Genomic DNA, 57671 nt, shown 5'->3' on the forward strand with positions numbered 1-57671 from the left:
TCCAGGCCATCTTATTCTCCTGTAGTCCTTAGTTGCGCGTGATCTTGCCGGAAAACCGGTCTCCACTTTTCCGGATCATGCGCTCAAGCTGCCGGGCGCGGGCGGGTGTTGCGGAATTCGATGCGCTTCTTGGCCGTGCCGACCTCGACGATGCGCTTCACGAAAAGACCAGGCGTATGGATGTGGTCGGGATTGAGTTCACCGGCCGGAACCAGATGCTCGACCTCGGCCACCGTGATCTTCGCGGCGGTCGCCATCATCGGGTTAAAGTTGCGCGCGGTCTTGCGGTAGATGAGGTTGCCGGCAGTGTCGCCCTTCCAGGCGTGGACGATGGCGAGGTCAGCGAACAGGCCGCGCTCCATCAGGTACTTCTGGCCGTCGAACTCCTTCACTTCCTTGCCCTCGGCGATCAGCGTGCCGACGCCGGTCTTGGTGTAGAAGGCCGGGATGCCCGCACCGCCGGCGCGGATGCGCTCGGCCAGCGTGCCTTGCGGGTTGAATTCGAGTTCCAGCTCGCCCGCGAGGTACTGCTGGGCGAACAGCTTGTTCTCGCCGACATAGGACGAGATCATCTTCTTGATCTGCCGGGTTTCCAGCAGGCGGCTGAGCCCGATGCCGTCGACGCCGGCATTGTTGGAGACCACCGTCAGGCCCTTGACGCCGGAGTCGCGGATCGCGTCCGAGAGCGCCTCGGCGATACCGCAGAGGCCGAAACCGCCCGACATGATCATCATGCCGTCCTTGAGAATGCCATCGAGAGCCGACTTGGCGTCGGGATAGACCTTGTTCATGCCGGGAAACCTTGGGTGTGAGGCGTTAAGCCCGTTGTTGGCCGGGATTATTAGGCGAAATGATCTTGAGCCGTCAATGATACGGGGTTTTACGCGCCCGGCTGCGGTGGTAGAGGCTGCCCACGCCGTGGGCATAACCGCCTCCGCGGCCTTGAAAGCGACAAGAAAACCCATCAAGTTACGGGACTTGACGTTAAGGACTTGCGCGCGGAGCGTGTTGGGCTCCCGACTCGGCCAGTTGAGCACCCGACAACACGACCCGATCAGGACATGCCATTGACGATGGCCCAAGGAATGAAGCGCCTGGGGACGCCGATTGCGGCGTTGCTCGGCATCGTGCTGATCGCCCTGGTCGCGACCTCCTGGCTTATCAACCGCGACGCGCTGCGCAAGGCGGTGGAGGGCCAGATCCGCGCCGTCACCGGGCTCGAGCTCAATGTCGCTGGCGCCATCGACATCTCAGTGCTGCCGGCGAGCTACGTCTCCTTCCATGACGTCAGCCTGAAGGGCCCCGGCGGGCACAGCGATCCGGCTCTGCATGTCGACGTGCTCACCGCGAATTTGCGCCTGCTGCCGCTCCTCCTCCAGCGCTTCGAGATCGCCGACCTGATGCTGCTGCGGCCGCAGATCCACGTCAGCCTCGAGGCCAATGGCGACAGCAACTGGACCCCCTTCATCCAGACCATCGCGCGCACCATGACGCCGGGCGCCGACAATCAGGTGTCGTTCTCCGAGATCCGGGTCCAGGACGGCGTGCTCGACTACGAGGACGTCGCCGGCCACAGCACCGAAAAGCTCGAGGACATCGACCTTTCGCTGGCCTGGCCCTCGATCTCGCGCTCCTTTGCCGCGACCGGGCAGTTCGACTGGCGCGGCGAGCGCGTCGACGGCTCGATCAGCTTCTCCGATTTCGTCGCAGCGCTCTCCGGCGATCGCTCGGGCCTGAAGGCGCGGATCACCAGCCCGCCGCTCAAGCTCGCCTTCGACGGCAGCGTCGCCAACCGCACCAGCGCGATGATGGAAGGCACGCTCACCATCGACAGTCCGTCCCTGCGCAACGCGCTGCGCTGGACCGGCCAGCCGCAGCCGGGCAGCGGCGGCTTCGGCCGCTTCGCGCTCAAGGCGCGCGCCAACGTGGTGGGCGCCTCGATCGCGCTCACCAACGTCAATGTCGAGCTCGACGGCAACGTCGCCGAGGGCGTCATGACCTACGCCAACAACGGCCGGCAGACGCTCCAGGCAACGCTCGCAGCCGACGCGCTCGACTTCACGCCCTACATCTCCACCTTCCGCCTGCTGGCAAGCGGCGCGCGCGACTGGAACAGGCAGCTGTTCGACCTCAACGGCCTGTCGACCACAGATCTCGACATGCGCCTGTCGGCGGCGCGGCTGACGGTCGGACCGTCGAAACTCGGCCGCACCGCGATCGGCGCGAATTTGCGCAACGGCACGCTGGCGCTCTCGGTTGGCGAGGCGCAGGTCTATGGCGGCATCGCCAGGGGCTCGTTCGGGATCGCGCGCTCCGACACGGTCGCCGACGTCAAGGCGCAATTCCAGTTCACCGACGTCGATCTGCAGGCCTGCACCTCCGAGCTGTTCGGCATCAACAAGCTGTCCGGCCGCGGCAACATCAACGTGTCCCTGGTCGCTTCCGGCTCGAGCCCGTTCGGCCTCGTGCAATCGCTCGACGGTACTGCCTCGGTGACCGGGCACGACGGCGCGATCTCCGGCTTCAATGCCGAGCAGCTGCTGAAGCGGCTGGAGCGGCGGCCGCTGTCGGGCGGCGGCAATTTCCGCAGCGGCTCGACGCCCTACAACAACATGACGTTGTCGGTGAAATTCGCCGACGGCATCGCCACCGCCGACGACATCCACATCGAGGGACCGACGGCGAAGATCACGCTGACCGGCACCGCCTCGGTGCCGACGCGCGAATACGACATGAAGGGCGTGGCGAGCCTGAACGGCGCGTCCGGCTTCGAGCTGCCCTTCGTCGTGCAGGGGCCCTGGGACGATCCGCTGATCTTCCCCGATCCGGAAAGCCTGATCCGCCGCTCGCCGGCGTCCGCGCCGTTGCTCGAATCCGTGCGCAATCCCAAGACGCGCGACGCCGTGCGCTCGGTGCTCGAGCGCTTCACCGGCGCCAAGCCCGCCGCCCCCGATGCCGCGGCGGCACCGACCGCGGAGAACGCGAAGGAAAGCGTCAAGGACGGCGCGAAATCCAACTAGCGCTACTACGTCACAAGCATTCCTTTCCTCATCCTGAGGAGCGCGCAACGCGCGTCTCGAAGGATGGCCGCGCGTGAGATCCGGGCCATCATGGTTCGCCCGGCGATGCGGAGCATCGTCCGGAGACGCGCTCCGGCTCCTCACCATCAGGGTCTTGTGACGCAGCAAGACTAGCGGCGCGCAACCAACGCAGCGCGAATTGATTGCCGTGAATTGATGCGTCGATTGGATCGATGGCGCGACGTTAAGACTGTTCGCGACCAAATCCCCCTCGACCTAGGTCTGACAAGATGCCGCTAGATCGGCTCCCGCCCATGCGCTAGTGTTTTTCCCGACCGGTTAAAACACCGGCGACTTGAGGGAGAAAAACGTGAAATCTAAGGTTATTGGCGCATTTTCACTCGCGGTAGCTGCGGTCGGGCTGTTCGCCGCCACTGCACCCGCGTTTGCCCAGCAGAAGACCATTACGGTTTGGTGGGCCAAGGGCTTCTACAGGGCCGAAGACGACGCGCTGATCGACGTTGCCAAGAAGTTCGAAGCCAAGACCGGAATCAAGGTCGAATTGTCGCAATACGCGATCCAGGACATGATTCCGAAGACGGTGGCCGCGCTCGATGCCGGCACCGTGCCCGACGTCGCCTTTGCCGAAACCTACAACGTGCAGGCACAGGGCAAATGGGCCTATGAGGGCAAGCTCGAGGACCTGTCCGACGTCATGGAGCCAATCCAGGACAGGTTCGTGCCGAACACGCTGGAGGCCTCGAAGCTCTACAACGACGTCGCTAAAAAGAGGTCTTATTACGGCTTCCCGCTGAAGCAGCAGAGCATGCACGTCCAGATCTGGGGCGACATGCTGGAGAAGGCCGGCTTCAAGCAGAGCGACATCCCGAACGACTGGGTAGGCTACTGGTCGTTCTGGTGCGACAAGGTGCAGCCGGCGATCCGCAAGGCGACCGGCCAGCGCATCTATGCCGTGGGCCAGCCGATGGGCGTGGAATCCACCGATAGCTTCCAGTCGTTCTACACCTTCATGGACGCCTACCACGTCAAGCTCGTCGACGACGACGGCAAGCTCCTGGTCGACGACCCCAAGGTCCGCGACGGTCTGATCAAGGCGATGAAGGACTACACCGACACCTACATCAAGGGCTGCACGCCGCCCTCCTCAACGACCTGGAAGGATCCAGACAACAACGTCGCCTTCCACAACAAGACCATCGTGATGACCCACAACTTCACGATCTCGATCGCGGCGAAGTGGTTCGAGGACTCCACCAACCAGAACCTGACGCCGGAGCAGCGCGAAGCCGGCAAGAAGGCCTATGAGCAGGATATCATCACCGCGTCCTTCCCGAAGGCGCCCGATGGTTCGACCATCCGCTACCGTTCCGACGTCAAGACCGGGCTGATCTTCACCGCGGCCAAGAACAAGGCCGAGGCCAAGCAGTTCATCAGCTTCCTGCTCCAGGAAGAGAACGTCCGTCCTTACATCGAGGGCGCGCTCGGCCGCTGGTTCCCGGTGACGAAGGAAAGCCAGGCGAGCCCGTTCTGGCAGGCTGACCGGCATCGCAAGGCGGTCTACAACCAGTTCACCGGCGGCACCGCGCCGTTCGACTTCACCAAGAACTGGAAGTTCACCATCCTGAACAACGAGAACGTCTGGGCCAAGGCGATGAACCGGGTGGTGAGCGAGAAGGTCCCGGTCGACAAGGCCGTCGACGAGCTCATCGCCCGCATCAAGCAGGTCGTGGGTTAAGTCATCCTGCCTCTCCCCGCTTTGCGGGGAGAGGTGTAAAACAACACCGGCCGCATTTTGCGGCCGGCAGCTCGTTTGAAGAGTTCGAAAAGAGAGTTCGAAAAGAATGGCGATCACGCTCTCTGGCGATCAAGCGATAGCCTCGCCGCCCCTGTCGGCGCGGCTGACCCCCGCGCAGGTCTGGGGCATCGTGCTGCTCGCACCCTATTTCCTGGTCTTCCTGGCCTTCGTCGTCTACCCCGTCTGTTACGGCTTGTGGCTGGCGCGCCATCCCGAGAGCTATGTCGCGCTCTACAACGACCCGATCTTCGCGCGCGCCGCGGTCAACACCCTGATCTTCCTGGTCATCGGCATTAACATCAAGATGCTGATCGCGCTGTTCCTGTCCGGCTTCTTCGCGCAGCAGCGCACCTGGATCAAATGGCTTTCGGTGATCTTCATCCTGCCCTGGGCGGTGCCGTCGATCCCGACCATCCTGTCGGTGCGCTTCATGCTCAATCCCGAATGGGGCATGGTCAACCACTTCATCTTCAGCCTCACCGGCGATGACGGCCCGAACTGGCTGAACGATCCGACTGTCGCGCTGACCATGGCGATCGGCGTGCACATCTGGAAATCGCTGCCGTTCTGGACGCTGATCCTGATCACCGGACGCCTTGCGATTTCGCACGATCTGTTCGAGGCCGCCGAGGTCGACGGCGCGAGCTGGTGGCAGAAATTCCGCTACATCACCTGGCCGTCGATGCAGACGCTCTACGTGACCTGCACGCTGCTCTCGATGATCTGGACGCTCGGCGACTTCAACAGCGTCTACCTCCTGACCGGCGGCGGCCCGGCCGACCTCACGCATGTGCTGTCGACGCTCGGCATCCGCTATCTCCGGCTCGACCAGCTCTCGCTCGCGATGGCCTCCATCGTCTGCGCGATGCCGTTCGTCCTGCCGCTCGTGTATTTCATGATGAAACGGTTGTCGCGATGAAGCTCCCCACCCTGCGCGAAGTCGCGACCGAAGCGAAGTTGCTGCTGATCGGAATCCCGGTATTCATCTGGACGATGGTGCCGATCTATCACATGTTCCTGTTCGCGATCTCCCCGAAGGAAGACGCGTTCTCCGGAAAACTGTGGCCGGACCATCCGACGCTGCACAACTTCTCGATCGTGTTCAATCAGCAGCACTATTTCCTGCGCGACTTCTACGTCCAGTTCTGGAATTCCGTGGTGATCGCGGCGTCCGTCGGTGCGCTGACGCTGTTCATCGCGACCGCGGCGGCGTTCTCGATCTCGCGGCTGCGCGTGCCCGGCGGGCGCGTGGTGATGAATCTCGCGCTCTTCACCTATTTCATCCCGGCGGCGTTCCTCGCCGTGCCGATGTACCGGACCATGGGCAATTACGGCCTCCTCAACAATCACTGGTCGCTGATCCTTGCGATGGTGACGATCGCCTCGCCATACGCGATCTGGGTGTTGAAGCAGGCCTCCGACAAGCTGCCGGTCGAGCTCGATGAAGCCGCGGTGATGGACGGCGCCACCACGCTGCAGATCTTCCGCCTGGTCTATCTGCCCCTGATGATGCCCTCGCTGGTCGCGATCGGCACCTATGCGGTGCTGCTGGCCTGGAACGAATATCTCTACGCGTTCCTGCTGCTGTCGAACGACCGCGAGATCACCCTCCCCGTCGCGCTCGGCAACTTCCTCGCCGCCGACGACTCGCCGTGGGAGCTGTTGATGACGACCGGCTTCATCTACGCGCTGCCGCCGGCCGCGATCTACTACGCCTTCCGCCGCTACATGGTGGGCGGCCTCACCGCGGGTGCGGTGAAGTCCTAACTATCAGCAGTGCGCTTCCTGCGATAGGCGACCAGCAGCGCGATGGTCGTGCCGATGAAATGACCCGCGGTCGCGCCCGAGATGGCGCGGCCAGCCAGGTCGCCACGATACGCCGAAGAAGGACGGCGCCGCGCAGATGCCCTCACCCCGCCTTGCGCACAGTCTGTAAGAATTCTGCGACGTCTTTCTTGAGCGCCCGTGCTTGATCTTGCAATGCCGAAGCCGCCGTGAGTGCAGCTTCGGCGCCGGCGTCGGTCTCTCCAGCCACGGTGCGGACTGCGCCGACCTGGTCGGTCACGGCCGCCGTGCCGTTTGCGGCCTGCTCGACATTGCGGGCGATCTCGCTGGTTGCCGCACCCTGCTCCTCGACGGCGGAGGCAATCGTAGTCGCGATCTCCGTCATCTCAGCGATGGTTTTGCCGATCTGGCCGATCGCGGCGACGGACTGTCCGGTCGAGCCCTGGATCTCCGCGACGAGCCCTGCGATCTCCCCGGTGGCGCGCGCGGTCTGAGTTGCAAGGCTCTTCACTTCGTTTGCGACCACGGCAAAGCCCTTGCCTGCATCACCGGCTCGCGCCGACTCAATCGTGGCATTGAGGGCCAGGAGATTGGTCTGGCTCGCGATCGCCTGGATGAGTTGGACCACCGTACCAATCCGCTCGGCGGAATCCGACAGCGCGCGCATCAGCGCCTCGGTACGGGACGCCTCAACCTTGGCCTGGTCCGACACCGATACGGAGCGTGCGACCTGGCTCGAGATCTCCTTGATCGAGGCGGCAAGTTGATGCGTTGCGGCCGCAACGGTCTGCACATTCGAGGAAGCTTGGGCCGACGTCGCGGCGACCTGCTCGGCGAGCGAGCGACCGCGCTCGGCGACGCGGGCGAGACTTTCGGCGCTCTGTCCCATCTCCTCGGCGCGGCTTGAGACGCCGCCAATGACGCCCTCCATGCCGCTATCGAAGCGATCGGCAAGCTGAGCCATCATCGACGCACGTTCTGTCTCGGCTGCGGCACGCTGCGCTGCGGCCTCCTGCTCCATGCGCCGGACGGTCTGCGCATTCTGGCGGAACACTTCGACCGCTCCAGCCATATGACCAATCTCGTCGCCGCGCCCGCCACCCGGGATCGCCTCATCGAGCTCGCCCGCTGCAAGGCTCTGCATGCGCAAGGTCATCTGGCCGATTGGACGCGACACGCTGCGTCCGATCAGCCAGGCCAGCAGTGCACCCAAGACGAGCGCGGACGCGGCGACCGTGAACACGAGATTGCGCGTATGATCGACCGACTCTGCCGTCAGCCGGCTCTGCTCGGTGCGCGTAGCGCCGAGGGCCCGGTTGATCTCGGCTGTCTTGGCGTCGATCGTGCTGCTGGATTTGACGAGATCGGCTTGCGCCTTGCGCAGCTCGCCTATCGCGGCAGAAAGCTCGGTCAGTGTCGCCGATTGATCGGCAAGAGCCTTCTTCAGAGCTGCGATCAGGCTCTTCAGTCGTGGCGCCTCGATATCGGCGATTTCTGCCTCGCTATCGGCAACCGCGGTCAGTGCATAGCCGATCGTCAGCGAAGCATCATCGGCGTCGACCTGAGCCTGGGTGATGGTGAAACGCAGCACTGCCACGCGCATCGCATCCACCGTGCCGGCCAGACGCAGCGGCTGGAGCAGACGGTCGGGCTGGTTGGCGAGCGTCACATTGATCGCGCTGACGTCGAGGCCTGCTGAGGCGCCGAGCGCCTCGCCCCTGGTGCTCGCGTTGCGCAGACGATCGACGGCGCCAGCTACCGCCGTGAAGGAATTTCGATAAGCGCCAAGCGCACCCACCAACGCGCTTCGGCCCGCGGCAATCGCCGGCAGGCGAGCGAATTGCTGGTCGACCTGATCAAACGTCTGGCCAAAGCCGTCGATCGCCTTCATGGCGCTATCGCGGTCGCCGATATTGCGCGTACGGATGAATTTCTCGACGGTGACGTTCGCCGAGAGCAGCGCGGCATGCACCCTCGCCATGCCGGCATCACCATCAGCGCTGGTGACGAGATCTCCGACAGTGCCGCCGATCTCGGACAGCCGCAAGACGGCGAGCAGCGCCAACACGCAGAGGAAACCCAGCACCAGTGCGAAGCCGCCGAAGATGCGTGGGCGGATGCCGATGCGCGACAGGAGCAATGAAAGTTTCATAACATTTCCCGGGGAATTACGGCGTAGCCCGGATCCGGGCGAGCAGATCCTTGCCGAAGCGCTTCTCGAATTCGGGCTCCAGGGGCTTCACGGCATCGATGAACGGCTGGCGATCGACCTTTTCGATGATCTCCATGCCAGCTTTGCGCAGCTCCTCGAGCTTCTTCGTCTCCTCCGCGACGCCGCTCTGCCAGGTCGCCTCCGCACCGGCCTTGGCAGCGGCAATGATCGCGGCCTGGTCGGCCGGCTTCAGGGCCTGGAACACATCGCGATTGGCGACGAAGGCGATGGGCGCGAAGAAATGCCCTGTCAGGCTGGCATATTTTTGCACTTCCTCGAGATGGCTGGTCGCAATCGTCATGACCGGGTTCTCCTGCCCATCGATGCGGCCGTCCTTCAATGCGGAGTACACCTGCGTGAACTCCATCGGCACGACCTCGGCGCCCAGCGCTTTGAAGGTCATCTGATAGACCTCGTTCGGCAGAACGCGAATCTTCAGCCCTTGGAGGTCTGCGGGAGAATGAATCGGCCGCTTCGAATTGGTGACGTTGCGAAAGCCCTGCTTGCCGATCGCGAGCAGCACCAATCCCTTGTCGGCGAAATGCTTGGCGAATAGAGCGCCGACCGGCCCCTCCGCGACCGCCTTGGCTTGCGCAGCATCGCGGAACAGGAACGGCACGTCGAATACGCCGAATTCAGGGACGGCGGAACTGACGACGGAGCCAGACAGGGTCGCCATATCGACCACACCACTGCGCATTGCGGCAAGGATCGCGGTCTCGCTGCCCAACGTGATGCCACCACGTTCGTCGAGGATGATACGGCCTTGCGCGATCTCGACGAGCTTGCGGCGAAATTCGTCCGAGCCAATCTGCTGCGGCGACTGCGGCGAGCCATTGTACAGTAGCGACACCATCTGCGTCGCGCCGGCCGACGGCCGAACAGCGAGACAGAATAAGGCCAGAGCTGCGCTGACCACGCCAATATGGAGCTGCTTCATCGCCCACCCTTCCCCAAGCGACGCGACGATAACCAGACAAGCTATACGAACGGTTAACCTAGATACCAAGCGGGCCCAAGGATCGGTCTCGGTCGAGATAGGTTCGCATCGACCTGCTGCCATCGACCGCGGCTTTTCGCGACTCGGTCGCATTCTACGGGCAGGGAAGCCTCAAACGGGCGCCGCGGTCGAGCCGATCACTCCACGACGCGCTTCCTGCGATAGGCGACCAGCAGCGCGATGGTCGAGCCGATGAAATAGCCGGCGGTCGCGCCCGAGACGGCGCGGCCGACGATGATCGCGAGCGCGCGGTCGCTCGCATCGATCGCCGAGATCACGCCCACGCTATATTGCAGGCCGAACACGATGAGGTTGCGGATCAGCGGAAACGCGCTGCCGGGACGGATGATCTCGCCGCTCTTGTGATCCATCTCGAACGGGCGCGGCGTCAGGATACCGAGCGGCAGCAGCGCCAGAGCCGCCGCGATCCAGGCAACGAACGGCCACGCGCTATCCTGATGGCCGAAGCCGATCCGCGAGACGCCCCAGACGATGAACACGACCGGCACGATCAGAGCGCGCCAGATCGGCGTCGTGCGCGGCTGCATGGCCTTGATGCCCTGCCACACCAGAAAGGCGAGCAGCGCGAACACCCAGACCGGGGTGTGGATCAGGATCTGATAGGCAAAGGTCATGATTGCTCCCTGCTCAAAGCGGCGCCGCGCTCTCGCCCTGCGAGCTCGACAGTTTCGAGGCGAGCGAGGCAATGACGATGACGATGGCAATCAGGCCGATCACCAGCGTGCAGATGGCGTTGATCTCGGGCTTCACCCCGAGCCGCACCTCGGAATAGATCCGGATCGGCAGCGTCGCCGAGCCGGGGCCGGTGGTGAAGCTCGCGATCACGAGATCGTCGAGCGACAGCGTGAAGGCCAGCATCCAGCCGGCCACGATCGCCGGCGCGATCAGCGGCAGCGTGACCAAAAGGAAGGCACGGACGGGGGCGCAGCCGAGATCCATGGCGGCCTCCTCGAGCGAGCGGTCGAGCGAGCCGAGGCGCGACTGCACCACGACGGCGACGAAGCACATCGTCAGCGTGGTGTGCGCGATCGTCACCGTCCAGAAGCCGCGCTCGGCGTTCAAGGCGACGAACAGCAGCAAGAGCGACAGGCCGGTGATCACCTCCGGCATCACCAGCGGCGCATAGAGCATCCCCGAGAACAGCGTGCGGCCGCGAAATCCCTCGCCGCGCGACAGCGCCACCGCGGCCAGCGTTCCGAGCACGGTCGCGATGCTGGCCGAAGCGACCGCGACGCGCAGGCTCATCCAGGCCGCCTCGATCATGGCGCGGTCGTTGAAGAACTCGCGATACCAGCGCAGCGACCAGCCGCCCCACACCGTCACCAGCCGCGAGGCATTGAAGGAATAGATGACGAGGATGAGGATCGGCAGATAAAGGAACGCCAGCCCCAGCGCGAGCGAGGCGACGTTGAAGCGGGAGAGGCGGGAGACCTTGCCCATCTCACCGCTCCTCCAATTGCCGCCGCTGGACCCGTTCGTAGAGCAGCAGCGGTGCGAGCAGCACGATCAGCAGAATGATGGCTGCTGCGGATGCGACTGGCCAGTCCTTGTTGGTGAAGAATTCCAGCCACAGCGTCTGGCCAATCATCAGCGAGTTGGAGCCAGCAAGCAGATCCGGGATCACGAACTCGCCGACGATCGGAATGAAGCAGAGCAACACGCCGGCGCCGACGCCGGGCAGCGACAGCGGAAAGGTGACCAGCCAGAACACCGCCCCCGGCGGCGCGCCGAGATCGGCGGCGGCCTCCTCCAGCGCCGGCTCCATCTTGGCGAGCGTCGCATAGAGCGGCAGGATCATGAACGGCAGGTAGGAATAGACGATGCCGAGATACATCGCGCTGTCGGTGGAGAGCCACACCACCGGCTGGCTGACGAGATGCAAGGCGAGCAGGATCTGGTTGAGCAGGCCGTCATGCTGCAGGATGTTGATCCAGGCGTAGATGCGGATCAGGAACGAGGTCCAGAACGGCACGATGACCAGCACCATCGCCACCGCCTGCCAGCGCGCCGGCAGCCGCGCCATGCCATAGGCGATGGGATAGCCGATCAGGAGCAAGATCGCGGTGGCCGTGATCGCGACGGTGAGGCTTCTGACATAGGCAAACACGTACAGGTCGTCGGAGACGAGCAGCTTGAAGTTCTCGATCGACAGCGCGCCGAACGCGGCCTTGATCGCCGCCCATCCCGCGGTGAAGTCGAACACCGGCTCGTAAGGCGGCTGCGCGATCGCCGTCTGCGACAGGCTGATCTTCAGCACGAAGCCGAACGGCACCAGGAAGAACAGCGCCATCCAGAGGTAAGGCGCGATCGCGGCAAAGCGCGCGGGCCTGGCAAAGATGCGGCGCGCGCTCATTGCTCCAGCACCACGCAATCATTTGACGTGAACCAAACCACCACGCGTTGGTTCACGCTGTACGCATCGCTGTCGCGGCGCGCGGTATTCGCGATCGCGGACCGCACCGTGCCACCTGCATCGAGCTTCACCTTGTAGGCGGTGCTGCCGCCAAGATAGCAGACGTCGCTGACGGTGCCTTCTAGCCGATTGATCGCAGGCCCCTGGTCCGCATCACCATCGAGCGCACGGCGCGAAAGCTTGACCTTCTCGGGGCGGATCGCCACCGACACTGTCGTCTTGCCGACCGGCGCGCGCGGCTCGGCCACGACGAGCGTTCCGGCATCGCGGGTGGCAATGGTCACGCGATGGGCTTCACGCGATTGCCGCTCGCCCTCGAACAGGTTGATGTCGCCAACGAACTGCGCGATCCATCGCGAGCGCGGCGCCTCATAGAGCTCGCGCGGCGATGCGACCTGCACGAGCTTGCCGGCGTCCATCACGCCGATTCTCGTCGCCATCGTCATCGCCTCCTCCTGATCGTGGGTGACGATGATGAAGGTCATGCCGAGCCGGCGCTGCAGCTCCATCAGCTCTCCTTGCGTACTTTCACGCAGTTTCTTGTCGAGCGCCGCCAGCGGCTCGTCGAGCAGCAGCAGTTGCGGGCGGCGCGCCAACGCACGCGCCAGCGCGACGCGCTGCCGCTGACCGCCGGAGAGCTGGTCCGGCTTGCGCTTCTCCATCCCGTCCAGCTTCACCAGCGCAACCATCTCGGCCACGCGCGTGGCGATATCGGCGCGCGCCATGCCGGCGCGCTTCAGGCCGAAAGCGATGTTGTCGCGCACCGAAAGATGCGGAAACAGCGCGTAGCTCTGGAACATCATGTTGACGGGCCGCTCGTGCGGCAGCGCCTGCGCGATGTCGCTGCCGCCAAGCAGGATGCGCCCCGCGTCCGGCGCCTCGAAACCGGCCAGCATGCGCAATAGCGTGGTCTTGCCGCAGCCGGAGGGACCGAGCAGCGCAAAGAACTCGCCCGCCCCGATGTCGAGCGACACGCCGTCGACCGCGCGGAACGCGCCGAAATTCTTCACCACGCCGTCAATGCGCAGCAGCGGCCGACCCGTCGCCGGATGCGCGCCCGGCCTGGCCGCGTCGGCCGCCTTGATCCCCTCGAGTTCGTCAGCCATGTTCCCTGCCGGCCCCAATGCAGCCGCACGCTAGCGGTGGAACGCCGTCGGCTCAACCGGTTCGATGCCGATCATTCACACCGCATTCGCCATGAACGCCACCAGCGCGTCGTGATCGGCGGGCGGCATGCTCAGTCCGAGCTTGGAGCGGCGCCACAGGACGTCGTCGGGGAAGCGGGCCCATTCGGTTTGCATGAGGTAGCGCACCTCGGCTCCCGTCAGTTCGGGACCGAAAGCCGGCCCCAGTTCGGCGCGACTCGTCGCCTCCCCCAGCACGGCCGACAGCCGCGAGCCATAGGCGCCCACCAGGCGTTGCGCCTGCGCCTCGGAGAGAAAGCGCCAGCGGTCGCGCGCGGCGTCGACTTCCGCCTCGAAGCTCTGCCAGGGAAAGTCCCCGCCCGGAAGCGCCACCGCCCCCGTCCAGGGCCGCGACATCGGATAGAACGGCGTCAGCCTGGTCACCGCCCGCTCGGCGCGCCACCGCGCCGTCGTGACATCGCCGCCGAACATAGTGATCAGCGGCGCCTTGCGCCGCCGCGCATCGAATGCGAGCGCACCATCGCGCCGGCGCCCGGGGGCAGGCGCCAGATTGACGCCCGACATCGTCCGCACCACATCGACCGGCACGACAGGCTCGCGAAAATAGCGACTGGCGGCCTCGCAGAGATAGCTCACATCAGCGGCCGGCATGGCGACGATCGCCGGATCGCCCCTGAAGTCATGCGTCACGGTGCCGATCAGGGTGAAATCACGCTCGAACGGGCTTGCGAAGATCAGGCGGCCATCGCTGTTCTGGAAGACGTAGACATTGTCGGGTTCGAACAGCCGCGGCACGACGATCTGGCTGATCTGCACGACAGCGCCCGCGCGCGGTGGCGGCTGTCGGAGCACGGTCTCGGCGACGCTCACGCTCCATCCGCCGCTGGTGTTCGCGAGCGCGCGGGTCGTGATGACCCTGCGGTGGCCGCGATCGACGACGGCGAGCCGCCAGATATCGGCGCGATCGGCCCGCACGCAGCGCGCGCCGGTGCGGATCACTGCGCCGCGCTCCGCCGCGTCCAGCGCGGTCAAGACAACGAGCCTGGAATCATCGACGACGCAATCCGAATATTCAAAGGCGGTGCCGAACGGCCGCCTCAACGCGTTGCCGACCGGATGATGCGTGATGTCGATGGTCGAGGACGGCGGCAAGCCGCCGCGCCCTGCAAGGCGGTCGTAGAGCAGGAGACCGGTGCGCAGCAACCAGGGTGGACGTTCCTCGGAATGCGCAGGGATGACGAAGCGCATCGGACGAACCAGATGCGGGGCGATCGCGAGCCACACCTTGCGCTCGGCCAGCGCCCGGCGCACGCGACGGAAGCCGCGACGCTCCAGCACCGAGAGATCGCCGTGGATCAAATGCGGCGTCGCCGACGAGGCCGCGCCACCGAGATCGCCCTGCTCCAACAGAATGACGCGAAGGCCGCGCCCGGCGGCGTCGCGCGCGATGCTGACGCCGTTCAGGCCACCGCCGATGATCGCGAGGTCGTAATCCGCCATGAAGCCGTCGTGAACGAACGAAGCGAGGACTTCGCCATCACTAGCGCATGATCCGGAAAAGTGTGTAGCAGTTTTTCCTCGCGACAAACGCGGAACGCGTTTGCGCGGAGATCATGCACAAACAGATGGCCAGAGCGCGACCCGCGCACTAGCCGGTCTTGAGCGCAAGCTCCATCGTCTCGGCGCGGCCGATGAGGCGGCCATATTGCCCGATCGGCAAGGGCTTGCCGAGCAGATAGCCCTGCACGCCGTCGCAGCCCTCCTTGGCGAGGAAGGCGAGTTGCTCGATCGTCTCGACGCCTTCGGCGATGATCGACATTTCGAGGCCATGACCGAGATCGATCACGGCACGCACGATCGCTGCCGATTGCGGATTACGGCCGAGATTGATCACGAAGGCGCGGTCGATCTTGATCTTGTCGAACGGGAACGCCTGGAGATAGCTCAGCGAGGAATAGCCGCTGCCGAAATCGTCCATCGAGATCCGCACGCCCAGCGCCTTCAGGCGGCGCAGCAGCGCGAGGCCGCGATCAAAATCCTCGATCAGCACGCCCTCGGTGATTTCGAGCTCGAGCCGGCCGGGTGAAAGCCCGGTCTCCAGCAGGATCGAGTGGACGAGGCCGACCACGTCGCCATGGGCAAACTGCGCCGGCGAGAGGTTGACCGCGACCTGGAGCGGCTTGGCCCAGGAGGCCGACTCGCGGCAGGCCTGGCGCAGGATCCACTCGCCCATCTCGACGATCAGACCGCTCTCCTCCGCGATCGGAATGAACTCGGCCGGCGAGACTTGGCCGCGGACCGGGTGCTGCCAGCGCGCCAGCGCCTCGAAGCCGATGATCTCGCTCTCGGCGACGGTGTGACCGGCGACGCCCTGCGGCTGGAACGCGAGCGAGAGCTCGCCGTTCTTGATCGCCTTCGACAGGTCCTGGTGCAGCACGCGCCGGTCGCGGATCTGCTGGTCCATCTCGGGCTGGTAGAGGCTGATCGTGCCGCGCGACTTCTGCTTGGCGCGGAACAGCGCTGCCCCGGCATTGGCGAGCAGCGAGGCGGCGTCCGCGCCGTTGTGCGGGAAGACCGATATGCCGGTGGTGACCCCGGCGCGCACCGCGCGGCCGTCGATCTGGAATTCCTGGGATAGGGCTTCACCAAGCTGGCGGGCCAGCGCCAGACCCGTGTCGGGCTGCTTGCCATCTATGATGAGGCCGAATTCGTCGCCGGACAGCCGCGCGACCACACCACCACGGGCGGCGTCCTGGAGCCGCTGGGCGACCTCGACGAGGAGCTTGTCGCCGAGCGCATGGCCGAAGACGTCGTTGACCTCCTTCAGCCCGTCGAGGTCGACGCAGAGCACGGCGAACTCCTCACTGGTGCCCTCGCAGGCCTCGATCATCTGCGTCAGCGCCTGGAGGAAGGCGGCGCGGTTGGGCAGGTCGGTCAGGCCGTCGTGATAGGCCATGTGCGCCATGCGCGACTCGGTCTGGCGGCGGTCGGTGACGTCCTCGTGGGTCTTGATCAGATATTCCGGCTCGCCAGCATCGTTGAGCACAGTGGCGCGGCGGGTGAGGAACAGCCGCAAGCCATCCTTGGTCGAGATAGGATGCTCTTCGGTGATCATTCCCCGCTTCTTGATCGCGGCCTCGTCGCGCGCGATGATCAGCTTGGCCTCTTTGGCGTTGAAGATGTCGGAAGCGGTGAGGCCCGTGGCATCCTCGCGCCTGCGGTTGAGGATCGCCTCCGCGCTGCGATTGGCGAGCAGGTAGCGGCCGTCCTTGACCTGCTCCACGATCAGCGCGACCGGAATGTTGTCGACCACGAGCTCGAGGAATTTCTTGGTGCTTTCCAATTCCTCCGAGAGCGATTGCCTGTCGGTGACGTCCTCGAACAGGGCGATGAGGAATTCGGGCTGGTTGTTCTGGTTGCGGGCGATCACGCGGACCGAGGACAGCACGCGGTTCTCCGCGCCCCGCTCGACCTTGATCTCGCTGCGGTACTGACCCTCGGCCGACGCCAGCGCCGCGCGATCCGCCGCATCGATGCTGGCTGCGGTGGCAGGGCGGAAGATCTCGTCGGCGCGCTTGCCGACGATGCGATCACGCGAATAGCGCGAAAAACGCTCGAAGGCGCGGTTGGCGAAGATGTAGCGGCCGTCCTCGATGTTCTTCGCGGCCACGCAGACCGGAACGTTGTCGAGCACCGATTCCAGGAATTGCTTGGTCGAGGCAAGCTGCCGCGACAGGTTGCGCTGCTCGCTGACGTCGAGATGCGTCGCCACCGAGCCGCCATTCGGCAGCACGAAATATTTCACCAGGATGGCCCGCCCCCCCGGCAGCTCGGTGATCAGGCCGTTCGAGCTTGCGGCCTCATCGTAGAACTCGTCGTCGCTCACGCCGAGCACGCCGCGATCGCGACGCAGCCTGAGCATGTCGGCCCCGGTCATGTCGTTCCAGAGATCCGAGCGCGTCAGCCCGTAGATTTCGAGATAGCGGTCGTTGCAGAAGATGATCCGTCGCTGGGCGTCGGTCATCACGATGCCCTGGTTCAGGTTGTTCATGGCGGACGAAACGAACGCATTGCGCCGCAACTGCATGCGCCTGGCTCGCCGCAACGCCGAGTGGATCCACAGCACGATGGCCGCCAGGAACGAGCACACCGCGATGCCGCCGAGCAGCGCCTCCCAGACCAGATTGGGATCGAGCCGGCCCAGGTAGCTCTGCGGGGCGAAATTGTCGGACAGCGCAAAGGCGCGCGCGGGCGCGACCGTGCAGGCCAGGCACGCCAGGGCCTGCACAGACGTCAGAATCGTGCCGCTCGCGTGCCAGTTCTTGTCAGCCATCAGCCACCCGCGATTTCAACTCCGGATTGTCTGGTCTCACGGGTTGGGATCGGGTAAACGCCTGTCAGCACGACAGAAAAATGTGGCGCCAGATACGGCAATTGCCCTGACATGATAAATTCTTCCTTAATGGAGAGCCGCCTTGGGTGCGGTTTCTTAAGCCTCTCGTTGAGCCCCTTGTTGAACTCCTTGGCCCCGCCACTCACGGACCTGCCGTTCCACCATGGATAGAGTTGACTGCGTCGTCATCGGAGCGGGCGTGGTTGGGCTCGCGGTCGCCCGAAAGCTCGCCCAGGCCGGGCGCGAGGTGATCGTGCTGGAAGCGGCGGAGGCCATCGGCACCGTCACCTCCTCGCGCAACAGCGAGGTGATCCATGCCGGGATCTACTACCGGGCCGGGAGCTGGATGGCGCGGCTGTGCGTCAGCGGCAAGCATGCGCTCTACCGCTACTGCGCCGAGCGCAACATTCCGCACAAAAATTGCGGCAAGCTGATCGTCGCGACCAATCCGAAAGAGACCGAGAAGCTGCAATCGATCAAGGCACATGCCGAGGCCAATGGCGTGCTCGATATGCAGATGCTCGCAGGCGACGCCGCGCGCGCGCTGGAGCCGGCGCTCGCCTGCGATGCCGCGTTACTCTCGCCCTCGACCGGCATCATCGACAGCCACGCCTACATGCTCTCGCTGCGCGGCGAGGCCGAAGCGGCGGGAGCCGCGTTCGCGTTTCACACGCCGCTGATCCGCGCCAAGGCGTCAGGCGGCGTCGTCGAAATCGATGCCGGCGGCGAGGCGCCGATGACGCTGCAATGCAGCCTGCTGGTCAACGCGGCAGGTCTTTCAGCGACGACGGTGGCGCGCAACATCGATGGCATGCCGCTCGACCGGATTCCGCCGATCTATCTCGCCAAGGGCAACTATTTCAGCTGCAGCACCAAGGCGCCGTTCTCACGGCTGATCTATCCCGTGCCCGAGCCCGGCGGACTCGGCGTGCACCTGACGCTGGACATGGCAGGCCAGGCGCGCTTCGGTCCCGACGTGGAGTGGATCGAAACGATCGACTATGCCGTCGACCCCGCACGCGCGGAGCGATTCTATCCGGCAATCCGCAAATACTGGCCGGACCTGCCTGATGGCGCGTTGATGCCGAGCTATTCGGGCATACGGCCGAAGATCGTCCCGCCGGCGGTGGCCACGCAGGATTTCCTGATGCAGGGCCCGCGCGATCACGGCGTGGATGGCGTGATCAATCTCTTCGGGATCGAGTCGCCCGGCCTGACGTCATCGCTCGCGATCGCCGACCACGTCGCCGAGCTCGCAAACATCTAGCGCATGATCCAGATCCGGAGGGCCGCGTTAGCGCAAAGTGCGAAGCGGTTTTCCCTCGCGACAAACGCGGAAGGCGTTTGCGCGGAGATCATGCTCAAACAACAACCTGAAGCGCGATGACGATTCATCTCATCGCGCTTTAAGCATCGCACGAAACTAATCGCACGAGGCTTCGCACCTCGACGCAGGGATGAGCGCAACAGCTCTCATCCCTGCGTGAAGGGGTGCGAGACCAGGCCTACTTGTGTACGGGGGTTGCTAGTGGAGCGTGTCGTCGGCGCCGTGCCTCAACCGCTCGATCTGGTCCTTGACCATCAACTTCCGGCGCTTCAACTCAACAATTTGCAGGTCGTCTGTTGAAAGGTGCACGAGAGCTTCGTGCAATTCGTTTTCGAGAAGTTTGTGCTTCCGCTCCAATTCAACAAGATGTGCCTGAATTGTCATTCGAAACCTCCTCGGTAGGGTTGAACCTCAGGATTCGATCCGGACGAAGAAGTGTACATCACCGATTCGTTCTGTCGATAAGTATCCGTAGTCCCACTGTCATTTTTGAAAATTCATATGTAATGAACAGTGAGTAAGGAACCGCCGCAGGAATCATCCATGATTTCAATGCGCCTGCGCGCTGGCGGCGCGATTCACTGAAATATCTTTGCGAGAGACCGTTGATAGGGGACCCAGATCGCTTGCGATCACGTCGCGCAAGGACGATACTTTCCACAGGCCTTCCACAGGCTTTCGCAACCTCATCGGGTTTTCCGGCTACCGCACATCATGACCAATGAACACGAGCGCGAACTCGAAGCCGAGCTCGCCCGGTTGCAGCAGGAACACCGAGATCTCGATGCGGCGATCGATGCATTGCATCAATCGCCCGCCCCCGACCTGTTGCGGTTACAGCGTCTGAAGAAACGCAAGCTGTTGTTGCGCGACCGTATCGCCTTCATCGAAGACCAGATCACGCCCGACATCATCGCCTGATCCCAGCCGGTGCGCCCGATGCGTTTTCCGCGCATCGGATTCCACTTGACTCAAAAAGAACAAAAGAAGAACATTCGAGCCTCAACCAGCTTCCGGGGAAATGCCATGTCCGCAGCCGCCTTCGACAACAGCCATTATGAACAAGCCTGCGATCAGGCGATCGCGATGTGTGACGGCAATCTGCGCAGCACCATCAAGGCGCTGATCATGGCCAACGAATATCTGGAAGCGGAGCTCGAGGAATTGCAGGCGGCAATTTCGGCCGGCTGCATTCCCGAGACGTCGCGCAACAAGATGCGGAGCACCTCCAGCGCCGCGTAGCCAACGAGCACTCGGAGCCGACCATGTCCGATGTCACCTACTATGTCGCACTGCCTTTCCTCACCGACGAAGATGGATCGCCGGTCGCGGGCGCCGCGGAGGAATGTCAGACCTCGGCCGCCGCGCTGCGGCGCGCCGAGATCCTGGCGCACGGCGCCGGCCATATCGGCGCGATCGCGTTCAGCCGCAGCGGCGATCCCATGACTGGCGAGTTCGGCGACGCCAAGCTGCTGCGCAAGTTCGGCAACGTGCCGGAAGACCTCAGCGCGCTTTGAAGCGCAATCGCTTTACGTTCGATCGCTGCCACACAAAAGGTGCGCTCCCTCTCCCGCTTGCGGGGGAGGGCTGGGGTGGGGGTGTCTCCGCAATCGATACTCCCAACGTAGAGAGAGCCCCCACCCGGCGCTTCGCTCGACCTCCCCCGCAAGCGGGAGAGTTGAGCGAGCCTGCGGCCCAATCGATTCAACCCCTAACTACTGATCAATCTGATCCGCGGCTCATGCCGCCGCTGGGCCTTGCGCACATACATGGCCGCATCGGCTTCCTCCAGGGCGCGGCCTGCCTCGGCGTGAGATCCTAGCAGCGCGACGCCGGCGGAGGCACCCGCATTCACGCGCTGGTCGCGAAAGACAAAGGACAAATCGTCGATCGCCTGCTCGAAAGCTGCGGCCTTGGCCCTGGCATCGGTCTCGCTGAGGTTCCACAACAGCAGCGCAAACTCGTCGCCGCCGAGGCGGCCGACCACGTCGGAGGCGCGGACCTGCCGCGTCAGCGTGCCGGCGATCGCCTTGAGCACCTCGTCGCCGGCAGCGTGACCGAAGGAGTCGTTGATGGGCTTCAGGCGGTCGACGTCGAGCACGATCAGCGCGCCACGGGCGGCGTAGCGCGTCATGTAGGCAATCGCACGGTGCAGCTCGCGCTCGAAGCCGCGCCGGTTCGGGATGCCGAGCAGGAAGTCCGTGTCGGCGGCAGCCTCCAGCTCGTCGATGCGCCGTTGAGCCTGGGCGAGCCTCGTGCGCAGGTTGCGGATGATCGCCTTGGCGTTCTTGGCCTCTCCGGTGGTCACAGCGGGCTGGCCCGCCGACCGGGCCGCGCGCCTGGCCGCGGGTTTGGCTCGGCTCCCGCTGCTTTTCCGGCCCTTTTTTGCCTTCGCAGCGATCGCCCTTTTTGGTTTCTTCATGGGCGTCCTGCTCAATGAAGGCTTGCGGGGATTCACCAAGACAGGATAGTGCATTCCCTTCTCCTTGCCACCGCCTTGCGAGCCGCCGGCCGGAACCGATAATCTGGCCTATGTTTCTGCATTCCCGAGCACAATTGACGTCATGACCGCGCCGATCGCCATCATCATGGGAAGCCAGTCGGATTGGGACACGATGCGGCATGCCGCCGATACGCTCACGGCGCTCGGCGTCGCCTGCGAAAGCCGCATCGTCTCGGCCCACCGCACCCCGGACCGGTTGTTCACCTTTGCCAAGGGCGCCAAGGCCGAAGGCTTCAAGGTCATCATCGCCGGCGCCGGCGGTGCTGCGCATCTGCCCGGCATGACGGCGGCGCTGACGGAACTGCCGGTGTTCGGCGTCCCCGTCGAATCCAAGGCGCTGAGGGGCGTCGATTCGCTCCACTCGATCGTGCAGATGCCCGCCGGCATCCCGGTCGGCACGCTCGCCATCGGCAAGGCGGGCGCGATCAACGCTGCGCTGCTGGCCGCGGCCGTGCTGGCCCTATCCGATCCGGCCCTCTCAGACCGCCTTGTCGCCTGGCGCAAAGCGCAGACCGACGCCGTGGGCGAGCGCCCGGAGGACAAGGCGTGACTGGCACCAAACGGGTGAAGCTGAAGCCCGGCGACACCATCGGAATCCTCGGCGGCGGACAATTGGGACGGATGCTTGCGATGGCCGCGGCGCGGCTCGGCTTGCGCTGCCAGGTGTTTTCGCCCGACCCGGACTCACCGGCCTTCGACGTCGTGCTCAACGCGACCTGCGCGGAATATGCCGACGTCGAGGCGCTCGAGCTGTTCGCGAACGACGTCGACGTCATCACCTACGAGTTCGAGAACGTGCCGGCCGCGGCCGCGCTGGTGCTGGACGCGCGCCGCCCCGTGCTGCCCAACCGCAAGATCCTCGAGACCACCCAGGACCGGCTGGCCGAGAAGGAATTCATCACCCGGCTCGGGATCGGCACCGCTGCCTATGCCGACGTCACCTCGGTCGCATCGTTGCGCGAGGCAATCGTCAGGATCGGGCTTCCGGCCGTGCTGAAGACGCGCCGCTTCGGCTATGACGGCAAGGGCCAGGCCATCATCCGCGAGGGCGACGACATCGCGAAAGTGTGGACCGGCCTCAGCACCAAGTCGGCGATCCTCGAAGCCTTCGTGCCGTTCGAGCGCGAGATTTCCGTGATCGCCGCGCGCTCGGCCGAAGGCCAGGTCGAGTGTTTCGACGTCACCGAGAACGAGCACCGCGATCACATCCTCAAGATCTCGCGCGCGCCGGCCGCGATTCCGGATGCTCTTGCCGAGGAGGCGCGCAACGTCGCCGGCAAGATCGCCGACGCGCTCGATTATGTCGGCGTGCTGGCAGTCGAGATGTTCGTGCTCGCCAACGGCACGGGACCGAAGGTGCTGGTGAATGAGATTGCGCCGCGCGTGCATAATTCCGGGCACTGGACGCTCGACGGCGCGTCCGTCTCGCAGTTCGAGCAGCATATCCGCGCCATCGCCGGCTGGCCGCTCGGCAAGCCCGTGCGGTACGGCGAGGTCGTCACCATGACCAACCTGATCGGCGACGAGATCAACCGCTACACAGAGTGGCTCACGGTCCCCGGAGCCACCGTACACCTCTACGGGAAGGGCACACCCAAGCCGGGCCGCAAGATGGGCCACGTCACCGAGGTCGCGCCCGCCCGCGGCAAGTAAGGGGACCGCGGCGCTGCGCGATCCCCCTAAAGCGCGATCATCGTCGCACTTTAGATCTTTATTTGAGCATGATCTCCGCGCAAACGCGTTCCGCGTTTGTCGCGAGGAAAAACCGCTTCACACTTTGTGCTAACGCGGCCCTCCGGGTCCGGATCATGCTCCGACGATCACGCGGTCTTCACACCGGCGACGACGCCGGCCGGCTCTTCGCTGAGCCAGCGATAGATCACGCCGCCGAGTGCGCCGCCGATCAGCGGCGCAAGCCAGAACAGCCACAGTTGCGCCAGCGCCCAGCCGCCGACGAACAAGGCGGGCCCGGTGCTGCGCGCCGGGTTCACCGACGTGTTGGTGACGGGAATGCTGACGAGATGGATCATCACCAGCGCAAGCCCGATCGCGAGCGGCGCGAAGCCCGCAGGCGCCCTTCCATGCGTGGCGCCCATGATGATGAACAGGAACATCATGGTCATCACCACTTCGGTGATGAAGCACACCACCATTCCGTACTGGCCGGGCGAATGCGCACCATAGCCGTTCGACGCAAAGCCCTTGGTGACGTCGAAGCCCGGGGCGCCGCTGGCAATCACATAGAGCAGCGTTGCCGCGACAATCGCGCCGATGACCTGCGCGACGATATAGGGCAGGATCTGTCCGGTCGGGAACCGGCCGCCCGCGGCAAGACCGACCGTGACGGCCGGGTTGAGGTGGCAGCCCGAGATATGGCCGATCGCGTAGGCCATGGTGACGACGCTCAGGCCGAACGCCAGGGACACGCCGACCAGGCCGATGCCGACCTGCGGAAAGCCGGCTGCGATCACCGCGCTCCCGCACCCTGCGAATGTGAGCCAAAAGGTACCGATGGCCTCGGCCGCATATTTCTTCATTTCCATGGACGTCTCCCCTGATTTCCGAGTTCTCCGGATCAAAGCTCCGGGAACGGCCCCGTCATTGGCGCCAAATCACCCAAATCAGGGCCACACGGGGGCATTTTTGCCCTATTTAATGGCTTATCTTGGCCCGAAAGGCCGCTTGGACGATGGACATCTCAGGTTTTGTCTGTTACATCCGCGCGCTCAAGGTTAAGGGCTTGTGCTTTCTGCCATCCCCTTTGACTTACCAGAATTCAAATCCGATCCACTGAAGAGGATGCCGCGTGCAGGTTCTCGTTCGCGATAACAATGTCGATCAAGCCCTCAAGGCGCTGAAGAAGAAGATGCAGCGCGAGGGTATTTTCCGCGAGATGAAGCTCCGCGGTCACTACGAAAAGCCCTCCGAGAAGAAGGCTCGCGAAAAGGCCGAAGCCGTGCGCCGCGCGCGCAAGCTGGCCCGCAAGAAGCTGCAGCGTGAAGGGCTGCTGCCGATGAAGCCGAAGCCGGTGTTCGGCGCTGGCCCCGGTGGCGAGCGTGGCGCTGGCGGCCGTGGCGGCCCGGGCGCAGGTCCGCGCGGACCGCGCTGATTTTGCTGTTCTTGCAAGACTGAGTTTTCGATGACGCGGGCCCCGGGCCCGCGTTATTGTTTTGTGAGCGGTGCCTTTTCTGGGACGGGGCACTACCGATGCGGCACCAGCGCGAGCGAACCCGTAGATGGACTCCCCTCTCCCCGAGCACAGCCCGGCACGGTCGTGCCGACCGTGGCGGCGCTCCGTCACACTTTCACTGATCGCGCTCGCACTGTCCGGCTGCTCGTTCGACCTGGGATCGCTGATGCCGGAGAAGGACAAGCCCCAGGACGCGCCCAAATCTGCTACCGCGCCTGCTGCTGCGCCCGCCGAAAGCGCGGTCAGCGCCGGCAATGTCGCTGAGGCCCAGAGCCATACGGCAAAGGGCCAGGCGCTTGCGAAATCGGGAGAGACGGCGGCGGCGCTCGAGGAGTTCAACCGCGCGGTCGCGCTCGATCCCTACAATGCGCACGCGCTCTATGGCCGCGCCCTGATCTATCAGGCGAGCAACGAGCACGAGTTCGCGATCGCGGATTTCAGCGCAGCGAGCGGGCTCAATCCGCAGAAGCCGGAGCCGCTGCTCGGCCGCGCCATCAGCTATCTCGCGGTGGGCAAGGTCAAGGAAGCCGCAGCCGACCTCGACGAGGCCTCCGAGGCCGATCCGCATAATGCTCAAGTCTGGACCACGCGGGGGCTCGCCTATGAGCGCCTCGGCGACAAGGCCAAGGCGGCGGCGTCCTACACCAAGGCGGTCGCGCTACGTCCACGCGACGATGCCGCGCGCAGCGGTCTGGCCCGCGTCGGTGGCTGAAGCGCGATGAGATTAAATGCAGTCGGCTGCCGGGGTCACCTCTCCCCGGCGGGGTGAGGTGATCAGCGCCTTGGGCTCACACCCATTCAACCAAAAGTCATCCCGCACTAGTCGGGGGTGACGCCCTTCGGCAGGACCGCGTGGAACATCGACTTGACGCCTGACAGCATCTCGTCGGCGACGTTGGTCTTTGCCTTCGGCATGGGACCGGCCGCATCGGCCCGCAGATCGAGCGGCGGTGCGATCACCACCGGGACCGGGATATCGGCCGGCGGTGTCAGCCGATTCGCATCATCCGAGCCGACGGACGCGGTGTAAGGCGGGTTCGACGACGTCGGGGAACCATAAGCCTCCGGGCCCGGCGTCGATACCGTGATCGGCGGCGGCAGCGGCCGCACGGAAGGCGGGGCCGCCGTCACGAGCCGTGGCGCCTCCTGGACGCGCGGGGCTTCGCCCGCATGGGCCGTCTCCTGCGGGGCAGCCTCGGGCGACTTGCGCAGCCGCTCGATCGCTGCGCGGGCGAGATCGTTGGCGTCAGGGGTCGCGGCAGTCGATGCCGGAGCCTGAGTGGTCTCGGAGGCCGGTGCAGTAACGACCGGGGCCGGCGTTGCCTTGGCCATGGCCTTGCTGTCGCGGGATGGCGTCGACCGGCCGCGCGGCGTGGCGGCGGTCTCGGCGTCAGCGGGCTTGGTCTCGGTCGGCTGGTCAGCGGCCTTGTTGTCAGCCGGCTTCTCGGCCGCCGGCTTGTCCGTCACGGTCTTCTCGGAGATGCCCTTCTCGGAGATGCCCTTCTCGGAAATGCCCTTGGCCTTCACTCCGGGCGCGGGGAGATTCGCGACCTCGGCAGGCTTGGCATCCCTCTTGGTCTGGGCAGGGGCAACCGCGGCAGCGGGAGTGTCGGGGGCCGGCCGGGCGTTGATGTAGTGATTAACGATGTACGCCCCGATGATCGTCGCGAGCACCGAGGGGAAGATATCCATGGAGATTTTAGTCAGGTATTTCAGCATTCCGGCCACTCCCCACACGGTCTGATGCGGGAACTTTGAGGCAATAGTAAGGGATCAACTGCGACGGATCGGTGGCAATTGGCAAGCCACTTTTACGGTTTCAGCTCGACTTCAAGGAACACGATCTCTGTTGCAGTTTCGTTAAGCACGTCGTGCGCGACACCGGCCTTGCGGAAGTAGGACTTGCCCGCCGAAAGCTGCGCCTTGGAGCGCTCGCCAGTGGGTGCCACGATGGTCATCTCACCCGCGGTGACCGGAACAATCACGTAGTCCATCCCGTGAATGTGATGACCGGTGGCGCCGCCGGGCGGGAGCCGCCACTCGGTGACCCGGACCTCGTCGTTGTCGACCTGAACCTCGGATTTGGCGGCCAGCATTCCCGTTCTCCCGACTAAGGCGCGATGATTCGTCATCGCGCTTTAGGTTGTTGTTTGCGCATGATCTTTTCGGAAAACCGCTTCACACTTTTCCGGATCTGCTTATGGCACGAACACCATGAATACGTAGACGGCAAATACCACCATATGGACCAGTCCGAACAGGACGTTGGTTCTGCCGGTGCCGAAGGTCAGCATGCTTAGGAAGAAGGTCAGGAGCAGCAGGACGCTGCCCTGGGGGCTGAGGCCGAGCTCGAGCTCCTTGTCGAGTGCATAGGTGGCGATGCCGACCGCCGGGATCGTCAGCCCGATGGTCGCGAGCGAGGAGCCCAGCGCCAGATTGATGCTCTTCTGGAGGTCGTTCTTGCGCGCAGCGGCAATCGCTGAGACGCCCTCGGGCAACAGGATCAGGAGCGCGACGAGCAGGCCCGCGAACGCCGGCGGCGCACCGATCCTGGCTGCGACCGCGTCGACCACCAGCGAGAACTTCTTCGCCAGCAGCACCACGGCCAAGAGCGAGATCAGGAGCAGCACGACGCTGAGCAGGAACAGCCCGCCCGACAGATGGGCCTCACCGCCCTCGCCTTCCGCGGCCTCGTTGACGAAGTAATCCCGGTGCAGGACGGTCTGGGTGTAGAGGAACACGCCGTAGAGCGCGAGCGTGACGACGTCGACGAAGCCGAGCTGGATCGACGAGTAGAACGGTCCCGGCGTGGTGACCGTGTAGTTCGGCATGATCAGCGTGATCGTCGCGAGCGCAAACAGCACGCTGAGATAGACGTTGGCGCCGGAGACTTGAAAGCCCTGTTCGCGATAGCGCAGGCCGCCGATGAACACGCAGACGCCGACCAGCCCGTTGCAGACGATCATGACGACCGCGAACACGGTGTCGCGCGCCAGCTCCGGGGCCGGCTTCTCGCCCAGCATGATCGTGGTGATCAGCGCCACCTCGATGATCGTCACCGCGAGCGTCAGCACCAGCGTTCCATAGGGCTCGCCGACCCGTTCGGCGATCACTTCGGCATGATGAACGGCCGCGAACACCGTGCCGAACAGGATCACCAACAGGACAATTGCGAAAACGAAGCCGCCGGGCGACAGCGTGAATGTGTAGTCCGCCGCCGTCACGGCAACGAACAACAGCACGGCCAGCGCGGGAAAGATCCAGGCCGACCGGGGCATCGGGCTATGCGCGCTCATCAATGTCTTCCAGTTGCGTCACCCGAGACGTACCAAATCGGCCAGCAGATTCAATGCCAGTGCAGGATCGGCGCAACCGGCAGGATGGTGAGCAGCAGGAACAGCGGGATCAGCACCGCGCCCGCACGCAACAGATAGCCGAAGAAACTCGGCATCTCGATGCCGCTCTCGTTCGCAATGCTGCTCACCATGAAATTCGGCGCGTTGCCGATATAGGTGAGCGCCCCCATGTAGACCGCCCCCATGGAGATCGAGGCAAGCGTGCCGGAGAGCTCGTTCATCAACACCTGCGGATCGCCGCCGGCGAGCTCGAAGAACAACAGGTAGGTCGGCGCATTGTCGAGGAAAGCCGACATCAATCCGGTGAACCAGAAATAGGCCACCTCGCGCGGGCTCCCGTCCGGCGCCGTCACCGCCGACAACAGCCAGGCGAACGCACCGTGATGGCCGGCATCGAGCATGGCGATGACCGGAATGATGGCGACGAAGATTGCCGCAAAGAGCTTTGCGACCTCGCGGATCGGCTCCCAGGTGAAGCCATTGGCCTGCCGGTGCTCGTCGGGCGTCAGCCACACCGACAGACCCGCAATCGCCAGCAGCACCACATTGCGGACGATGCTCTCCAGCTCCAGCCTGGTTCCGAGAATGTCGAACGCGATGCCCGGCTTCCACATCGCCGACACGAGCAGGCTCGCGACGATGGCGGCGATCAGCGGGAGATTGATGAGGCCGCGGAGCCTCAGCGGCTCTCCGGGTCCTGTGCCGGTGGACAACGGCTCGCCGCGAAACCGCCAGACATCGACGACGACGAAGATCGCGAGCAGGAATCCCGCAACGATCGCCGTCTGGAGCCAGAGATTCCGCGTGGTCCAGAAGAAGTCGACGCCATGCAGGAAGCCGACGAACAGCGGAGGATCGCCGAGCGGGCTCAGCGCGCCACCGACATTGGCGACCAGGATGATGAAGAAGATGACGACATGGGCGTTGGTGCGCCGCTGTCGATTGGCGCGGATCAACGGGCGGATCAGGATCATCGCAGCGCCCGTGGTGCCGACGACGCTGGCCATCAGCGTACCCAGCGCGAGGATGCCGGTATTGACTCCCGGCGTGCCCTTGATGTCGCCGCTGATGAGGATGCCGCCGGCCACGACATAGAGCGAGAACAGCAGCACGATGAAGCCGAGATATTCGGCAAGCATGGCGTGAACGAGCGCGCCCAGCGTCGCCATGCCGCCTGCGAGCCAGACCAGCGAGATGAGCGCCAGCACCGACCAGGCGGCGGCGATCTTGCCGTAATGGTGATGCCAGAACTTCGGAAAGAAGAGCGGCCCGAGCGCGATCGACAGCAGGAGGCCGGCAAACGGCAGCGCGTAGGGCCAGCGCATCGCCGCGCCGTCGAGCCCGGCCGCGGCAGAGGCCTGCTGCGGCAACAGCGCGAAGATCAAAGCGATGAGCGGACCCACGCATCTCGGGACGAGGCGTCTAGGATGCAATGAAGTGCCTCGCCGTTTCGATCGCACCGAAGGAATCGAGATTATCGTGTCCGCCGCCCGGAAAGCGTACGAACTGTTTTGGCTCGTGCGCGAGCGCGAACAGACGCTCTCCGAAGACGATGGGAATGACAAGGTCATTGGCGCCATGCATGATCAGCAGCGGCACCGTGACGCGCGCAATCCGCTCGTCGGAGCGAAACCGATCGCGCATCAGGAGGCGGACCGGAACGAACCAGAATGCCGACGCAGCGACGTCGACCGTCGAGGTGTAAGGCGCTTCCAGGATCAATTTGCCTATCGGATGCTCGGATGCAACCGCGACGGCCACGCCGCTCCCAAGCGAGAAGCCCCAGACGACGATCCATTCCGCCGCATAGCGCACGGTGGTGAAGGCATAGGCGGCCGCAGCATCGCGCAGCAGGCCCTGTTCGCTCGGCGCACCGCCGGAGCCGGCATAGCCGCGATAGGACAGCGCGACGAGGCCGGTGCCGTCAGCCGTCATCGCCCTGAAGCGGCTGACAAGGCCGGCAAGAAAATCGCCATTGCCGGGGAAGAAGAGGATCACGGGACGGCCAGGCTTTGCCGGCACGTGCCAGATGATGACCTTTTCGCCGTCCGATGTCGTGAGCACGTGCTCTTCCGCCTCGGGAAAGCCTGCGGCATCAGGCAGCGTTCGACCGACCGGCGGGATCGGGAACAGCATGTCGCGCTGCCTCACATACAGCACGACGAGACCGGCGAGATAGCCGGTCGCGATGACGATCGCGATCCACTTCAGGAATGTCATGGCTGCACAGCCGATCCGTAGCTCAAGCCTTGCGACGGCTTCGCAGCAATTTCAGGACGTCGGACCGTATGCTTGCCGGAATCTCGCGGCAACCGCACGCCGCCCTGTGGGCCACGTGCCATTCGATGCGCTGCGCCCGCGTCGCCGCCTTGAGTGTCGCTTTGGGCGGCATGCGATGGGACCGGTGCCATTCCTTGTTGATGGCCACCGTCCGCTCCTAGCGCGTTGTTACATCGCCTTGACGATGTTCTCGGTGACCTTCTTGGCGTCGCCGAGCAGCATCATGGTGTTGTCGCGATAGAACAGCGGATTGTCGATGCCGGCGTAACCCGAGGCCAGCGAGCGCTTGATGAACATCACCGTCCCCGCCTTCCAGACCTGGAGCACCGGCATGCCGTAGATCGGCGAGGTCTTGTCCTCTTCGGCGGCAGGGTTGGTGACGTCGTTGGCGCCGATCACGAAGGCGATGTCGGCCTGCGCGAATTCGGAGTTGATGTCCTCGAGCTCGAACACCTCGTCATAGGGCACGTTGGCTTCGGCCAGGAGCACGTTCATGTGGCCGGGCATGCGGCCCGCGACCGGGTGGATCGCGTACTTCACCTCGACGCCTTCCTTCTTCAGCATGTCCGCCATCTCGCGCAACGCGTGCTGGGCCTGCGCCACCGCCATGCCGTAGCCGGGCACGATGATGACCTTGGAAGCATTCTTCATGATGAAGGCGGCATCGTCGGCCGAACCGAGCTTCGCCGGCTTCTGCTCACCGGTCGCCCCGCCGGCCGCCGCGGTCTCGCCGCCGAAGCCGCCGAGGATGACCGAGATGAAGGACCGGTTCATCGCGTGGCACATGATGTAGGACAGGATCGCGCCCGACGAGCCGACCAGCGCGCCGGTGATGATCAGCGCCGAATTGCCGAGCGTGAAGCCGATGCCGGCCGCGGCCCATCCCGAATAGGAGTTCAGCATCGAGATCACGACCGGCATGTCGGCGCCGCCGATCGGGATGATCATGAGCACGCCGAGCGCCAGCGCCAGGATGACATTGAGCCAGAAGAACACCGGGCTGCCGGTGACGACGAGTCCGACGATGCAGGCGACCAGTGCGACCGCGAGCGCGATGTTGATGAGGTGCCGCGCCGGCAGGATGATCGGCGCGCCGCTCATGCGGGCCGACAGCTTCAGGAACGCGATCACCGAGCCGGTGAAGGTCAGCGCGCCAATGGCGACGCCGAGCGACATTTCGACCAGGCTCTGGGTGTGGATGTTGCCGGGGGTACCGATGTCGAAGGCTTCCGGCGCATAGAACGCGCCGGCGGCGACCAGCACCGCGGCCATGCCGACCAGCGAGTGGAAGGCCGCGACCAGCTCCGGCATCGAGGTCATCGGCACGCGGCGTGCGATGACCGCGCCGATCGCGGCACCAATGGCGATGCCGACGATGACGAGCAGCCAGGCAAGGCCGTCGGCCGGCGGATGGTTGGCAAGCGTGGTGGCGACCGCGATCGCCATGCCGATCATGCCGAACAGATTGCCCTGGCGCGAAGAGGCCGGGCTCGACAGCCCGCGCAGTGACAGGATGAACAGCACCCCCGCCACGAGATACAACAATGCAGAGAGATTGGCGTTCATCTCAGGTCCCCATCTATCCCATCAGCCCGAGGTGGCGCTTACTTGGCCTTCTTCTTGTACATCGCCAGCATGCGCTGGGTGACAAGGAAGCCGCCGAAGATATTGATGCAGGCAAAGATCAGCGCGACGAAGCCGAAGCCCCGCGCCCAGCCCGAGCCGCTCGACACATTCGCAACGCCGCCCGCGAGCAGCGCGCCGACCACGATCACCGAGGAGATCGCGTTGGTGACGCTCATCAGCGGCGTATGCAGCGCCGGGGTCACCGACCACACCACGAAATAGCCGACGAACACCGCCAGCACGAAAATCGACAGCCGGAAGATGAAGGGATCGACGACCTGTGCGACATGCTCCATGGTTTCTCTCCTCTAGGCTTTCGGCTGGAAGTTCGGGTGGATGACGGCGCCGTCCTTGGTCAGCGCGGTCGCCTTCACGAGCTCGTCGTCCCAGTTCACGGCAAGCTTCTTCTCTTTCTTGTCGATCATGGTCTCGATGAAGGAAAACAGGTTGCGCGCGTAGAGGCCGGAGGCCGACGCGGCGACGCGGCCGGCGACATTGGTGTAGCCGACGATCTTGATGCCATCGAGATCGACGACCTCGCCCGGCTTGGCGCCCTCGACATTGCCGCCGCGCTCGACGGCGAGGTCGACCAGCACCGAACCCGGCTTCATCGACTTGACCATCTCCGCACTGACGAGCTTCGGCGCGGGCCGGCCCGGGATCAGCGCCGTCGTGATCACGATGTCCTGCTTCTTGATGTGCTCGGCGGTCAGCGCGGCCTGCTTGGCCTGGTACTCCTTGGACATTTCCTTGGCGTAGCCGCCGGCGGTCTGCGCGTTCTTGAACTCCTCGTCCTCGACGGCGAGGAATTTGGCACCGAGCGATTCGACCTGCTCCTTGGTGGCAGGGCGCACGTCGGTCGCGGTGACGACGGCGCCGAGGCGGCGCGCGGTCGCGATCGCCTGGAGGCCGGCGACGCCGACGCCCATCACGAACACTTTTGCGGCGGGCACGGTGCCGGCCGCGGTCATCATCATCGGGAAGGCGCGACCGAAGGCTTCGGCGCCCTCGATCACGGCACGGTAGCCGGCAAGGTTCGCCTGCGACGACAGCACGTCCATCACCTGGGCGCGCGTGATGCGCGGCATCAGCTCCATGGCGAAGGCGGCGATACCGGCATCGGCCATCGTCTTCAGTGCGGCGTCATTGCCGTAGGGGTCCATGATGGCGACGACCAGCGCGCCGCGCTTGTATTGGCCAAGCTCGGACGCCTCGGGGCGCTTCACCTTGATGATGATGTCGGCATCAGCAAGCGCATCGGCACTGACGGTGGCGCCGGCGGCGGTGTAGTCGGAATCGAGCAGGCCCGACTTGACGCCGGCACCGGGCTCGACGGCGATCTCGGCGCCCAGAGCCTTGAACTTCTTCACCGTATCCGGCGAAGCGGCGACCCGCGGCTCGGACGGATCGATTTCCTTGGCAACGGCAATCTTCATGGGCCCTCCGGCGGCGCGGGAAAGCGCGCACGCGAATTTAGCGTTACTCCCGCAACGTTGGATACCGGTTTTAGAACCGGCTTGGATGCAAATTTTCTGAGCAACCGCCGCCTTTGGCGGTGCAGCCGACGATGGATCAGGTCAGGAAGATCGCCATCAGGATGACGATGAGCGCGACCGTGGCCGTGCCATACTTCACCAGCTTGATGAAGCCCTCATAGGTCTGCTCGTGGGCAACGTAGTCGTTGCCGTCGGCGGTGGTGTACGCCACTTCGCTATGGTCAGCCATGGATGTCCCCAGTCGAAAGTCGAATTCCCGGCTGGCATTACCGCAATCCGCCGGGCAGGGCAACGGCACAGCTGCGCAGTTTTCCCGCAAATCGGCTCATTTGGAATCCTGATTGTCGGGACCGGGGAAGACGGCCGCCGCCTAGCCCTGATCAAGCGCGGTGACCATGACGGGCGCAATTTGAGGCTGCTGCACCGGCAAGCCGAGCGCCCCGCGGACGGCGTCTATCGCCGGCTCGCCGACGTCGGTAAATCTGGCTGTGCGGGGATCGACGCCGGACCCGACCGCCACGGGATTGTCGCCGCACAGGAAGCCGTGGGTCATGTGGAACCCGAGCGCGCGGTAAACCTCGAACTGCTCCTCGGAGAAGAACTGATCGCCCGTGGTCTCGTGCGGGAAAGTGGCGTGGCGCCGCGCATAGTCGCGAATGTAGTCGTTCTCGTCACCGGTCAGGGACGACTTGATGTAGACGAGAAAACCTTGGTCGCCGCCGCCATAGTCGATCGTGCCGATCGCGACGTGAACGTCATCCTGCGGCCCATCATCACGCCGATGCTGACAAGGGGGCGGCTCGCCGCTGGTATTGCGCGCCATCAACGCACGGGTGCGCTCGCGGATCGGCGTCCACGGCAGATCGATCCTGACGCCGAGATCGATGCGGGCGTAGCGCTGCAGCGTCATCAGCGAAGCAAAATTCATGGGCGTGTCCGCCTCTGCGTCCACGGCGACGATCACTCTGCAACGCCGGCGCAACAGCTCGTAGACGCCGAGATTTTCGATGTGCCCACCGTCGGTGAGATAAACCCCATCGCTGTTCTCATAGAGGCGACCGGAGATTTCGGACCAGAAATAGAGCGGCGAGAAACGATGGAACGAGCACGCATTCACGTAACGCGGATTCCGCAGCCAATAGCCGAGCCGTACGTTGAGAAGGGCGAGCGTCGGCGTCAAAGCCTTGATCGAGCTCGATCCCATGTTGGAGGATGCTGCGGCTCCCGAGATCGCCATGGCGGTAGCAAGGTCGAGACTTTGCTCGACTTTCTCGAGGGCCAGGGTCGTCGCGTATCCGGTCGCCTCGCTGCCGACGTTGCGCGGCGAAAACACGAAGAAGTCGGCATTGCGGCCGCGCCTGTTGGCGAAATCTGATCCCTGGATGTTCAGCGCGGTGTTGATCAGGTGGTAGGGCGCGCTCAGCTTCGGCCCGGCATTCGGGTCGTCGGCGTTGGCGACGGCATAGAGGTCGCTCAGCTTCATGCGGTCGAGCGGCTTGAAATCGCGGCCCTGGTCGAGACTGGCTTCCGCGCGCGCGATATCGCCGTCGGCGGACCGGGTCGGATCGAACAGGAACGCCTTGCTCAGCCGGTCACGGTAGAGCCTGTGCAGTGAGTTCGCGTTCGGCGTCAGAAGCAACGAGACGATCAACAGCAAGGCGCCCGTCAAGACATACAGGATGACCATCGGCAGACTGAAGGAATAAGCAAGCTCTGAAGCCTTCCCCTGGAACTGGCTAGGGAATTGTGCGTGGAAGATGTCGCCCACCCGCTTTGCGGCGGACAGCAGCCATCCGGGGGCGTGCCAGGTCGGCGTCAGCCGCTCCGTGTCATCCACAACGCGGGGCGCTGCCTTCGGTTTGATCTCGGCGGACAAGGTCCCGGAATCTGCGTCGAACTGGATCTTGCCGGCGAGGCTTCCCTGCGAGGAAGCGGCCGACCTGGCACTGACGAGGCATTCGCGCTGGGTGGGGGACGGTGGGCATCGTTCGAACAGGTCGTTGGCGATACCCCAGTACGACAAATACAAGTACGCGACCCAGATGATCAGAGGCAACGCCAGGCCTGCGATCCAGAGTGCGGCCTTGGCGACGATTGCAAGCACCAGCGATCCCCACTGCGAGGACACGCCGTTTCCCTTCAGGAGCTCGGCGAACTGCTGCCGGAAAGCCGTGACGAACACGCCGATCGGCGCGGCAATGGCTGCGAGCGACTTGATCCAGGTGATCGTAGCGCCGGCAACCGGCCCGCCGATCACGCTGCTATCGGCCGCATCGAACATTTCGCGCAGCATGAAGGGCTGAAATTCGAAGAAGGCGTTCACTGCCAGCACCACGAGGAAGGTTGCGCCTGCGCTTGGCAGGTGCGAGCGGAATTCCTGACGCTTCTCCGGACTGGCAAATGATCGGACAACTGCCCAAATGAAGAACAGGATGACGCCGAGAATCCCGATCGCCAGCGTCAAAGCGAAGTTCTGCACCTGAAGCAGGCGGGCGAAGTCGCAGGCGACGCCGACGAGGAGCGCGATGCCGGCGAGATAGGCGAATACGATGCTTGGCCCGCTTCCCCTCTCGGACCGAGAACTCAGATAAGTCAGCCCGCTACAGGCAAGCAGGATCAGCGCGAGAACGGCGCCGATGGCCGTAAACCCGTAACGGTTCACGATGCTGAAATCGTGCAGCTCACACAATTTGTCATCGCTGATGGCGACGCCGAACAGGGTCGCGACTGTCAGGCAATGACGCGTCGGCGTCGACCAGATCGTGACCGCAGCCAGCATCAGGACGATCGGCAGGGTGAGGCCGATATTGGCGATCAACCCGCGCACCACGATCGCTATCCCGGTCAGGAGATCGCGCACGCCGGCGGGGATCAGATAGTTGGAGTAGTTCCTGATGTGCCCGACCGACGGCGTATCGCTGATCTCGCAGGCGGTCGCCGTGTCGCCCGCCGGCCGTTCTCCGAAAACAAAGCGTCTTGCGACGGTCATCGTCGCACCGAGCGAGGTGCCGATATATCCGCCGCCCGATACGGTCGACAAATAGTCGATCCGGCCGAACAGGTTGTGATGGTTCAGCGCCTGGAGAATGCCGAGACAGAGGGCCGAGGAGCGGATCCCGCCACCGGACAGGGCGAGGCCCGTGACGTCGAGCATCTGGCAGGGTTGCAGATCGTCGATCCGGAGCTGGCGCGTACCCTCGCGACGCGTGTTGATGGCTTCGATCTCGTCGCGAACGATCCGGTCATGCTTTTCGCACCAGGGCCTATCGTCGGCGGATGCGGCTTTCCGGGCTTCTAGCGGGGCAGTCGACTGGACCTGATCAAGCATGCTCTCCCCCAACGGCAGAGCGATAAACAATCACTGGTTGTAAAATGGACTTCAAAAACCTTATACGAATTAGTCTTGCCGCCCGCGCGAACGTTCAATCCCACGTAGCAGGGTCTCCAGACCTGTCTCGAAGGTCGCCTGGAAATGCACGGGCTGAGAAAAGAAGGTGCGAAGGCTGCAAGATGCGCTGAACTGCAGGGCAATGACGTCGTTTCGAGACCGGTTCCACCGAGACGGGAGGCACCTGCGGCACTGCGTCCACGAGCTCATAGCCGAGCTCGCGAAAAAATGTCGCAGCCATGAGATGCGGACCAATTCCGTTGAGAGGGCTGACGCGGCCGGGCCGCTTCAGCCCATCGCCTCCAGCTCGTCGATCATGCCGGCGATGACGCTCAGGCCGCCGTCCCAGAACTTGGGATCCTTGGCATCGAGCCCGAACGGGCGCAGCAGCTCGGAATAATGCTTGGTGCCGCCGGCAGCGAGCATGTCGAGATAGCGCTCGGCAAAGCCCTCAGCGGCATTCTCGTAGACCGCATAGAGCGAGTTCACGAGGCAGTCGCCGAACGCATAGGCGTAGACATAGAACGGCGAATGGATGAAGTGCGGGATGTACATCCAGTAATTCTCGTAGCCCGCCTTGATCTCGATCGCGGGACCCAAGCTTTCGCCCTGCACCGAAAGCCAGATCTCGCCGAGCCGCGTCGCGGTGAGCTCGCCGTTCTTGCGCTCGCTATGCACGGCGCGCTCGAACGAATAGAACGCGATCTGCCGCACCACGGTGTTGATCATGTCCTCGACCTTGCCGGCGAGCAGCGCCTGGCGCTGTTTTGCATTCTTGGTCTGGGCAAGGAGCCGCCTGAACGTGAGCATCTCCCCGAAGACGCTGGCGGTCTCGGCCAACGTCAGCGGCGTCGGCGCCATCAACGCGCCGTTCCTGGCCGCCAGCACCTGGTGCACGCCGTGACCGAGCTCGTGCGCAAGCGTCATCACGTCGCGCGGCTTGCCCTGATAATTCATCAGCACGTAAGGGTGCGCCGACGGCGTGGTCGGATGCGAGAAGGCGCCCGGCGCCTTGCCGGGACGGACCGGCGCATCGATCCAGCGATCGCTGAAGAAGCGCTCGGCGATGTCGGCCATCTTGGGCGAGAAGCCGCGATAGGCCGTCAGCACCATGTTCCTCGCCTCGGGCCAGGCAATGGTGTCGGTCGCGGCAAAGGGCAGCGGCGCGTTGCGATCCCAATAGGCGAGCCGCTTCTTCTTGAACCAGCGCGCCTTCAGTCCGTAGTAGCGATGCGACAGTCTCGGATAGGCCGCGCGCACCGAGGCGACCAGTGCATCCACCACCTCGCGCTCGACGCGGTTGTTCAGATGGCGGGAATCCGCGACGTCCTTGAAGCCGCGCCAGCGGTCGGAGATGTCCTTGTCCTTGGCAAGCGTGTTGGTGATCAGCGCGAAGGTACGCTCATTGGCCTTGAAGGTTTTTGCCAAGGCTTCCGCCGCGGTCTTGCGCTTGGCGCCGTCGCGGTCCTGCAGGAGATTCAGCGTCGGCTCGATCGCAAGCTCTTTGGCGCCGACCTTGAAGCGCAGGCCGGAGATGGTCTGGTCGAACAGCCTGTTCCAGGCCGAATAGCCGGTCTGCGCCTTTTCCAGGAAGAGCTGCTCGAGCTTGTCGTCGAGCTGATACGGCTTCTCCTTGCGCAGATCCTCGATCCAGGGGCGGTAATGCGCGAGCTCGGAAGCCTGCATCGCGCGGGTCAAAATATCGTCATCGATCCGGTTGAGCTCGAGCGCGAAAAACAGAAGATGGGTGGAGGCGGCCGTCAGCCGCTCCGACACGTCGCCGTAAAACTTTGAAATCTTGGGATCAACACTGTCGCCGGCATGCACGAGCCCGGCAAAGGAGCCGAGCCGGCCGGCGAGATCGTCGATCGCCTCGTAACGCCGCACGGCCTCCGCGAGCCATTTTCCGCCATCTTCCTTTGCTGTCCCTGTCGCGAGCTTGCCCTTGTAGTCGGTCTCGAACGCGACGCAATCGGCATCCATCTTCTCCAGATCGCGCGCCACTTCCGGCGCGGTGATCCCGGAATAGAGATCGGCGAGGTTCCACTCCGGAAGCTTGCCGGCTTTGGTTGGAGCTTTGCCGGAGGGTTTTGCTTTGGCGGTGGCTTTTCTGGTGTTCGGCTTGCGGAGAACAGACGTGCTAGACGCGGGCTTGTTAAGAGGGGACTTGAAGCGCGAAGTCATTGTGCTGGAAACCTGTGTTCAACGTTCGCAATGGATGGGGTCAGCAAGGTTTAAGAGTGCGTTAATCGGCTTCGGCCAGAGTGCCCCGATTCGAGACAGATAGTTGTAGCGTGCGGGGAACACCATGGCTGCCAGTATTTTGATTGCCGATGACGACGCCGTCGCGCGCCGCCTGGTCGAGAACATGGTGCAGAAATGCGGCTATGAAACGATCATCGTCGATTCCGGCGATGCCGCGCTCGCCGCCCTCACCGCCCCCGACGCACCGGCGGTCGACGCCGTCATCCTCGATCTCGTGATGCCCGGCCTCGACGGTATGGGCGTCCTGGCAAAGATCCGCGAGGCGGGCCTCAGCGTGCCCGTCATCGTACAGACCGCGCATGGCGGCATCGACAACGTGATCTCGGCGATGCGTGCAGGCGCGGCCGACTTCGTGGTCAAGCCGGTCGGCATGGAGCGGCTCCAGGTCTCCTTGCGCAACGCGCTCAACGCGTCCGCGCTGAAGGGCGAATTGCAGCGCATCCGGCACAGCCGCGAGGGCCGGCTGACGTTTTCCGACATCATCACGCGCAGCGACGCTATGGCGCATGTGATGCGTGCCGCGCAGAAGGCGGCAAATTCTTCGATTCCCGTCCTGATCGAAGGCGACTCCGGCGTCGGCAAGGAGATGTTCGCGCGCGCCATCCATGGCAGCGGCGAGCGCAAGGCAAAGCCGTTCGTCGCGGTCAATTGCGGCGCGATTCCCGACAATCTCGTCGAGTCGATCCTGTTCGGCCATGAGAAGGGCGCCTTCACCGGCGCGACCGAACGGCACGCCGGCAAATTCGTCGAGGCCCATGGCGGCACGCTGTTTCTGGACGAGGTCAGCGAGCTGCCGCTGACCGCGCAGGTCAAGCTGTTGCGCGCGCTGCAGGAAAGCGCGGTCGAGGCCGTCGGCGGCCGCAAGCCGGTCAAGGTCGACGTCCGCATCATCTCCGCGACCAACCGCAAGCTCCTGGACCGGGTGAAGCAGGGCCACTTCCGCGAGGATTTGTTCTACCGCCTTCACGTGCTGCCACTGACGATCCCAAGCCTGCGCGCGCGGCGCGAGGACATCCCGCATCTCTTGCGGCATTTCCTGGCGCGGTTCGCTGCCGAAGAGAACCGCCCGATCACCGGCATCAGCGGCGAGGCGATGGCGCATCTCGCCACGCTCGACTGGCCCGGCAACATCCGCCAGCTCGAGAACGCGGTCTATCGCGCGGTGGTCATGAGCGAGGGCGACCAGCTTGGTCTGGACGATTTCCCGCTGCTCGCCGGGCATCCGCATCAGATGAGCGACGCCCCGACGGCCCCGCTGATCCTGGAGCCGGTCGCGTCCACAGTCCCCGCCATGATCTCAGGTAACGAAATACCGATCGCCCCGTTGCCTGCCGCCGGCTCGCTCGCGATGCTGACCAGCACAGGAGAAGTACGGCCCCTGGAGGAAATGGAAAACGAAATCATCCGCTTCGCGATCTCGCATTACCGCGGACAGATGTCGGAGGTCGCGCGCCGCCTCAAAATTGGCCGCTCCACGCTCTACCGCAAACTCGACGAAGCCGGCGTCCAAGGACATGGCGGCAAAAGCGGTGAGGAGACGCACTGAGCGGGCTCGCGCAACGACGTTCTCTATTGTGGCCCAAACGGGGCGCAAGTCCTTCGCATTGCGTACGATTTGAACCGTGACCGGGAAGTGACAGACAAAGGGAAAAGCGCGTGGCAGAAGCGCACAATCCGTTGCCAAGAGGCTTCCTTGAAGTCAGTTTGTCGTGAGTTGTCCCGGGTAGCGCTGGCTGCAAAAACGGGGCCTGTATATCGTCTGCGTACGTATAGAGAGTCGTGGCGTGCGGGCGTGCAACTTTCGAGAAGCCGGCGCGGTTAGCCGAAGCTCATAGACGATAACGAAGCTGCTCCAAGAGGGGCAGTTCACCCGGGGTGCGACACAATGCGTGACTGTTTGAACCACCGTGCAGGCTTCGACCGCGTGCTGATGACGGTCGCGGCGACCTTCCTCACGGTGTCGGCCACTTCGGCGCTGGCCCAGGACCAGGCGCGCAGCAGCGCCGCGGAGCTCGCGATCGAAGCCGCGATCCCGCGCCCCGAACCGGCCAACGTCCCGCCGCCGACCGCCGCCGACATCAAGCTCGACACCACGGCCACGGTGCAGGAGCCGGCCAAGGACGCGACCAGCAAGGAGCCCGTGAAGGCGGAAGCCACACCGGCGCCCGAGAAAGTAGAAACCAAACCTTCCGACGTCGCCACGACGCCCGCCACTGAGGCGCCGAAGAGCGAGACGGCGAAGTCCGAACCCGCCAAAACTGAACCGACGAAAACCGAGGCTGCGACCGCGCCGGCCGCTCCCGCGGCGCCTGCGACCGCTGCAGCACCAGCCGAGCCGCCGAAGGATGTCGCCAAGGAGCCGGCCTCCGAGCCGGTGAAGGCCGCGAGCAACGTTCCCGCCGCCGACCAGCCGGTTGCCGACAAGATCAAGGACGCGCTCAGCGCCAAGAGCTCGCGCTATTTCGATCGCAAGAACGAGCGCGCCGCCGTCGAGAAGTTTTACGGCGGGCGTGACTTCGCGCCGGTCTGGACGCAGGGCGGCAGCCTCTCCGCTTCGGCTAAGGGCGTGATCGCGCGGCTGAAGGATGCGGCCTCCGACGGCCTCAACGCCGCCGACTACCCGGTACCGGATTTCGCCGCGGCCACGACGCCCGATGCACTCGCCGAGGCCGAGCTCAAGCTCACCGCCAGCATGCTGGACTATGCGCGCCAGGCGCAGAGCGGCCGCATGCACTGGTCGCAGGTCAGCGCCGATATCCTCTATCCCGAGCATCCGATCGACCCGAGCGAGGTGCTGACCAAGGTCACGACCGCGACTGATGCGTCGGCGACGCTCGACAGCTACAACCCGCCGCAGAAGCTCTACAAGGAGCTCAAGGCGAAGCTCGCCCAGCTCCGCGGCCAGGGCGAAGGCCCGGTGATCGAGATCACCGATGGCCCGGCGCTGAAGTATACGCCGGCACGCGGCAAGAAGCAGGCGGAAGTCGTGGTGCAGGATCCGCGCGTGCCGCAGCTCCGCGCCAAGCTCGGCATCACCGAGAACGCCAACGACGACCACTATGATGCAACGGTTGCGGAAGCCGTGCGGAAATTCCAGGACGGCGCCGAGATGAAGGCGACCGGCGTGCTCGATGCGCCGACCGTGAGGGCGCTGAACAGCCCGAAGCGCGACAAGCAGATCGACACCGTGCTCGTGAACATGGAGCGCTGGCGCTGGCTGCCGCGCGATCTCGGCGTGCCGTCGCTCGGCGATGCCTATGTCATCCTCAACATTCCCGACTACACGCTAAAGGTGATGCAGCGCAGCCAGCAGGTCTGGACCACGCGCGTGGTCACGGGCAAGCCCGGCACGCACGCCACCCCGCTGCTCAGCGAGACGATGAAGTACATCACGGTCAACCCGACCTGGAACGTGCCGCCGTCGATCGTCTACAACGAATATCTGCCGGCACTGCAGCAGGACCCGACCGTGCTCCAGCGCATGGGCCTGCGCCTCGAGCAGAACCGCGACGGCTCCGTACACATCTCGCAGCCGCCGGGTGAAGCCAACGCGCTCGGCCGCATCCGCTTCAACTTCCCGAACAAGTTCCTGGTCTATCAGCACGACACGCCGGACAAGCATCTGTTCGCCAGGGAAGACCGTGCATTCAGTCATGGCTGCATGCGGGTGCAGAATCCGGATCAGTATGCCTCGGTGCTGCTCAATATCGCGATGCCGAACGAGCACTACACGCCGGAGCGCATCCGCGGCATGTACGGCTCCAGCGAGATCGACCTGAAATTCCCCATCCCGATCCCGGTCAACATCACCTACCAGACCGCGTTCGTGGATGACGGCGGCAAGCTGCAATTCCGCAAGGACGTCTATGGCCGCGACGCGACCATGATCAACATCCTGAAGAACGGCCGCGGCAAGGACCTCGAGAACGTCGTCGCGCATTCCCAGCCGAGCTACTCGCGGCCTGCCACGACCCTGCCCTCCGGCGTCGCGGTGGCGAACAGTGGCTTCGGTGGCGGCTTTTCGTCCGGCCCGTCGTTCTTCGGGCGGCTGTTCGGCGCGCCGACCCCGCCGCCGGCTCCGGTCGGCCGGCGTCAGCAGCGCGTTTTCACCCGCTGATCCCTACCAGCGGGCCTCGCGCCTAAGAATAAATTCCTCAATGAAATCAACGGTCCCGTCATCTGACGGGATCGTTTAACGTTAACCATTCTCCACCAGATCCGCCGCGAGGGGCGTTTTTTCGCCACACTCGACCGGTTAGGTCTGTACCCTGACTTGGGTTTTTCGACTTGGGTTTTCGACTTGGGTTTTCAACTTGGGATCCCTCTTGGGATTTCGTTGGGGTTGGGGGCGGGAAGGTAAACTTCAAATTAACCTTCTCGCTTTAAGAAAGCGTTCATCCTCTTTCGCGCGCTAGCGGGGTTGGCGGGAGAGTCCATTGAACGCTCGTCGACTGGGTGGGCTCATTCGTGCTGGCTGGTTTCGCACGCCAATTCGTTGCGGTGTCGTTGTCCCATGCGGGAATCAGGGCCGGATCCCGGATCGGCCTGACCTCGCTGCTTTTGCTTGCCGGCGCCGGCTCCGTTCACGATGCGACCGCGCTGAACGAGACCCGCACCCTCTCCTTCCACCATACCCATTCCGGCGAAGACCTCACCGTCACCTTCAAGCGCGACGGGCGCTATGACGAGGCCGCGCTGAAGCAGCTCAATCACTATCTCCGTGACTGGCGCAGCCAGGACGAGACCGTGATGGACCGCCACCTCTTCGATATCCTCTGGGAAGTCTATCGCGACGTCGACGGCAAGCAGCCGATCCAGATCGTCTCCTCCTACCGCTCCCCCGCCACCAACGCCATGCTCCGCCGCCGCTCATCAGGAGTGGCGCGCTTCAGCCAGCACATGCTGGGCCATGCGATGGACTTCTACATTCCCGGCGTGCCACTGGAGCAGATCCGCTTCGCGGGGCTCCGCCTGCAACGCGGCGGTGTCGGCTTCTACCCGACCTCCGGCTCGCCTTTCGTACATCTGGACACCGGCAGCATCCGGCACTGGCCGCGCATGACGCATGACCAGCTCGCCCGTGTCTTCCCGGACGGCCGCACGGTGCACCTGCCGACCGATGGCACGCCGCTGAAGGGCTATGAGCTCGCCAGGGCCGACATCGAGCGGCGCGGCAATGGCGACGACGCCGCGACGATCGGCAAGCCGGGCTTCCTAGCGGCGCTGTTCAGGGGCAAGTCGGCCCCCAGCAGCGACGAGGATGACGAGGGCGCGCCGGCCGTCAGTGCGAAGCCGGCGGCGCCGACCGTGGTTGCGGCAGCCGCGCCTGCCAAGACCACTGAGAAGACCGCCGATCCGGTGCCGACGCCGCGCGCCAAGCCGCAAGTTGCGCTCCAGCTCGCCGCGGCCGACATGCAGGTCGTGCAGCCGGCCAAGCCGAAGGCAGCTCCTGCCGCCGACAAATCGGCTGACGCCAAATCAACTGAAACGAAGCCACAGACGCCCGCCGACATCATCAACGCCCGCGGCTTCTGGGATGCGCCGGCGGCTCCCCAGCAGGCGACGCCGGCCCAGGTCGCGGCGCTCAGGGCGCGCCAGGCGCTGGCCTCGGCGACCGATCCGCAGGCGACCGCAAGCGTTTCTTCCTCGGCCTACCAGGCGCTGGCCTACGCGCCGGCCGCCGCTTCGCCGGTCGACCGCGCCAACGTCGTCGCCGCCTCCGCGCCGATCCCGCGCGCGGGCCGCCCCACTTCCGCGACCCGCAGCCTCGCCCAGGCGACCGAGATCAACACCGTCGTTGCGAAGGGCGCGCAGGGCATGATCGCGACCTCGACGCGACTCTCCGCCGCCAAGGGCGAGAGCATGTGGCTCAAGATCGTGATGCTGGCGCCGAGCGCCAGCCGCTCGATGTCGGTGACGCTGATGGGCGATGTCGACATGGCCGCGATGCGCGCCTATTTCGTCAAGCCCCAGGCCGTCATCGCGATGGGCTTCACGGACGATCCGATGCAGGGCATGTCCTGCGACAGCTTCTCGGGCTCGGCGACCACCAAGCTCGAGACGACGTCCTTCGTGGTGCGCACCGCCGCGCTGCGCTGATTGCTCCTCCCCACTCTCCGCAAATTCGACGTCGTCCTGCCGAAAGCCCATGGGCTTTCGCCAGGACGACGTCGGAACTATCTCCGGCCGCGGCGGTCGAGGTGATATGTGAGCGCCAGCGACAGGCAGACCGCGAGCGGCTGCTTCGCCAGCGCGCCCGCCAGCGGCAACAGCAGCGCGCGGTTCTGCCTATATTCGAACTGGTTTGGAAACCGCTCGCGAAAACTCTCGATCAGCGTTGTCTTGCAGTTGAACAGAACTGCGGCATGATCATCGGACTCCTTCACGCGACCGAGCCGGATGGTGCTGCCGCTTCCGCTTCGCTCGGTCAGATAGGACGGCTCGCCCCATTTCAGCGTCTCGGTCAGCGGACCGACGTCGTCATGCGCCTTGGCCGTTGCAAAGATCAGCTTGCGGACGTCGAGAAGTCGCCGGCGCACCAGCGGCGGAAAAGCCTCGAAGGCTCGGCTCACCTCGCGCGGCAATGGCGGCTCAGTCACGCTCTCCCCCTTTGATGGTTCAGGCCGGCAGGCCGGCCCCGCGAAGGCCCGTCTCGTAGCGCTGACGATCGACCTCGCGCTTATAGTGCTGGGTGGTGAGATGATTGGCTACCGAAAATGCCGGCTCGCGCTTGAGAACCTCGGCCGCGTGAGCGCCGGCCGCAACCGCATTGCCCATTTGCGCGAAGATCGCGGCCAGGAATGCATGATGAGTATGATCGGGCCGTGTGATCCGTGAAAAGGCTTCGGCGGCTTCGGCATATTTCTCGGCACAATAATAAGCACGCCCGAGATGGCTCCAGAAGCGCTCGGGGTGATAGGGGTTGAGCCGCATCGCCTTCTTGATCCAGTCGACACCTTCCTCCGGCCGGCCGAGCCAGGTCAGCAGCTCGCCCTGCTGCACCACCACGAGATCATAGTTCGGGTTGAGCGCGAGCGCCCGCTCCTGATGATAGGTGGCCCTGTCATGGTCGTCGCGGTTCAGGTTGAGCGCGGCGAGGATGCGGTGGACGTCGCTGTCATTGTCGTCGAGCGCCAGCGCCGTCTCCAGCTCGGAAGACACGTGCTGGAAAGTCAGGTCGCGATCCGCACACCAGCCGTAAACCCAGGTCTGGCCGAGGACGCATGCTTTCCAGGCATGCGCGTGGGCGTAGTTCGCGTCGAGCGAAAGCGCCCGGTCGAGCAGAGACTGCGCCTGCGCGTTGTCGTCGCGGTTCGAGCGGTGGTGCAGGATCTTGGCGGCGAGCACGCATTCATAGGCCGCCATGTTGTCGGTCGGCTTGCGTTTCGCGCGATCGTGGCTCGCCGCCTCGACGCGGCCGGGCAGCGTCGAGACGATCGCGCGGGTCATCTCGTCCTGGATCGCAAAGATGTCCTCGAGCTCGCGGTCATAGCGATCCGCCCAGATGTGCCGGTCAGTCTCGGCGTCGATCAGCTGCACGGTGACGCGCACGCGCCCTCCCGCCTTTCGCACGCTCCCTTCGACGACATAGTCGACGCGGAACTCGCGGGCGACGTCCTGCACCTTCACCGCCTTGCCCTTGTACACGAAGGCCGAGTTGCGGGAGATGACGAGCAGATCGTGGAAGCGCGACAGCTCGGTGATGATGTCTTCGGTCAGGCCGTCGGCGAAAAACTCCTGCTCCGGATCGCCGCTCATGTTGGCGAAGGGCAGCACCGCGATCGAAGGCTTCTTCGAAACGCCCGGCGCGGGGGCGGTGTCCGTCGTGCCGTCAGGCGCGTCGGCCGTCTCCTCGTGCAGCCGGACACGGTACACGCGGATGGGCCGCACGATGTTCTTGACGTTCTGCTCGCCGAGATCATCGAATTCGACGCCATCGAGACGCTGGCCGAGCTGGTCGCGAACGGCGCTCGAGATGCAGATGCCGCCAGGTTCGGCCAGCGCCTCCAGCCGGGCCGCGACGTTGACGCCATCGCCAAAAATGTCGTTCTGGTCGACGATCACGTCGCCCAGATTGATGCCGATGCGAAACTGTATCCACCGTCCCGGCGCAACATCGGCATTACGCCGACCCATGCGGCGCTGAACCTCGGCCGCACACAGCACGGCATCGACGACGCTGTGGAATTCGACGAGCAGTCCGTCGCCCGTGGTCTTGATGATGCGTCCGCGGTTGCGACTGATGACCGGATCGATGAGCTCGATCCGGTGGGTCTTGAGGCGCGCAAGCGTGCCCGCCTCGTCGGCCTCCATGAGACGACTATAGCCGACCATGTCAGCGGCGAGGACTGCGGCGAGCCTGCGCTCTGGTCCAGGCGCATCCATTGCTCGGTCCCTTCACCGAGCAGCTTAGCAGAGAAGCGGATTTTGCCTAGGTTTGGTGCGCTGCAATTGAAAGGCCGTGCCGGCCCCTCAGAGCATTCCCAGCGCCTGCATGTAGGTCTCGAGGATCGTTTCGGCCTCGGCGCGCTCGTTGGGGTCCTGCTTGCGCAGGCGCACGATGGTGCGCAGCGCCTTCACGTCGTAGCCGTTGCCCTTGCTCTCGGCATAGACGTCGCGGATGTCGTCGGAGATCGCCTTCTTCTCTTCCTCCAGCCGCTCGATGCGCTCGATGATGGAGCGGAGCTGATCCTTGGCGAATTTCGTGGCGGGCGCTTCTTCGTCGACGGCGGTAGCAATGGCCATCTCGTACTCCTGATGGAATTGGCAAGGTGAGGTAACGCCGGCGACCTCGCACCGCGCGTGCTGGTTTGACCCTTAGGTTTGGCAGCCGTTACGTCAAGGCAGCATCGCGCTCGTCCACAGCGCACCCACAAGAGATGCGGCGGAGCAGATGGTCGTGCCCCAAACCTGCGTCATTTCGGAGCGATGCAACGCATCGAGCCCGGAATCTCGAGATTCCGAGTTCGCCTTCGGCACCCCGGAACGACGAACCTGACCGGCTCAATGCCCGGGATGGACCTTCTTCATGGCTTCGAGCTGCCCAGGCGTGGCCGTGCCCTGGTACTTCGCCTTCCAGGTCTCGTAGGGCATGCCATAGACCGCCTCGCGGCTCTCGTCCTTGCTGAGCGGCACCCCTTTTGAGTCGGCGGCGTCCTTCAGCCAATTGGACAGGCAATTACGGCAGAAGCCGGCGAGATTCATCAGATCGATGTTCTGGACGTCGGTCCGCGTCTTCAGATGCTCGACCAGGCGCCGGAAGGCCGCTGCCTCGAGCTCTGTTCTGGTTTTGTCGTCGATTGGCATGACGATGACCTCACTGTCCGGACTGACCATTTACGGACTAGGTAGGCCTTTGTCACAGATTTTGCCATATCACGGTGCAAACGAGGCCCTTGAACCGTCCTTAGGCAGTTCCCGCGCCCTACGCCAAATCGTCAATGATCTGATATAGCTTCCCGCGACTATGATCGCCGAATCTCCCGCCTTCCAGCGCCTCTCCACATGGCTCGTCCGCCTCGCCCCGGCGCTGGCGATCGCCGTGCTATGTCTGTCGACCAGCCCCGCATCGGCCGACTTCCGCCTCTGCAACAACACTTCGAGCCGGGTCGGGATCGCGCTGGGCTACAAGGACGCCGATGGGTGGACCACGGAGGGCTGGTGGAACATCTCGTCCCGCTCCTGCGAGACGCTGCTGCGGGGCACGCTGGTCGCGCGCTACTATTACATCTACGCGATCGACTACGACCGCGGCGGCGAATGGTCGGGCCAGGCCTTCATGTGCTCGCGGGACAAGGAATTCACCATCCGCGGCACCGAGGACTGCCTCGCCCGCGGCTATGACCGGACCGGCTATTTCGAGGTCGATACCGGCGAGCAGCGCGCCTGGACGGTGCAGCTGACCGACGCCAACGAACAGCCCTCGCAACAGCGGGTACCTGGTCTGCCGGGCCCGGTTGGCCCGGGTGGCGGCGTTCCGGGTTTGCCCAATAGCCCGCCGGGTGCTACGCCCCCGGGCTCTCCTGGCCTTGCGCCAGCACCCCCGCCCCCGCCTGGAAATAAGCCATGAGGCGACTTCGCCGTATCAAGATTCTCGCGACCCTGGGACCTGCCTCTTCGGACCTCGCGACGATCCGCCGCCTGTTCGAGGCCGGTGCAGACATCTTTCGCATCAATATGAGCCACACCCCGCATGACAAGATGCGGGAGCTGGTGGCGACGATCCGCAATGTCGAATCCAGCTACGGGCGGCCGATCGGCATCCTGGTCGACCTTCAGGGGCCGAAGCTCCGGCTCGGCTCGTTCGCCGAAGGAGCCGTGCAACTCCAGAACGGCCAGACCTTCACGCTGGACTCCGACAAGGCACCGGGCGACACGACCCGCGTCTACCTTCCGCACCCGGAGATCCTGGCCGCGCTCCGGCCCGGCCATGCGCTCTTGCTCGATGACGGCAAGGTGCGGCTGATCGCGGAGCAGACCTCGAAAGAACACGCGGTGACGCGTGTCGTGGTCGGCGGCAAGATGTCGGACCGCAAGGGCGTCAGCCTGCCCGATACCGACCTGCCGGTCTCGGCGATGACCCAGAAGGACCGCGCCGACCTCGAGGCTGCGGTGACCACCGGCATCGACTGGATCGCGCTGTCCTTCGTACAGCGCGCCGATGACGTGCTTGAAGCCAAGAAGATGATCCGCGGCCGTGCCGCGGTGATGGCCAAGATCGAGAAGCCGCAGGCGATCGACCGCCTCGCCGACATCATCGAGGCCTCCGACGCGCTGATGGTGGCGCGCGGCGATCTCGGCGTCGAGCTGCCGCTGGAGCGCGTGCCGAGCCTGCAGAAGCAGATGACGCGGATGGCGCGCGGCGCCGGCAAGCCGGTGGTGATCGCCACCCAGATGCTGGAATCCATGATCCAGTCGCCGGTGCCGACCCGCGCCGAAGTCTCTGACGTCGCGACTGCCGTCTATGAAGGCGCCGACGCCATCATGCTGTCGGCCGAATCGGCTGCCGGCAAGTTCCCGGTCGAGGCGGTTTCGACCATGAACCGCATCGGCGAGGAGGTCGAGCGCGACCCGACCTATCGCTCCGTGCTCACCGCCCAGCGGCCGGACCCGGAAGCGACCGCAGGCGATGCGATCGCCGACGCCGCGCGCGTGATGGCCGAGACGCTCGACCTGCCGGCACTGATCTGCTGGACCAGCTCCGGCTCGACCGCGATCCGGGTGGCGCGCGAGCGGCCGAAGCCGCCGATCGTGGCGATCACGCCGAACATCACCACGGGACGCAAGCTCGCGGTGGTCTGGGGCGTGCATTGCGTGGTGGCGGAAGACGCGCGCGACCAGGACGACATGGTCAGCCGCGCCGGCCAGATCGCGTTTCGCGATGGCTTTGTCCGCGCCGGCCAGCGCGTGATCATCGTCGCCGGCGTGCCGCTCGGCATCCCCGGCACCACCAACATGGTGCGGATCGCCTCCGTCGGCCCCGAGGGCGACGCGAATATGTAACATCCCGTCTTTCCGGGGCGTCCGCGCAAAGCGCGGGCGAACCCGGAACCGGAGATTGTGACGCGAGATTCCGGTTGGCGCTCTACGCGCGCCCCGGAATGACAACTTCCACTCAAGCGCCCACCAGCGCCTTCGCCGGCAACACCGTCTGCTGCACCACGAGGCCACGGGCGCGGGCATCCATGACGCCAACGGCACGCAGCGCCAGCAGCGTGACCGTCTGCACGGCATCGCGCAGCTTGACCGGATCCTCCAGATTGTCGGGCGCGAGCGGCCCGACCAGCGCCTCGTGCAGCGCGCCGAGCAGCGCCGTTGCGGCTAGCGCGGTGTCCTGCGCCGGCAGATGACCGGCACGCACGGCGGCGTCGATCCGGGAGGCGATTTCGCCCGCGATCTCGCGCCGGCTCGCAAGCCTGGAGGCGCTGACATCGACGTCGACGGGCTCGGCCAGAATGCCCCAGGCGAGCTTGCGCTGGGAAAGCGTGTGCACCGCAACCGTGGTGACGGCGGCCGCCAGCGCCGAGGACGGACCGGGCGCGGCGTCGGCCGCCCGGCGAATCGCGGCAAGCTCGTCGCGCGACACTTCGGCGATCAGCTCGGAGATCAAGTCGGCTTTTGAGGGGAAATAGCGGTAGACCGTTCCCGCCGCGACGTTGGCCCTGATCGCGACCGGAGCGATCTGCACCGCCACCATGCCGCCTTCCGCTGCCGCCTCCCGCGCCGCGGCCAGAATGGCGCTGCGCCGGGCGGCGAGGCGTTTCACCACTTGATGGGTCCGCCGGTAAACCATGGCGCGCTTCCTGTCCCACGCGCCTGGCCGCCCGTTTCGGCCGAACGCTTCTTCACTGTTTTCGCTGCAAATCGCCCCGCAAGAACTGAACAACTATTCAGAGCGGATGACAAGACCTCAAATGTGCGAGCTGACCTGCCAACTCACGAAGAGGCAAGGGACGAGGCAAGAGACGAGGCATGGCCCGGCGGGGACGCCGGCAGGTCACGCCAATCGGCGACCGCACGGGCGACGATGAGTGCGGCAACGATCAACGTCGCCGCAAGCCCGACCGGGATTTTCAGAAACGGAAAGCTCGCAAGCAGCGCAAGCACGAGGCCGAGCGCAGGGGGCTCGTAAGCACGGAAGCCATCATCATATCCGGCGCGCACAAGCCAGGCGACGGGAATGGCCAGCACCGCGAAATCATACATGTACGTGTAGGGCGAGCACAGCAGCGTGCCGGTCGCAAGCGCAGCCGCCTTCAGCGCATAAGGCACCTTGCTGCGCCAAATCAGCACGAGCCCGATCGCGACAGCAGCAGCCACCACCGCCTGCAGCACCCAGCCAAGCGTCTCGTTGCCGCCGAGACAGCGCACCATCGCGAACACGCTCTGGAGCCTCAGCCAGGATTCCGAACCTTCGGAGAGAACCGCCTTCGAGATCATCGGCATCCAATGGAAGAAGGCAACCCAACTCTCGACGCCAAAGACAAGCATCGACGCGAGCGCAATGGACACGGCAGTGATGGCCGCCGAGACGAAGACTTTCCATTCACCGCTTGCGACAAGGACGAGCGGAAACAAGATTCCGTATTGCGGCTTGTAGGTGAGAAGGCCCAGACAGATTCCAGCAAGCACCTTATGGCGCGGCAATAGATACAGCGTGCCACCGATCAGGCTGGCGGTCAGAAAACCGTTCTGCCCGATCGCGAGATTGTCGAAGGTCGCCGGAAACGCGATCGCAAGCATGACACCGAAGCTGCGCCCGACGATCGCGCGCACCAGCGCGACATAGGGCAGCATGCTGGCGAAGGCCCAGCCCGCGAAAGCCACGGCATAGGGAAATTGCGCGAGGAAGGCGGCGACGAACAGGAACGGCGGCGGATAGTGCCAGGCGAAATAGCCGGCAAAATCCTGACCCAACACGGCGACCTCGACCTGCTTCTGCACCTGCCAGTCCCACGCCTGTATCGCGTGGCCGTCGAGTGCCAGCCTGCCGGCGGCCCACACGTTCACGAAATCGGTGGGGTTACCCAGCCCGTTCGCGTCGTAGATCCAGGAATGCGAAATATAGGCGAGCGGGAAATGCAGCAGCGTGAGGACGAGCAGCACGAGGCAGACGTTGAACAGCACGGACGGCGCCGAGCCTGGCCGCAGGCCTGACGGCGGGCTCAAGGCGAGTTCGGCCATGCTGCATTCCCCTCAAGAAAATCGCGCGCAGCGGCTGAAATGAAAGAGCCCCGGAATCCCGGGGCTCTTCGAATTCACGTCGATCGTCCGAACTTACTTCAGGCTGGACGAGATCGAGCCGAACTTGGAGTTCAGCGAGGTGCCGAGGTTATTGACCACGGTGATGATGGCCAGCGCGATGCCGGCGGCGATCAGACCGTATTCAATAGCGGTGGCGCCGGATTCATCCTTCACAAAGCGCGCAACGAGGTTCTTCATAGAGTGCTCCAAAGTGTACACAAAGGCTACAACTAGTCTGGTCTGACCGGCTTCCCAGCGCCGCGCGACCATGGAACAGACCGTAGCGACAAAGAATTGCACCGCAGTTAATTCGTCCGCGGAAACATGCAGCGGTTTGCGTGTATTCCGCGATGGTAAATCGAAATTGAAAACAATCGGTTAAATCGTCCGGAAACATACCCGCCGCATCTGTGCCGGTTTACTCGAAGTTATGACCGTCATGGTCCAATGCCGCCCGCTAAAGCGCGATGAAGCGTCATCGCGCTTTAGGTTCTTGTTTGAGCATGATCTCCGCGCAAACGCGTTCCGCGTTTGTCGCGAGGGAAAACCGCTTCACACTTTTCCGGATCATGCTTTGGAAGCCGGCAGGATCAACGTCCGGCAGAAACGACGAGGCGGAATGTCCCTCTCCTCTACCTACAGCATGGCCATGCAGAGCCGCGCGCGAGTCCTGGTGCCGCTCTGCGTCGGCGCGGGCGCCTATCTTTGCTTCCTCTTTATCGGCGACACGCTGCTCCAAGATTCCGACTCGTTCTGGCAGATCAAGATCGGGCAATGGATTCTCGATCATCGCGCGCTGCCCTATACGGACATCTATTCCTTCACGCGGTCGGGCCAGCCCTGGATCTCCACCTCATGGCTGTCGCAAGTAGCGTTCGCGAGCTCCTATGCGCAATGGGGCTGGGCGGGACCGGTGATCCTCACGACGGTCGGGATCGCGCTCACTGTCACAATCTTCGTCTATCTGCTCGACGCGCATCTCGAGCTTCCGCGCTCGGTGCTGTTTGCGATGCTGGCGCTGGTCTTGTCGCTGCATCACCTTCTGGCGCGTCCGCACATCCTGGCGCTGCCCGTCATGGTGCTGTGGGCCGGCGTGTTGATGGCGGCCGCCGATCGCCGGAGCGCGCCGTCATGGCTCTGGCTGCCGTTGATGGTGTTGTGGGCGAACCTGCATGGCGGCTTCGTGCTGGGCCTGGCGTTGATCGGCCCGATCGCGCTCGAGGCGGTCGAGCACGCCGAGAAAGGACGACGGATCCAGCTATTCCTGCGCTGGGTGCTGTTCGGCATCGCCGCGCTGATCGCAAGCTGCGCCACGCCGTATGGCTGGAGGACGCTATGGGGCGCGACCAACATCCTCAACCTCGGCGAACTGCTGACGGTGATCTTCGAGTGGATGCCGGCGAATTTCGCCTCGTTCTCGGCGTTCGAAGGCGCGCTGCTCGGCCTTATCGCCATCGGCTTCTATCGCGGCCTCGTGCTGTCGGCGCCGCGAATTTTCCTGATCCTGTTCCTGACCTGGAGCGCGCTGACGCATGTCAGGAGCATCGAGGCATTTGCGTTCCTGGTGCCGCTCGTGCTGGCAAAGCCGCTCGGGCAATTGTCACCGCGCCCCGCACCGGACTCGGGCAATGACGAAATCTGGCCGGCTCGCTACGTCACCGTGACGGGCGCGCTGATGATCGTGGCAGCTGGCTGGACCTCGACGGTGATCTATATGGGACATCACCGCTTCGCGTTCACGATGTTTCAGACGCCCGTCGCCGCGGTCGACGTGCTCGAACAACGCAAGGTGCAGCGCATCTTCAACGCCTACCAGTTCGGAGGCTATCTGATCTCGCGCGATGTCCCGGTCTTCGTCGACGGCCGCGCCGAGCTCTATGGCGAGAAATTCGTCATGGACTTCTTCAAGGCGACCGAAGGGAAGCAGCCCGAGATTCTGCCGCGCCTGCTCGACGAATATAAGATCGACGCGACGCTGCTGGTTGCCGATGCCCCGGGCCCGCAGATCCTCGATCACCTCAAGGGTTGGAAACGGATCTATGCCGACGACATCGCGGTGATCCACGTGCGGGACGATGCGGACGGCGGGGCTGCGACGTCATCGAATTGAGGATGGAACTGTAGGGCTTGTACTTTAAATGAGATGCCGCTTCTAAAGGTGATGCAGACTTAGGTGGACGCTCCGGTCGTTTCGCCGTTTGCCCCTTGGCAGAAATCAACGTTGTGCGGTCAACATGCCCAACATGCCTTCCGAATGGCTTCGTCAGCTGCCCTATTTGGTTCACACCAATAGAGAACTCGGCCTAATGCTGAGGGGCGTCAAGCCCCTCGCATATTTCATGGAGTTCGTCGGTCGTGAGCCAGACATCTGTATTCGATATTGGCGGATGTTCGACAGGCATGTTGCCGTTGGCCACCTGATAAGACGCGAAGCGATTGGAGCATGCCCTGACCTGCCACAGCTGGAATATCGGATGCTGTTCTACGCCTTACCGGGCCACGAGTGGCGGATTGATGCCATGCTTACGCTCCTGAACGAACCCGGAGCTTGGGCCGACAACCGCGAACGGCGCTTTGGCGAATTGCTTGGCTACGAGGGGTGGCAGATCGACTATTGGCTGAAGCATCGTCCCTCGCCGGCCGACGCTTAGTTTGCTGTTGGCACCGAGCAGACATCGACAGTCCTTCTGCGAACCTCAGTTGTAGCGTGGGCAAAGCGCGAGCGTGCCAACCACTTCTGTCGCTGTTACCGAGAGATGATTGGCACGGCGCGTGCGCGCCTTTGCCCGCCCACACCTGCTCGGTTGGCTCGCAATGACCGAGTGTGAGTGACGAACTTCCTCGCTCTCGTGTCCCGGACGCGCCGCAACGCTCTTGGCGTTGCGGCGCAGAGCCGGGACCCAGAAGGCCGCGCAAACCGCCGCTGCATAGGCCCCGGCTCTGCAGCGCACCGCCGAAGGGGCGCTGCGCTGCGTCCGGGGCACGAGACCTGAGTTTCGAGCACAGCTGCACCAACACCGACAATTGCGAGCCACCCGGGCCGCGCTTCGTGCGGCCCGGGTGGCTCGCAATGACGGGGTGCCGAGTTGCCCGCGTCGCAGACCACCATCGCCAACAAAAAACGCGGCGTTGCCGCCGCGTTTTTCAATTCGATCGGCCGCTTGCGATTACGCCTGCGGCTGCGGCTCCAGGCCGGGATCCGGATCGGGCCGCGGGCGCGACTTGCCGGCCGGCGGCACCGCGGAAGCGCGCGGCGTGCTCGGCTCGAGCACGGACTCGCGGTTCGGCTTCTTGCCCTTGAGGAGATCGACGATCTCATCCCCCGTCAGCGTCTCGAACTCGAGCAGGCCCTTGGCCAGCGCTTCGAGGTCGGCATGCTTCTCGGTGAGAATGCGGGTCGCCTCCTTGTAGCCCTCCTCGACCAGGCGCTTGATCTCGGAGTCGATCTTCTGGACGGTCGCCTCGGAAGCATTCTGCGTCCGCGACACCGACATGCCCAAAAATACCTCGTCCTGGTTCTCGCCGTAGGAGACCGTGCCGAGTTCTTCCGACAGGCCCCAGCGCGTCACCATCATGCGGGCAAGGCGCGTGGCCTGCTCGATGTCGGAGGCGGCACCCGAGGTCACCTTCTCGCGGCCGAAGATCAGCTCTTCGGCGACGCGGCCGCCCATCATGATGGCGAGGCGCGAGGTCATCTGCTCCAGCGACATCGACAGCTTGTCGCGTTCGGGGAGCTGCATGACCATGCCGAGCGCGCGGCCGCGCGGAATGATGGTCGCCTTGTGGATCGGATCGGTCGCCGGGACATTGAGGCCGACGATGGCGTGGCCGCCCTCGTGATAGGCCGTCAGCAGCTTCTCTTCCTCGGTCATGACGAGCGACTTGCGCTCGGCGCCCATCATCACCTTGTCCTTGGCTTCCTCGAATTCTGCCTGGGTCACCATCCGCTTGTTGCGGCGGGCGGCAGTCAAGGCAGCCTCGTTGACGAGATTCATCAGGTCGGCGCCGGAGAAGCCGGGCGTGCCGCGCGCGATGGTCTTGAGGTTGATATCCGGCGCGAGCGGCACCTTGCGGACGTGAACCTTCAAAATCTGCTCGCGGCCGACGACATCCGGATTGGGCACCACGACCTGGCGGTCGAAGCGGCCCGGACGCAGCAGCGCGGGATCGAGCACGTCGGGACGGTTGGTCGCGGCGATCAGGATCACGCCCTCGTTCGCCTCGAAGCCGTCCATCTCGACCAGCAACTGGTTCAGCGTCTGTTCGCGCTCGTCATTGCCGCCGCCGAGGCCGGCGCCACGGTGACGACCGACGGCATCGATTTCGTCGATGAAGATGATGCAGGGCGCGTTCTTCTTGGCCTGCTCGAACATGTCGCGCACGCGCGAGGCACCGACGCCGACGAACATCTCGACGAAGTCGGAACCGGAAATGGTGAAGAATGGCACGTTGGCTTCGCCCGCGACCGCGCGCGCGATCAGCGTCTTGCCGGTGCCGGGCGGGCCGACCAGCAGCACGCCGCGCGGAATACGGCCGCCGAGACGCTGGAATTTGCCGGGATCGCGCAGGAATTCGACGATCTCCTGGAGGTCCTGCTTGGCCTCGTCGACGCCGGCGACGTCCTCGAAGGTGACGCGGCCATGCGCCTCGGTCAGCATCTTGGCGCGCGACTTACCAAAGCCCATCGCCTTG

The 57671-nt window shown here is 64.4% G+C and carries 51 protein-coding genes (1 of these 51 running past the window's edge); 19 read left to right on the forward strand and 32 right to left on the reverse strand.

What is annotated here, in order from left to right; translation table 11 throughout:
- Positions 1–83: 83 nt before the first annotated feature.
- Entirely contained in the window at positions 84–791 is a 708-nt protein-coding gene (locus Q2941_RS24065) for a CoA transferase subunit A (protein WP_254099806.1), read from the reverse strand.
- A 282-nt stretch (positions 792–1073) separates the two neighbouring features.
- Here Q2941_RS24065 and Q2941_RS24070 point away from each other — a divergent pair, with 282 nt between their 5' ends.
- From Q2941_RS24070 to Q2941_RS24085, 4 genes are all read left to right on the forward strand, one after another.
- Positions 1074–3020 carry an AsmA family protein gene (locus Q2941_RS24070; protein ID WP_027525192.1) on the forward strand — a complete coding sequence of 649 codons (1947 nt, stop codon included), beginning with the start codon at positions 1074–1076 and terminating at the stop codon, positions 3018–3020.
- Between the two features lie 370 nt (positions 3021–3390).
- The gene (locus tag Q2941_RS24075) at positions 3391–4776 is read left to right on the forward strand and encodes an ABC transporter substrate-binding protein (protein WP_027525191.1); all 1386 of its coding nucleotides are present in this window, start codon (positions 3391–3393) and stop codon (positions 4774–4776) included.
- Between the two features lie 106 nt (positions 4777–4882).
- Complete coding sequence (locus tag Q2941_RS24080) at positions 4883–5755, forward strand: carbohydrate ABC transporter permease (RefSeq protein WP_458193926.1); 873 nt, start codon at positions 4883–4885, stop codon at positions 5753–5755.
- Positions 5752–6603, forward strand: coding sequence for a carbohydrate ABC transporter permease (locus tag Q2941_RS24085; RefSeq protein WP_027525189.1), 852 nt, complete (start codon positions 5752–5754; stop codon positions 6601–6603). Before Q2941_RS24080 ends, Q2941_RS24085 begins: the two co-directional genes overlap by 4 nt.
- 142 nt (positions 6604–6745) lie before the next feature.
- Here Q2941_RS24085 and Q2941_RS24090 read toward each other — a convergent pair whose 3' ends face one another.
- The 8 genes from Q2941_RS24090 to Q2941_RS24125 all read right to left on the reverse strand — a co-directional run bounded on the left by Q2941_RS24090 (position 6746) and on the right by Q2941_RS24125 (position 17745).
- On the reverse strand, positions 6746–8773 hold the full coding sequence (locus Q2941_RS24090) for a methyl-accepting chemotaxis protein (RefSeq protein ID WP_027525188.1): 2028 nt from the start codon (positions 8771–8773) through the stop codon (positions 6746–6748).
- Between the two features lie 16 nt (positions 8774–8789).
- The gene (locus Q2941_RS24095; protein ID WP_254109027.1) at positions 8790–9773 is read right to left on the reverse strand and encodes a TRAP transporter substrate-binding protein; all 984 of its coding nucleotides are present in this window, start codon (positions 9771–9773) and stop codon (positions 8790–8792) included.
- Between the two features lie 197 nt (positions 9774–9970).
- Positions 9971–10468, reverse strand: coding sequence for a DUF6622 family protein (locus Q2941_RS24100; protein WP_027525186.1), 498 nt, complete (start codon positions 10466–10468; stop codon positions 9971–9973).
- A 13-nt stretch (positions 10469–10481) separates the two neighbouring features.
- Positions 10482–11294 (reverse strand): ABC transporter permease, encoded by an 813-nt coding sequence (locus Q2941_RS24105; protein ID WP_458193927.1) that lies wholly within the window; start codon positions 11292–11294, stop codon positions 10482–10484.
- A 1-nt stretch (position 11295) separates the two neighbouring features.
- A complete protein-coding gene (locus Q2941_RS24110) occupies positions 11296–12207 on the reverse strand; it encodes an ABC transporter permease (protein WP_027525184.1) in 912 nt (303 codons plus the stop codon).
- Positions 12204–13373, reverse strand: coding sequence for an ABC transporter ATP-binding protein (locus Q2941_RS24115; RefSeq protein WP_458193928.1), 1170 nt, complete (start codon positions 13371–13373; stop codon positions 12204–12206). The genes Q2941_RS24110 and Q2941_RS24115 overlap by 4 nt, the downstream gene beginning before the upstream one ends.
- Positions 13374–13448: 75 nt before the next feature.
- Complete coding sequence (locus Q2941_RS24120) at positions 13449–14912, reverse strand: glycerol-3-phosphate dehydrogenase (RefSeq protein ID WP_458193929.1); 1464 nt, start codon at positions 14910–14912, stop codon at positions 13449–13451.
- Between the two features lie 148 nt (positions 14913–15060).
- Positions 15061–17745 (reverse strand): sensor domain-containing protein, encoded by a 2685-nt coding sequence (locus Q2941_RS24125; RefSeq protein WP_458193930.1) that lies wholly within the window; start codon positions 17743–17745, stop codon positions 15061–15063.
- Between the two features lie 223 nt (positions 17746–17968).
- Between Q2941_RS24125 and Q2941_RS24130 the strand changes: the two genes are divergently transcribed.
- Complete coding sequence (locus Q2941_RS24130) at positions 17969–19072, forward strand: NAD(P)/FAD-dependent oxidoreductase (protein ID WP_458193931.1); 1104 nt, start codon at positions 17969–17971, stop codon at positions 19070–19072.
- Between the two features lie 258 nt (positions 19073–19330).
- On the opposite strand, the gene Q2941_RS24135 is transcribed toward Q2941_RS24130, so the two are convergent.
- On the reverse strand, positions 19331–19516 hold the full coding sequence (locus Q2941_RS24135; RefSeq protein WP_027525179.1) for a YdcH family protein: 186 nt from the start codon (positions 19514–19516) through the stop codon (positions 19331–19333).
- A 330-nt stretch (positions 19517–19846) separates the two neighbouring features.
- Here Q2941_RS24135 and Q2941_RS24140 point away from each other — a divergent pair, with 330 nt between their 5' ends.
- The 3 genes from Q2941_RS24140 (at position 19847) to Q2941_RS24150 (ending at position 20649) form a co-directional block, all read left to right on the forward strand.
- Entirely contained in the window at positions 19847–20053 is a 207-nt protein-coding gene (locus Q2941_RS24140; protein WP_027525178.1) for a YdcH family protein, read from the forward strand.
- Between the two features lie 105 nt (positions 20054–20158).
- Complete coding sequence (locus Q2941_RS24145) at positions 20159–20374, forward strand: hypothetical protein (protein ID WP_254099836.1); 216 nt, start codon at positions 20159–20161, stop codon at positions 20372–20374.
- A gap of 23 nt (positions 20375–20397) precedes the next feature.
- A complete protein-coding gene (locus Q2941_RS24150) occupies positions 20398–20649 on the forward strand; it encodes a hypothetical protein (protein ID WP_254099838.1) in 252 nt (83 codons plus the stop codon).
- Positions 20650–20843: 194 nt separating this feature from the next.
- Here the strand turns inward: Q2941_RS24150 and Q2941_RS24155 are convergent, their stop codons facing one another.
- On the reverse strand, positions 20844–21554 hold the full coding sequence (locus tag Q2941_RS24155) for a GGDEF domain-containing protein (RefSeq protein WP_458193932.1): 711 nt from the start codon (positions 21552–21554) through the stop codon (positions 20844–20846).
- Positions 21555–21696: 142 nt separating this feature from the next.
- Here Q2941_RS24155 and purE point away from each other — a divergent pair, with 142 nt between their 5' ends.
- Entirely contained in the window at positions 21697–22185 is a 489-nt protein-coding gene (gene purE, locus Q2941_RS24160) for a 5-(carboxyamino)imidazole ribonucleotide mutase (RefSeq protein WP_027525174.1), read from the forward strand.
- Positions 22182–23288: a 5-(carboxyamino)imidazole ribonucleotide synthase gene (locus Q2941_RS24165; RefSeq protein WP_458193933.1), complete on the forward strand. Its 1107-nt coding sequence runs from the start codon at positions 22182–22184 to the stop codon at positions 23286–23288. Before purE ends, Q2941_RS24165 begins: the two co-directional genes overlap by 4 nt.
- A gap of 167 nt (positions 23289–23455) precedes the next feature.
- On the opposite strand, the gene aqpZ is transcribed toward Q2941_RS24165, so the two are convergent.
- Entirely contained in the window at positions 23456–24178 is a 723-nt protein-coding gene (gene aqpZ / locus Q2941_RS24170; protein ID WP_027525172.1) for an aquaporin Z, read from the reverse strand.
- A 263-nt stretch (positions 24179–24441) separates the two neighbouring features.
- Between aqpZ and rpsU the strand changes: the two genes are divergently transcribed.
- Together rpsU and Q2941_RS24180 are read left to right on the forward strand one after the other, a co-directional pair.
- Positions 24442–24744: a 30S ribosomal protein S21 gene (gene rpsU, locus Q2941_RS24175; RefSeq protein WP_027525171.1), complete on the forward strand. Its 303-nt coding sequence runs from the start codon at positions 24442–24444 to the stop codon at positions 24742–24744.
- Between the two features lie 127 nt (positions 24745–24871).
- Positions 24872–25537 (forward strand): tetratricopeptide repeat protein, encoded by a 666-nt coding sequence (locus Q2941_RS24180; protein WP_027525170.1) that lies wholly within the window; start codon positions 24872–24874, stop codon positions 25535–25537.
- A 107-nt stretch (positions 25538–25644) separates the two neighbouring features.
- Here the strand turns inward: Q2941_RS24180 and Q2941_RS24185 are convergent, their stop codons facing one another.
- The 12 genes from Q2941_RS24185 to Q2941_RS24240 form a co-directional block, all read right to left on the reverse strand.
- The gene (locus tag Q2941_RS24185; RefSeq protein ID WP_458193934.1) at positions 25645–26544 is read right to left on the reverse strand and encodes a hypothetical protein; all 900 of its coding nucleotides are present in this window, start codon (positions 26542–26544) and stop codon (positions 25645–25647) included.
- A gap of 92 nt (positions 26545–26636) precedes the next feature.
- Entirely contained in the window at positions 26637–26921 is a 285-nt protein-coding gene (locus Q2941_RS24190; RefSeq protein WP_027521938.1) for a cupin domain-containing protein, read from the reverse strand.
- A gap of 102 nt (positions 26922–27023) precedes the next feature.
- Positions 27024–28121 (reverse strand): calcium:cation antiporter, encoded by a 1098-nt coding sequence (locus Q2941_RS24195; protein WP_027521937.1) that lies wholly within the window; start codon positions 28119–28121, stop codon positions 27024–27026.
- A gap of 50 nt (positions 28122–28171) precedes the next feature.
- The gene (locus Q2941_RS24200; protein WP_371260474.1) at positions 28172–29506 is read right to left on the reverse strand and encodes a sodium:proton antiporter; all 1335 of its coding nucleotides are present in this window, start codon (positions 29504–29506) and stop codon (positions 28172–28174) included.
- 97 nt (positions 29507–29603) lie between these two features.
- Complete coding sequence (locus Q2941_RS24205) at positions 29604–30401, reverse strand: alpha/beta hydrolase (RefSeq protein WP_458193935.1); 798 nt, start codon at positions 30399–30401, stop codon at positions 29604–29606.
- A 22-nt stretch (positions 30402–30423) separates the two neighbouring features.
- Positions 30424–30609 (reverse strand): hypothetical protein, encoded by a 186-nt coding sequence (locus Q2941_RS24210; RefSeq protein ID WP_027521934.1) that lies wholly within the window; start codon positions 30607–30609, stop codon positions 30424–30426.
- Positions 30610–30629: 20 nt separating this feature from the next.
- Positions 30630–32027, reverse strand: a complete 1398-nt coding sequence (locus Q2941_RS24215) for an NAD(P)(+) transhydrogenase (Re/Si-specific) subunit beta (protein WP_254109039.1) — start codon at positions 32025–32027, stop codon at positions 30630–30632.
- Between the two features lie 38 nt (positions 32028–32065).
- Entirely contained in the window at positions 32066–32383 is a 318-nt protein-coding gene (locus Q2941_RS24220) for a proton-translocating transhydrogenase family protein (RefSeq protein ID WP_027521932.1), read from the reverse strand.
- 12 nt (positions 32384–32395) lie between these two features.
- Positions 32396–33523 (reverse strand): Re/Si-specific NAD(P)(+) transhydrogenase subunit alpha, encoded by a 1128-nt coding sequence (locus tag Q2941_RS24225; protein WP_458193936.1) that lies wholly within the window; start codon positions 33521–33523, stop codon positions 32396–32398.
- 136 nt (positions 33524–33659) lie between these two features.
- Complete coding sequence (locus Q2941_RS24230; protein WP_027521930.1) at positions 33660–33812, reverse strand: aa3-type cytochrome c oxidase subunit IV; 153 nt, start codon at positions 33810–33812, stop codon at positions 33660–33662.
- A gap of 141 nt (positions 33813–33953) precedes the next feature.
- Positions 33954–36911 (reverse strand): patatin-like phospholipase domain-containing protein, encoded by a 2958-nt coding sequence (locus tag Q2941_RS24235; RefSeq protein ID WP_458193937.1) that lies wholly within the window; start codon positions 36909–36911, stop codon positions 33954–33956.
- Positions 36912–37259: 348 nt separating this feature from the next.
- The gene (locus Q2941_RS24240) at positions 37260–39155 is read right to left on the reverse strand and encodes a M3 family oligoendopeptidase (RefSeq protein ID WP_458193938.1); all 1896 of its coding nucleotides are present in this window, start codon (positions 39153–39155) and stop codon (positions 37260–37262) included.
- A gap of 124 nt (positions 39156–39279) precedes the next feature.
- On the opposite strand from Q2941_RS24240, the gene Q2941_RS24245 reads away from it, so the two are divergent.
- The 3 genes from Q2941_RS24245 to Q2941_RS24255 all read left to right on the forward strand — a co-directional run bounded on the left by Q2941_RS24245 (position 39280) and on the right by Q2941_RS24255 (position 45335).
- Positions 39280–40782, forward strand: a complete 1503-nt coding sequence (locus tag Q2941_RS24245; protein WP_027521926.1) for a sigma-54-dependent transcriptional regulator — start codon at positions 39280–39282, stop codon at positions 40780–40782.
- 339 nt (positions 40783–41121) lie between these two features.
- Positions 41122–43353: a L,D-transpeptidase family protein gene (locus tag Q2941_RS24250; RefSeq protein ID WP_458193939.1), complete on the forward strand. Its 2232-nt coding sequence runs from the start codon at positions 41122–41124 to the stop codon at positions 43351–43353.
- Positions 43354–43703: 350 nt separating this feature from the next.
- Complete coding sequence (locus tag Q2941_RS24255) at positions 43704–45335, forward strand: peptidoglycan L,D-endopeptidase MepK (protein ID WP_458193940.1); 1632 nt, start codon at positions 43704–43706, stop codon at positions 45333–45335.
- Between the two features lie 77 nt (positions 45336–45412).
- On the opposite strand, the gene Q2941_RS24260 is transcribed toward Q2941_RS24255, so the two are convergent.
- From Q2941_RS24260 to Q2941_RS24275, 4 genes are all read right to left on the reverse strand, one after another.
- Positions 45413–45835: a DUF1801 domain-containing protein gene (locus Q2941_RS24260; protein WP_027521923.1), complete on the reverse strand. Its 423-nt coding sequence runs from the start codon at positions 45833–45835 to the stop codon at positions 45413–45415.
- Positions 45836–45854: 19 nt separating this feature from the next.
- Positions 45855–47621, reverse strand: coding sequence for an adenylate/guanylate cyclase domain-containing protein (locus Q2941_RS24265; protein ID WP_458193941.1), 1767 nt, complete (start codon positions 47619–47621; stop codon positions 45855–45857).
- An 87-nt stretch (positions 47622–47708) separates the two neighbouring features.
- Positions 47709–47981 carry a DUF2312 domain-containing protein gene (locus tag Q2941_RS24270; protein ID WP_027521921.1) on the reverse strand — a complete coding sequence of 91 codons (273 nt, stop codon included), beginning with the start codon at positions 47979–47981 and terminating at the stop codon, positions 47709–47711.
- A 258-nt stretch (positions 47982–48239) separates the two neighbouring features.
- Positions 48240–48542 (reverse strand): DUF1244 domain-containing protein, encoded by a 303-nt coding sequence (locus tag Q2941_RS24275; RefSeq protein ID WP_458193942.1) that lies wholly within the window; start codon positions 48540–48542, stop codon positions 48240–48242.
- A 160-nt stretch (positions 48543–48702) separates the two neighbouring features.
- On the opposite strand from Q2941_RS24275, the gene Q2941_RS24280 reads away from it, so the two are divergent.
- On the forward strand, positions 48703–49305 hold the full coding sequence (locus Q2941_RS24280; RefSeq protein WP_027521919.1) for a DUF1036 domain-containing protein: 603 nt from the start codon (positions 48703–48705) through the stop codon (positions 49303–49305).
- Entirely contained in the window at positions 49302–50738 is a 1437-nt protein-coding gene (gene pyk / locus Q2941_RS24285; RefSeq protein ID WP_027521918.1) for a pyruvate kinase, read from the forward strand. The genes Q2941_RS24280 and pyk overlap by 4 nt, the downstream gene beginning before the upstream one ends.
- Before the next feature lie 112 nt (positions 50739–50850).
- Here the strand turns inward: pyk and Q2941_RS24290 are convergent, their stop codons facing one another.
- The 3 genes from Q2941_RS24290 to Q2941_RS24300 form a co-directional block, all read right to left on the reverse strand.
- On the reverse strand, positions 50851–51528 hold the full coding sequence (locus Q2941_RS24290; RefSeq protein WP_027521917.1) for a TetR/AcrR family transcriptional regulator: 678 nt from the start codon (positions 51526–51528) through the stop codon (positions 50851–50853).
- Positions 51529–51671: 143 nt separating this feature from the next.
- Positions 51672–52919, reverse strand: a complete 1248-nt coding sequence (locus tag Q2941_RS24295; RefSeq protein ID WP_027521916.1) for a glycosyltransferase family 87 protein — start codon at positions 52917–52919, stop codon at positions 51672–51674.
- 93 nt (positions 52920–53012) lie between these two features.
- The gene (locus tag Q2941_RS24300) at positions 53013–53177 is read right to left on the reverse strand and encodes a Flp family type IVb pilin (protein ID WP_027521915.1); all 165 of its coding nucleotides are present in this window, start codon (positions 53175–53177) and stop codon (positions 53013–53015) included.
- 421 nt (positions 53178–53598) lie between these two features.
- On the opposite strand from Q2941_RS24300, the gene Q2941_RS24305 reads away from it, so the two are divergent.
- Complete coding sequence (locus Q2941_RS24305) at positions 53599–55089, forward strand: hypothetical protein (RefSeq protein ID WP_458193943.1); 1491 nt, start codon at positions 53599–53601, stop codon at positions 55087–55089.
- A gap of 124 nt (positions 55090–55213) precedes the next feature.
- Positions 55214–55630 (forward strand): hypothetical protein, encoded by a 417-nt coding sequence (locus Q2941_RS24310; protein ID WP_027521913.1) that lies wholly within the window; start codon positions 55214–55216, stop codon positions 55628–55630.
- Positions 55631–56146: 516 nt separating this feature from the next.
- Here Q2941_RS24310 and ftsH read toward each other — a convergent pair.
- Positions 56147–57671, reverse strand: the 3' portion of a protein-coding gene (gene ftsH / locus Q2941_RS24315; RefSeq protein WP_027521912.1) for an ATP-dependent zinc metalloprotease FtsH. The gene runs 398 nt beyond the window's last position; 1525 of the gene's 1923 nt are visible here — the last part of the coding sequence; its start codon lies off the right edge, out of view — the gene reads right to left on this strand; the stop codon is at positions 56147–56149.

The organism is Bradyrhizobium sp. UFLA05-153 (genome assembly GCF_054185185.1).

What these genes read in the sequence shown, in the direction of transcription:
- Q2941_RS24065 (WP_254099806.1), bottom strand. Translation starts at nt 791, where the DNA reads ATGAACAAGGTCTATCCCGACGCCAAGTCGGCTCTCGATGGCATTCTC.
- Q2941_RS24070 (WP_027525192.1), top strand. Translation starts at nt 1,074, where the DNA reads ATGGCCCAAGGAATGAAGCGCCTGGGGACGCCGATTGCGGCGTTGCTC.
- Q2941_RS24080 (WP_458193926.1), top strand. Translation starts at nt 4,883, where the DNA reads ATGGCGATCACGCTCTCTGGCGATCAAGCGATAGCCTCGCCGCCCCTG.
- Q2941_RS24085 (WP_027525189.1), top strand. Translation starts at nt 5,752, where the DNA reads ATGAAGCTCCCCACCCTGCGCGAAGTCGCGACCGAAGCGAAGTTGCTG.
- Q2941_RS24090 (WP_027525188.1), bottom strand. Translation starts at nt 8,773, where the DNA reads ATGAAACTTTCATTGCTCCTGTCGCGCATCGGCATCCGCCCACGCATC.
- Q2941_RS24095 (WP_254109027.1), bottom strand. Translation starts at nt 9,773, where the DNA reads ATGAAGCAGCTCCATATTGGCGTGGTCAGCGCAGCTCTGGCCTTATTC.
- Q2941_RS24100 (WP_027525186.1), bottom strand. Translation starts at nt 10,468, where the DNA reads ATGACCTTTGCCTATCAGATCCTGATCCACACCCCGGTCTGGGTGTTC.
- Q2941_RS24105 (WP_458193927.1), bottom strand. Translation starts at nt 11,294, where the DNA reads ATGGGCAAGGTCTCCCGCCTCTCCCGCTTCAACGTCGCCTCGCTCGCG.
- Q2941_RS24110 (WP_027525184.1), bottom strand. Translation starts at nt 12,207, where the DNA reads ATGAGCGCGCGCCGCATCTTTGCCAGGCCCGCGCGCTTTGCCGCGATC.
- Q2941_RS24115 (WP_458193928.1), bottom strand. Translation starts at nt 13,373, where the DNA reads ATGGCTGACGAACTCGAGGGGATCAAGGCGGCCGACGCGGCCAGGCCG.
- Q2941_RS24120 (WP_458193929.1), bottom strand. Translation starts at nt 14,912, where the DNA reads ATGGCGGATTACGACCTCGCGATCATCGGCGGTGGCCTGAACGGCGTC.
- Q2941_RS24125 (WP_458193930.1), bottom strand. Translation starts at nt 17,745, where the DNA reads ATGGCTGACAAGAACTGGCACGCGAGCGGCACGATTCTGACGTCTGTG.
- Q2941_RS24130 (WP_458193931.1), top strand. Translation starts at nt 17,969, where the DNA reads ATGGATAGAGTTGACTGCGTCGTCATCGGAGCGGGCGTGGTTGGGCTC.
- Q2941_RS24135 (WP_027525179.1), bottom strand. Translation starts at nt 19,516, where the DNA reads ATGACAATTCAGGCACATCTTGTTGAATTGGAGCGGAAGCACAAACTT.
- Q2941_RS24140 (WP_027525178.1), top strand. Translation starts at nt 19,847, where the DNA reads ATGACCAATGAACACGAGCGCGAACTCGAAGCCGAGCTCGCCCGGTTG.
- Q2941_RS24145 (WP_254099836.1), top strand. Translation starts at nt 20,159, where the DNA reads ATGTCCGCAGCCGCCTTCGACAACAGCCATTATGAACAAGCCTGCGAT.
- Q2941_RS24150 (WP_254099838.1), top strand. Translation starts at nt 20,398, where the DNA reads ATGTCCGATGTCACCTACTATGTCGCACTGCCTTTCCTCACCGACGAA.
- Q2941_RS24155 (WP_458193932.1), bottom strand. Translation starts at nt 21,554, where the DNA reads ATGAAGAAACCAAAAAGGGCGATCGCTGCGAAGGCAAAAAAGGGCCGG.
- purE (WP_027525174.1), top strand. Translation starts at nt 21,697, where the DNA reads ATGACCGCGCCGATCGCCATCATCATGGGAAGCCAGTCGGATTGGGAC.
- aqpZ (WP_027525172.1), bottom strand. Translation starts at nt 24,178, where the DNA reads ATGGAAATGAAGAAATATGCGGCCGAGGCCATCGGTACCTTTTGGCTC.
- Q2941_RS24180 (WP_027525170.1), top strand. Translation starts at nt 24,872, where the DNA reads ATGGACTCCCCTCTCCCCGAGCACAGCCCGGCACGGTCGTGCCGACCG.
- Q2941_RS24185 (WP_458193934.1), bottom strand. Translation starts at nt 26,544, where the DNA reads ATGCTGAAATACCTGACTAAAATCTCCATGGATATCTTCCCCTCGGTG.
- Q2941_RS24190 (WP_027521938.1), bottom strand. Translation starts at nt 26,921, where the DNA reads ATGCTGGCCGCCAAATCCGAGGTTCAGGTCGACAACGACGAGGTCCGG.
- Q2941_RS24195 (WP_027521937.1), bottom strand. Translation starts at nt 28,121, where the DNA reads ATGAGCGCGCATAGCCCGATGCCCCGGTCGGCCTGGATCTTTCCCGCG.
- Q2941_RS24200 (WP_371260474.1), bottom strand. Translation starts at nt 29,506, where the DNA reads ATGCGCTGGCCCTACGCGCTGCCGTTTGCCGGCCTCCTGCTGTCGATC.
- Q2941_RS24205 (WP_458193935.1), bottom strand. Translation starts at nt 30,401, where the DNA reads ATGACATTCCTGAAGTGGATCGCGATCGTCATCGCGACCGGCTATCTC.
- Q2941_RS24215 (WP_254109039.1), bottom strand. Translation starts at nt 32,027, where the DNA reads ATGAACGCCAATCTCTCTGCATTGTTGTATCTCGTGGCGGGGGTGCTG.
- Q2941_RS24220 (WP_027521932.1), bottom strand. Translation starts at nt 32,383, where the DNA reads ATGGAGCATGTCGCACAGGTCGTCGATCCCTTCATCTTCCGGCTGTCG.
- Q2941_RS24225 (WP_458193936.1), bottom strand. Translation starts at nt 33,523, where the DNA reads ATGAAGATTGCCGTTGCCAAGGAAATCGATCCGTCCGAGCCGCGGGTC.
- Q2941_RS24230 (WP_027521930.1), bottom strand. Translation starts at nt 33,812, where the DNA reads ATGGCTGACCATAGCGAAGTGGCGTACACCACCGCCGACGGCAACGAC.
- Q2941_RS24235 (WP_458193937.1), bottom strand. Translation starts at nt 36,911, where the DNA reads ATGCTTGATCAGGTCCAGTCGACTGCCCCGCTAGAAGCCCGGAAAGCC.
- Q2941_RS24240 (WP_458193938.1), bottom strand. Translation starts at nt 39,155, where the DNA reads ATGACTTCGCGCTTCAAGTCCCCTCTTAACAAGCCCGCGTCTAGCACG.
- Q2941_RS24245 (WP_027521926.1), top strand. Translation starts at nt 39,280, where the DNA reads ATGGCTGCCAGTATTTTGATTGCCGATGACGACGCCGTCGCGCGCCGC.
- Q2941_RS24250 (WP_458193939.1), top strand. Translation starts at nt 41,122, where the DNA reads ATGCGTGACTGTTTGAACCACCGTGCAGGCTTCGACCGCGTGCTGATG.
- Q2941_RS24265 (WP_458193941.1), bottom strand. Translation starts at nt 47,621, where the DNA reads ATGGATGCGCCTGGACCAGAGCGCAGGCTCGCCGCAGTCCTCGCCGCT.
- Q2941_RS24270 (WP_027521921.1), bottom strand. Translation starts at nt 47,981, where the DNA reads ATGGCCATTGCTACCGCCGTCGACGAAGAAGCGCCCGCCACGAAATTC.
- Q2941_RS24275 (WP_458193942.1), bottom strand. Translation starts at nt 48,542, where the DNA reads ATGCCAATCGACGACAAAACCAGAACAGAGCTCGAGGCAGCGGCCTTC.
- Q2941_RS24280 (WP_027521919.1), top strand. Translation starts at nt 48,703, where the DNA reads ATGATCGCCGAATCTCCCGCCTTCCAGCGCCTCTCCACATGGCTCGTC.
- pyk (WP_027521918.1), top strand. Translation starts at nt 49,302, where the DNA reads ATGAGGCGACTTCGCCGTATCAAGATTCTCGCGACCCTGGGACCTGCC.
- Q2941_RS24290 (WP_027521917.1), bottom strand. Translation starts at nt 51,528, where the DNA reads ATGGTTTACCGGCGGACCCATCAAGTGGTGAAACGCCTCGCCGCCCGG.
- Q2941_RS24295 (WP_027521916.1), bottom strand. Translation starts at nt 52,919, where the DNA reads ATGGCCGAACTCGCCTTGAGCCCGCCGTCAGGCCTGCGGCCAGGCTCG.
- Q2941_RS24300 (WP_027521915.1), bottom strand. Translation starts at nt 53,177, where the DNA reads ATGAAGAACCTCGTTGCGCGCTTTGTGAAGGATGAATCCGGCGCCACC.
- Q2941_RS24305 (WP_458193943.1), top strand. Translation starts at nt 53,599, where the DNA reads ATGTCCCTCTCCTCTACCTACAGCATGGCCATGCAGAGCCGCGCGCGA.
- Q2941_RS24310 (WP_027521913.1), top strand. Translation starts at nt 55,214, where the DNA reads ATGCCCAACATGCCTTCCGAATGGCTTCGTCAGCTGCCCTATTTGGTT.